The sequence below is a fragment of the Tenacibaculum sp. 1B UA genome (assembly GCF_033978845.1).
Classification (GTDB): domain Bacteria; phylum Bacteroidota; class Bacteroidia; order Flavobacteriales; family Flavobacteriaceae; genus Polaribacter.
The window spans coordinates 57,672-115,342 of record NZ_JAKVUA010000007.1 but is presented as its reverse complement, the minus strand read 5'-3'; the positions used below and the strand labels follow the sequence as shown (position 1 = coordinate 115,342).

Below are 57,671 nucleotides of genomic sequence, written 5' to 3'. Positions count from 1 at the left end.
AAGCTAAAAACTCTAAGGTGAACTATTTTAGTTTCCTTTAATAATTTCGCAACAAAGACTATTTTTTGATAACTTTATTAAAAAATTAAAAGTTACTCTAAAATAAATAAGTCGTTATGATAAACTATTTCTCTGACTCCCAATTTATATGGTAAGATTTGTTTAGAATATTCTTTGTATAAGCTAGGGTTTATTTCTCCTTTAAAGAGTAGTTTTCCTTTCTCGTTATACGTTTGTATTCTTATAACTTCGTCTTCTTTGCTCATTTTTAAGTATACTTCAGATTGATATCTAGAGTTGGCTTTTAAATATACCATCCCTGTTACTAATTTACCTTTTGAGAAAACTGCAGTATATTTAGGTTTGTTCTTTTCATATTGAACAACTTCACCTTCTAATTGGTTATTTAATTCCTTATACGTTAATAGCGTTTGGTTTTGTAAATTGTAAACTGTGGTAGTCGTTTCTTTTTCTGATATATATTCGGTAATTATTTTTTGATTTTTATTTTGTTCTATTTTCTTAACTAGAGTACCATTTTTATATGTTTTTTGAGTTCCATAAAGACCGTTCTTTTGTCCTTCAAAAGGTTTTCCTTTTTTATACAATAATCGAGATATTTCTTTGCCTTTTTCACTATAATAAATACTGTATCCTTCTTTTTTATTTTCGTAATAATTTTCTTCTTTTTGTTTTTTACCTCTTTTATAATAAATAAAAGCTCCGTGTTTTTTATCGTTAACGTAATTTCCAGTTTCTTTTAAAGTCTTTTCATCGTATTCAAACTTCTTATAAACTCCATCCTTTAACCCGTTTTTTACATTTATTTCTATTCGATCTTTATAATCATACATAACCCCTGTAGGTTTTTGATTGATAAAAGTTGCTTGTCCTATTAATTTTCCTTCTTTAGAGTAAAATTTAGCTTTCGAATTAACATCTATATCTTCTCTTAAGACATATTCATTATTCCTTGAGTTATATACTTTTTGATATCTTTTTGATTTTATAAGTTTGCCTTTATTTAACTCTTTAATTTCTTCTACTTGATCTGTTTTGTAGAAGTACTTGTATTCTGTTCCTGTTTTAGTTATAAAATTATAATTAGCAATAACTTTTCCGCTTTTATCGTAATAAATTGCTGTTAACTTTTTTCTGTACGAATTAAGTTTATAGGTTACTTCACTTTTTTTTCCTCCATTAATATAGTAACTAATGATTTTTGATAAACTTCCATCTTCGTAGAATCTTGTTTCTTTATAAAGAGCGTTATCTTCTTTATAATCATATTTTGTTCTTTCTACTAATTTCTCTTCTTTAAAGCTCTCTTTTTCTGAAATTTTATTTCGATAGTTTTTCTTATACAAAGTGCCCTCAATAGGGATTGGTGAGTAATAACCTGTTTCTAAAGCTCTAGAGTTATAATAACCTTCTTTTAGTTTTACTTTTAGTCTTCCTAATTTCTTTCCAGAAATATCATAATAAGTAATTTCTGAATCTTTTAAATGCGAAAATACCAATGTAGTATCTTTATAATATTCAACTACTTCTTCTGCTATTCCATTTTTGTAAGTAATATCTTCTTTATTACCTCCTTTATTTTTTACAACTCTACCTTCTAATTTATCATTTATTTGTTCTAACACCCCTATTTGAGTACCTTGATCATCGTAGCTTATTACCTTAGCAAGGTTCCTTTTATCTCCAAATTCTTCTTTTTTAATTAGAATACCTTGTTTATTAAATGTCTCAACCTTTTTTAAATTTCCTTTTTCATAAGTATTTATTTTTTTTACTACTGCTGTCTTGGTGAAAAAAAACAAGTATTTCTTTCCTTCATAAGGAGTTTTATAACTTGATTCTTCTTCATACTTGTATTCTATAGCCCCTAACTTAATGTTTTGTTCATCATAAAATGTTTCTGTTAAAGTACTTTTATCAAAACGATTACAAGCAATTCCATTACGATAAAAGTATTGCGTAAAAATTGGGTTCCCTTGTTCGTATTTTGTTATAGATTTAACGCTCATCGGGTTATAATAATAGCTTACTTTTTTCCCATCTCTATATGCTCTTTTAGCAAAGGTTATCTGTCCTATTTTTTTCCCTTTTTTATCATAATATATTTCTTTAGTTATTCTTCCTTTATCATAGTAATGTTCATAACGAATATCACTTTTATCTCCTTCAAAAATTATTCTTTTTGTTATTTTTCCATTCTCGTAGGTAGCCTCTTCGATTGCTATAGTCGTTTTTTTGTCTTTACTTTCTGTATAATAAGTAGATGTTCCTTTTAGTTGCTTATCATCAAAACTCATTTTCTTTATAGGGTTTCCTTCCTTTGTGTACCAAACGGCTTGTTGCAAATAAATACTATCTTTATACTTAGAAAGTCCTGTCATTTGTAATGTACCATCTATATAAAAGTCATTAACACGATATAGTTTTCCTTCCTTTTGTATAGGGTTTCTATAAAAAAAGCATTTTCTTTATTGGTTTCTTTCCAGTTTTTATCTAACCAAAGTGTATCTTTTTGAGCATTAGCTATAGTTATGCAACACAATAATAAAACAATAGTAAAAAAGAATTTCATCTGTTAGTTTTTATATATTTTAAGTTAAATGTTTGTTGTGACTCGCAACAATTTTTTTTGAGTTTCAAAAATACAGAAATTTCAGTAGGTTATTAAGATAGATGTAAACCATATTTGGCTGAAAAATCAAAAAAATAGGGCTTTGGAATATTGTCCAAAACCCTATTTTTATTATTGAAGTTCTACTAATTTTTATAGTAAAGTTTAAAACTATTAAATCTTTAACTTACTTTTTAAATTCGGTGAAACTGCATCTTTATGTAATAAAACAGATATTGTTTTTAATTTAAAATAAGGGACTGACATATATACATACCCTTTGTTTCCTTGATTTTTACCCCAAGAATTCTTTACTTTAAAGTAAGTATTTCCTTTTTGATCTTTTACCAAACCTACAATATGCATTAAGTGATCATCGGTTGTGTTAAAGTTTTCAAATTCTGCTTGACGTAAACTTGGTGTAACAGTTCTTTCTTCTACTATTTCGGTTAATGCTTTTTCATTTTCTGTGCTACTTGCAGGAATTACTGCTACTCCGTTTTTTGATGAAAATGTTTTTTCTGAAACATCACAATCTAACTCTACTGTATATCCTTTTTTAATTGCGTCTTCTGTTACTGCAACTAACTCATCTAAAGAAACATTATAAAATGCTCCATTTGAAAAATTATCTGGAATATTTAAAATGAATTGGTCATATTTTTTTGCATGCTCAAAAGAACTGATCGTTACATAATTTGAAGGATCAACCTTTACATATTCTGCAAAAGATTTGGGAGTATATTTTTTTCCTTCGAAAGTAAACTCTTCTTTATTTTTTCCTAAGTACACATTCAAAACACTTTCTACTGATTGTTTCCACTTTGGACTTAATTCTCCTGCTGGATTTTTGATATAAGCATCCAACATTGATTTTAACACCGCAATCATTTCAGCATGATTGTGTCTATCTTGTCCCAAATCTAAACCTGTAAAAACTTGCTCAGGTACTAATCCGTATTTTTCTACAGAGTTAATTACATCATGCGCTAAACCTCCTTCGCTAAATTGTGCTTTTCCTTGGCGATATAGATAATTATTTGCTTTCTCAGAATAGGTGTTACGAACCGTGTACATTTCAGATAAATCAATATTTTTACCTGTTAATCTGATAATTTCCGATTCTAAAAAAGAGGTTGTAGAAAAACTCCAACATGTTCCTGTTCTTCCTTGACTTTTTACTTCAGTATCTTCAATATCTTTTACTGTAGAAAACTGATATTCTTGTGCTAAAGTTGAAGTTATACTTAAAAAAGTGAATGCTGCTCCTAATAGAATTTTTTTCATATTTAAAAATCTTATGATAATTTAAGCTAGCAATTTACTCTTTTTAAAAGATTATTAAACTTGAAAAGTGTTAAAAATCTACAATAACACCTATACGAGGTAAAGCTCTCCCTGTTGTGCTTTCTACTTCTTCCAGTAAATATCTTGAACTATCGTTAGGATTTGTTACTCTTCCATTCCCATCTTCAATAGGTAATAAAAATGGTTGCTGTTTAGAGCTACTAGCATATATATTTTGAACATCTAAATATAGGTTTATGGCTGCTTTTTTTAAGAACCATGTTTTATCTACACGTATATCTAGTTGTGTATACGTATCTAATCTTTCTGTGTTAAGTTTGGTATAATCTAAAATTCCGCCGTTTTGCACATCATAATTATCTTTTAAAGAAGAAGCATCTAAATCGTATGGTGTATAAGGTTTTCCTCCAACTAATCGAAATTTCGTTCCTATTTCCCAGTTTCTGTTTAATTTTTTACCTGCTGTAATTGTTAATAGGTGTTTATTATCCCAGGTTGAGGGAATATAGACTCCTTGCGCGCCTTTAAATTCACTTCTTACAAAAGTATACGACGCTATTCCATACAGTCCACTATACGATTTCTTTTGAGCTAATAACTCAAAACCATACGCTCGCCCTTCAGATGTTGAACTCACTGCTTCGTTTCCTATAATACCAAAATCAGCACCTAGATTTGCTAGACTTATCTGGTTTCTTAACGAAAATGGATAATTTTTATATCCTTTGTAAAACCCTTCAAAAGTTATTTTTGAGCTTGTATCAGGCTTATAACTCAATCCGCTTACAAAATGGTCTGATTGTATATACTTCAATCCATTTTTATTCTCAAACTCTCCTATATCGTTTTTATATCCTAATACTGTATAAGATGGTAATTGATAGTAACGTCCAACTGAGGAACTCACCGTCCATTTTTCAGATAAATTATAACTTAACGACAATCGTGGTGAAAATTGGTTAAATGGATTTTTCATTTCTGAATTGTAATCAATTCCGTCCATTCTAAAACCAAAAGAAACTCCTAACTTTTCATCTAAATATCTTTTTGATACTTGTCCGAAAACTCCATATTTCACAAAGTCTATGGCTGAATTAAAATCATAAATAATAACTCCATCTGAATTAGCATTTTTTTGATAATTACTATTCGTATACCTCGCTGTTTCTAGATTAAAACCTAAGTTAAAATCAATTTTGTTAACAGTTTCAAAGCTATTTTCATATCGTAATTTGTTTTCTATTTCTTTAGATGAATAATCTAACAATAGGTTTGCTGGTATTTCTTCATTAAAAAAATACTTTACTGCCTTGTTTTTCCATTCATTTCTACTTAATACAACTAAGTGTGTCGAGTTTTGTGCAAAGTACTTATAACTTGCTCCTACTGTATAATTCCATTGGCTATTCACGGGAACAGCATTTAAAATAACTTTATTTCTCTTTATTGTTTCTAAATCTGTTTCACCATCATTTACCTCTTTATTTATTTCAAAATCATCAATAGCTCCCAAAACAACTATTGATAATTCACTGTTCTTTGATAATTGTGATTTAACATTTACTTGAAAATCGCTGTATGTCGGTAAAAAAGGTAGTTTTATCAACTTAAATAAAAACTGTAAATACGATTGACGGGCAGAAAACATAAAAGTCGTATTCTTCCCTAATGGACCATCTAAGGTTATTCCTGCATCTGATGTTCCAATAGTTGCTCTCGTATTTAGTGAATTTGGATTTCCTCTTTTTTGAGTAAATTCTATAACAGAACTTAAAGAGTTACCTCTATTTGCTGGAAATGCACTTGAATAAAAGTCTACCTTACGAATTAAATCTGCATTCATAATCCCTACTGGTCCACCAGTTGCGCCTTGTGTTTGGAAGTGGTTTATTACAGGAACTTCAATTCCATCTAAATAAAATTTATTTTCAGAGGTTGCTCCACCTCTAATAATAATATCATTTCTAAATCCAGGATTAGAAGCTACTCCTGGAAAAGATTGAATAACCTTTAAGACATCTCTATTTCCTCCAGGGTTTTTTTCTATTTCTGCTATACCCAAACTTTGAAGTGATAATGGACTATCTACAGACTCTTTAAATAATGGTACTTGTATTTGAACTTCTTTTAACTGTGTTGCATCTTCAATCAATTCTAAGGTTATATATGGCGAATTATCTTTAGTAACTAAATACTCATCAGAAATTAACGTCTTATAGCCGACAAACGAAGCCTGTATTTTATTATACCCCAAAGGAACATTATTCAATACAAACTCTCCATTTTCATTTGAAACTGTTCCTATTTCTGTTCCGTATACTAAAATATTTACAAAAGGAAGCACTTCTCTTGTTTTAGAATCAATAACCTTCCCTGAAATTTCCCCGCTATTTTGAGATACAACAGCGAAAGACTGAAGTAAAACTAAGAATATCAACACTTTTTTCATATCAAAATATTTAAGTTTTAACAAAAATACATATTTTGTTTAATTAAACATAAAAAATATTAAACAAAAAAATATTAAAAACAAAAAAACTCAATCGTTATGATTGAGTTTTCGTGGGGAGAGCAGGATTCGAACCTGCGAAGTCGTAAGACAACGGAGTTACAGTCCGTCCCATTTGGCCGCTCTGGAATCTCCCCAAAACCTTTAAAAAAAAGCTTCTCAGTAAAATCGAGAAGCTTTACTAGTGACCGGGCTGGGGCTCGAACCCAGGACCCTCTCCTTAAAAGGGAGATGCTCTACCAACTGAGCTACCCGGTCATTTTTTGCTTTTGCTTTTCTGCGTTTGCGGGTGCAAATATAGAAGCTTTTATTGTTCCCACAAACATTTTTTAGAAGTTTTTTTGAAAAATTTTTAACGTTTTTTGTTACCTCTTAATTAACAGAAAGTTACCTAAACATCATTTAAGTATGCTTTTCTTACTTTTTTAAATAAATTAGATGAATACACAAAATCTACCACTGCTTCATTATCTGTTTTGAAGATTTCTTTATGTGATCCTTCCCATGCTTTGACTCCATTTTTAAGAAAAACAATCTTATCTCCTATTTCCATTACCGAATTCATGTCGTGTGTATTTATTACTGTAGTAATTTGATATTCATCAGTAATTTCTTGAATTAGGTTGTCAATAACAATAGACGTTTGTGGATCCAATCCTGAATTTGGTTCATCACAAAATAAATATTTAGGATTCATTACAATCGCACGTGCAATTGCCACACGCTTTTGCATTCCTCCAGATAACTCTGCTGGAAATTTTTTATTCGAGTTCTCTAAGTTTACACGATTTAAAACAAAGTTTACTCTGTCTAGCATTTCACTTTCAGGTTGCTTTGTAAACATCTTTAAAGGAAACATTACATTTTCTTCCACTGTTTGTGAATCGAACAAAGCACTTCCTTGGAATACCATTCCTAATTCTTGTCGAAATTGACGTCTATCTTCTATCGTCATATCAACATTAGCTAGTCCGTCATAAACAATTGTTCCTTCTTCGGGTGTATGCAAACCAATTAATGATTTTAAAAACACTGTTTTACCAGAACCACTCTGCCCAATAATTAAACTTGTTTCTCCTGGTTTAAACGAGGTTGTAATTCCTTTTAAAATCTCAACTCCACTAAAGCCTTTATGTAAATTATTTACTTTTATCATTAGGTTAATAACATTTGGGTTAAGAAATAGTTGGCTATTACAATAAGTACCGTTGTCCACACAACCGACTGTGTACTTGCTTTACCAACTTCTAACGAACCTCCTTTTACATAATATCCGTGGTATGAAGGTACCGTAGCAATTAAAAAGGCAAAAACTATTGTTTTAATCAATGCATAAGTAATCAAAAACGGGTCAAAATCTAATTGAACTCCTGCAATATAATCTGCCCCTGAAAACAATCCTGATAAAACACCAGCTACCCATCCTCCAAAAATCCCTAAAAACATTCCTAAAATTATTAAAAATGGATAAAAGAAAACAGTTGCTATTATTTTAGGCAGCACTAAATAGTTTAGTGAGTTAATCCCCATTACTTCAAGTGCATCAATTTGCTCAGTAACACGCATGGTTCCAATACTTGAAGTTATATACGAACCTACTTTTCCTGCTAAAATAATAGAACAAAACGTTGGTGCAAATTCTAAAATCACAGATCGTTTTGCAGCAAAACCAATCAATGATTTTGGTATAAACGGACTTTCTAAATTCAAAGCGGTTTGTAAGGCAATTACTCCTCCAATAAAAAATGAGATAAAAGCGATAATTCCTATCGACTTATGCCCTAACTCATCTATTTCTCTAAACAAAGCTTCACGGAATACTCTTGCTCTTTGAGGTTTAGAGAAAACCTGTTTTAGCATTACAAAGTATTTACCTATATGCTCAATGTAATTCATCAAACGAAATATATTTTCTTTTTTGCTAAAGTATTAAAAAACCATTAACTCATCGCCTTATTTACAAGTTTTAGCTTGCTTTTTATGTACCTTTGGGTTTTAATTTTCAAAAAACAAAATGAGAAAAATAGCTTTTTTAGCAGCTATAATATGTTTAACGAGCTGCTCTGTTAATAAAAAAACAACTACTCAAAAACCAAAACTAGTAGTTGGTGTTGTTATTGACCAAATGCGTTACGATTACCTAACTCGATTTGCTAATAGATATGGAAATGATGGTTTTAAACGTTTACTAAGGGAAGGGTATTCTTTAGAAAATGCTCACTACAATTATATTCCTACCTACACAGCTGTGGGGCATACTTCTATTTACACAGGAACTACACCAACACACCATGGAATTATTGGTAATTATTGGTACGATAAATATGTAAAAAAATCTATTTATTGTGTTGATGATAATAACTACAATACTATTGGTAATGATAGCGATGGAGGTAAAAAATCTCCTTATAGAATGTTAACTACAACTGTTACTGATCAGCTAAAACTAGCGCAAAACATGAATGGTAAAACCGTTGGTATTGCTATAAAAGACCGTTCTGCTATTTTGCCAGCAGGTCACACAGCAAATGCTGCTTACTGGTTTGATGGTGGTGATAAAGGTCAGTGGATTTCTTCTTCTTTTTATTTGAATGAATTACCTACTTGGGTACAAGAGTTCAACACTTCTGGGAAAGCTGACGAATATTTAAGTAAACCATGGGATACTTTATATGATATTAGTACGTATACACAAAGCATTGATGATGATAATAACTTTGAAGTAACTTTCAAAGGGGAAGAAAAACCAGTTTTTCCTCACGACATCCCTACTCTAAGAAAAAGCAATAACAATTACAGTATAATAAAAGGGATTCCTGCTGGTAATTCTATCACAACCGATTTTGCTAAAGCAGCTATCGTTGGTGAAAACTTAGGAAAATCTGAGTACACTGACTTTTTAGCTGTTAGCTATTCTTCAACTGATTATGTTGGACATCAATTTGGAGTAGCTTCTAAAGAAATTGAAGATACTTATTTACGTCTAGATCAAGATTTAGCAGAGTTATTCAAGTTTTTAGACACACAGGTTGGAAAAGGTAATTACACCTTATTCTTAACTGCAGATCATGCTGCGGTTCAAGTTCCTTCATACTTAGAATCTTTAAAAATCCCTGCGGGTTATATAAAACCTGTAACTTTTAAAAACTTTTTAAATGAGATTACTTTAAAGCATTTTAAATCTGACGAGATTATTGAAAATGTTTCTAACTTTCAAGTTTTCTTAAATAAAGATAAAATTAAAGAATTAAGCCTTAATTACGAGAATGTAGCACAAACTATTGCTGATGAAGCTATTAATCATAAAAAAATTTATAAATCGGTAACTGCTAGAACCATGCAGACTACTACGTTTACAAACGGAGTTTTACATGTTTTACAAAACGGTTACAATCAAAAGTTTTCGGGTGATGTTATTTTAATCCCTAATCCGTCAACTATTGCTAGTAGCTCTAGAAAAGGAACTACGCATGGTTCTGGGTACTCATACGACACACACATTCCGATGATTTTTTATGGAAACGGAATTAAGCAAGGTGTTTCTAAAAAGAAATATGAAATTGTAGACATAGCTCCTACCATCTCTAATTTATTACAGATAGAATTCCCTAATGGATGTTCTGGAAAAATTATAGAAGAAGTTCTTGAATAGGAAACTTAGAAGTGAGAAAATAGAATATCGAGAAGAGACTATAGAAAAACTCCAATTTGATTTCATCAAATTGGAGTTTTTAATTGATACATTTTCAAATTACCAAATTGCTACATTACACAAAACTAATTTGGATTGTTTAATATAATTAGCGCTGCAATAACTCCTGGAACCCATCCACAAAGTGTTAGTAAAAACACTATTATAATTGATCCACAACCTTTACCTATCACTGCCAATGGTGGAAAAAATATTGCTAATAAAACTCTTAATAAACTCATAGTACTTTTTTAGTTAGTATACTTAAAAGACGAGTTAATTAGAAATTTGTTACACTTATTTTAATATTGAAAACAAGCTCCATCATAACAAGTGAAGTGATTATTATTTTTATAATTCTATTTTGACTAAGTTTTAGCTTATTTTTTTGTGAAAATTTTTAAAAAAAATTTTATTCCTTCTAATCTATTTGGCACATAAATAGTTGTACCATGCTCTTCATTATCTTTTATTTGAAAATATGCTCCAATAGGTAATAACAATAATCCAGACCCCCGCTGGCGCAAGCGTCTCGCTTGTGTCTTCTTTACTCAATTTAACTTCTCTTCTCATATATCTATCTCTAAAACTGTTTGATCGTCTTGATAATTTCTTGCACTACTATATTTCCAATCTACAGCATTTGTTACAAAACCACTCTCAACAGGATTGTTATGTATATAATCTATCTTTTGTTGTATTACTTTTTCACTCCATAATTCTATTGGTTTATTATGTTGTTGCCAAAATTGATGCTTTTTAACATTACTCTTTTTACTTCCTGCTCTTTCTAGCATCCATAGTAACCATTCTTTTCTGCTCTCTTGTGGATGTTGTTCTATTGTTTTAATCAACTTTCTTGCTGTAAAACCTTTAAAGTCTCTTAATAACTCTGATGGGTTTTCTTCTTTTGCTCTAAATATTAAATGAACATGACTAGGCATAAAACAATAGGCAAATACTTCCATGCCTTTTTCTTTTCTACAATATTCTATACTTTCTTCTAAGACATTAAAATATACTTGTCGAGTAAAAATATCTAACCAATACACCGTAGCAAAACTTATAAAGTATGCTGCTGATTCGTTATGAAATTTATATTTTCTACTCATTTTTTATATTCTATTTTTTACTCTTTCCTTATTTATTCTTACTCATACCGTCACGAGCAGGATGCTCGCGCTAGCGGGGAGTTAATTAGGATTTTGTTACACTTAAACTCCTTCTACATCAACTTTCCAAAGAAAATAGCGTTCATTAATAACTTATTAGTTCCAAACCAAAAACCTCTAAAATTGGTATTGTCTGTAAAAACAATCACTCTACCACTCCCTAATCGCTGGACTTTAAACGGAACAGTGTTTTTCAATTCCTTTAAGTTCTCTTTTGAAATATAACCACTCAATAACGGATTATTCGTGTATTGAATTGGATTGTTAAAACTTTTTGCATCCGCTTGAATGAATTGCTTGGTGTTTCTAAACAAAGCTATCTTATCGTTTTTGTATCCAAAATTGATTGGATGTGAACGATCAATCTTAGCTTCAAAAATGGCTCCTCCTATTACTTGCGCTCCCGATTGTAACGAACGCTTTTCAAACGATACATTATTAACAGAATCTATCTTCGTTTTATTAAACTTTACATTTACAAACCCTTTATTAGACAGCCAATTTACTGCATTTCTATATCCGACTAACACTCCTCCATTACGAACCCATACTTTTAGTTTCTCTACTAAGTTTTTATCAAGTGAGCGACTATTCGGAACAATAATCGTCGTATACTTATCAAGGTTAACTCTTGTAGCGTACTGTGTATCTAACTTTGTTAGTTTCATATCGTAACGTTGATCTAACAAATGCCAAATTTCTCCTGCATCATAACTTGTTACTCCATTTCCAACCAACATCGCTACTTTTTGTTGTTTTACAGCTTCAAAATTTCTACTTCCTAAATCAATTCCTTCATTCAACCCTGTAGAAACTCCTTTAATTGCAATATGATTTTCATTCGCTACTGTGCCTAAGAAATCAAATAATTCATTTCCATTTAATTTTTGATTTTGAGCTGGAATAAAAATAGTTCCGTAGTCGTACGAATTGCCATCGTTTACAAACTTTTTCATCGCTACCTTCGCTCGTAAACCTTTTTCTAAAATCGTATTTAACACTTTTGGTGTATTGTATTCATTCCAAGGAAATAAATATCCCACACTACTTTTCTGTTGAATTATTCCTTGTTTTGGTTGTAATTGAGTCACCTCAGCTCCTGCTTTCGACAATGATACATTATCCGCATAATCAACTCCAAAAGCATAATTAAAGGTCCAAGCAGATACGTCATAAAACAAACTGTCTTTAAATGTAGTTCGTACATCAAACATTGCTTTTACCAATCGATGATTTTTTTGATTCATTGGCACTACATAGCTATATCCTTTTTTGAAACGTTTACCTTTCGATACAAAATCTTCTTTCAATTCATGAAGTTTAATTTGATGACGTTGTAAAACCTCAGCTAAGTGATTTGTTTTCATTGCATCTTTCTCATCACCAAATACAATAACCTTATTCGTTTTTGAACCCCTCGAGTTTTTATAAAAATCTTGTTGGTATTGTAAGATTTTAGATCGCATGTTTTTAGCAGCTTCCAGCGTTGATAATGCTGCTGTAAACTGATTCCGAATTGTAAATGGAAAAGTTAGTATTCCGTTTTCACTTTCTTGTGCATGTCCACGAGAACTTCCTTGCTCAAACAAAATTCCGATACTTCCATTGATATCTGGAAAGGTTGACCCTTTTCCATAGTAAAAATCATCAAAACTTTCTTCTGAATAATAGGTTGACCCAATTTTATCAAATGCTTTTGCGTGATAGGTAGCAATTTCTTTTGTTAACTCTTGATTCATTTTTGGAGTTAACGGGTTTGTTCTACTCGGAATTCCTGGTTGGAAAAAGAAGGTTGAATTCGTTCCCATTTCATGATGATCGGTTAAAATATTAGGCAACCACTTATGGAATGTTTTAATTCGTGCTCTACTCTCAGGTAATTGAACTGGCAACCAATCGCGATTCATGTCAAACCAATAGTGATTTGTTCTTCCACCTGGCCAAACTTCATGATATTCTCTATCATTCGGATCAGGATTGATATTATTTGCTTTATTTGTATTTGCCCAATAGGCAAAACGTTGCAAACCATCTGGGTTCATTGCTGGATCAAAAAGAATTACCGAATTATTTAGTAACTCATCTATTTTCTGTCCTTCTGCTGATGCTAAATAATAGGCTGCTGCCAACGCTGCATTTGAACCACTTGCTTCGTTTCCATGAATTGAAAAACCTTGATACACTACAATTGGGCTATTAGAAACATCTACAGAAGCATTGTTTGTTGCTTTTATATGCTTTTCTCGTATTGCTTCTAAATTTTGATGATTTTTAGAAGACGTAATTGTTAGTAACACTAAAGGTCTTCCTTCATAAGTTGTTCCTCTATTTTCAAGTGTTACCCTATTTGAAGATGCTGCCAATGCTTTCATATATTCCACCAACTTATCATGTGTTACATGCCACTCCCCTATTTCGTGCCCTAAAACAGATTTTGGTGTAGGTATGCTTTGATTATAGGAAATACCTTTTGGTAAATAATAACTCAAATCGACAGTTTGAGCTGTTAATGTAGCACTGATAAATAATAGTGATAGTAATAATTTCTTCATTATTTTCTTGGTTTCATTTTACGATTGATTATAAAATTAGGTAATAAATAATACTAATAGACAAAATCTCACATAATCCGCGAGATTTATCATGCTTTTTAATCTTTATATTCAATTACCAGTTTCTTTTATCTTTAATAGAGCAACCTATTGCTCTTGTATCAGTTTTTGTTGGTTTTTTCCCTTTTAACAAAGCATTAACCGCATTTTCAACAAAACGTTCTTTTACATTTGCTTCATTACGTGAACTATCATCAATAGCTCCAATATATTCTACAATTAATTTATCATTCTTTTTGTTTAAAATATATACATGAGGTGTCTTAGTTGCTCCGTATTTTGGATATACCTTTTGTCCTTCATCAAACAAGTAAGGGAATGTAAATCCTTTTTCTTTGGCTCGTACTTTCATTGCTTCAAAACTGTCTCCTTTTCATACTTCTGGATCATTCGGGTTAATGGCTATGACAGGAAAGCCTTTCTTCTTATATTTTTTATCTAAAGCAATTAATCTATCTTCATTAGCTACAGAATACGGACACATATTACATGTAAACACAACAATAAATCCTTTTGCGTCTTTATAATCTGCCAAAGAAACCATTTTATCATCTATATTTTTTAATGTAAAATCAGAAGCTTCATCTCCTACTTTATAACCTCTAGAGTTATCACTAGCAAATGCTGAAATAGATGCCACCACCAATAACATCAATATTATTTTAATTGTCTTCATAATTATTTAGTTTAAAAAAGTTTGTAATTCGTTTTGTAATTCCACATAGCTAAAAGTTCGTTCGTAAAACTTTCTCTTTTGACTATTGTAAATTAAGGTTGCTGGTATTGAACCTGACCAGTTTTCTGCAATATCTCTAATCCAAAACTGCTCATTTGAATCTTCAAAATGAAGTATTTTAGATTGTAGTTTTTTCTTTTGGATAAATGGTATAAGGTTTGTTTCTTTTTGCTTAGAAAAATCTAAACTTACCAAAACAACCTCAACATTTTTATCTTTATATTTCTTATAAAGTTTTTCAAAAGCAGGTAGTTCTTTTACACAAGGCATACACCATGTAGCCCAAAAGTTAACTACATACGTTTTATCATTATTTTTATGTAAAAACGGTTTTAGCTCTTCGTAATTTAACGTAGTTATTTTACTTTTTTTGGTTATTTTCTTAACCTGAGCTTTAGCTATTGTTCCACTAAAAAGAGCAATTACTATAATTATGAGTAAGAATTTACTTCTAAACATTTTTAAAACGATTTCTCTCAAAATTAACTGTTTATCACATTAAAAAGATAGAATTAACTAAATATTAACAAGAAAAAAGCTCGGAAATACAATCTCCGAGCCCTTCTTATTATCCTTTATTTGTTGTACTAACAAAAAATTTCATTCAGTAATTTAGCTAAACGTAAACCTCCTTTTTGTAACTGTTCTCTAACTACAGGAAAATATACATACGAATAACGGTAGCGTAAATTCTCTCCTACTTCAGCAGACTTGTACACCTCTTTAGTAATCTTATGTGTATCATGTAACCAATCAACCACAGTTCCTTTTTGAATTAATTTGATTTGTTCTTTAGATAAATCTCTTGCATTATCAGCTAACTCAATATAACTCATATCCCACTTATTAATTAAATCCTCATCCCATACTCTATGTAAGTTAGAGCCTTTTCCATGCCACTGAACCTGAATTTTATTGCCTCCTAAATCTTCTTTTTGTCCAACATGCATGGGTTGATGTAAATCACCTACCAAGTGTACTAACATCTTTAAGTAAAAACGTTTGTCTTCAATTGAACTATTTTCATCTTTTAATACTTTTACACATTGCTCTATACCAGTAATCATATCTCCTTTCGGATTTTTTTCAGTATCTTCATAACGAGCATCTAATGGCATGTTTACATAATGCCAAGTGTAAAACTTTCCATATTTCTTTCTATCAGATTTTATTTCATCTGCAAAAGTAGATACAAATGCTAAGCTCTCACCTTGTAGTAATTTTTCAATTTTCTTTCTAGCTTTCTTAGTCAAATGTTTTTCTGCAATTTTCCCAGTAGCTCTGTGACCCGTTGGTCCCCAAACATCTTCGTTATTAGCAATTGATGAAATACTCACTAACAATGCAACTAGTACTATTAAAAATTTTGTTTTCATGAATGGTTTAAATTATAATCGGAAGCTAAATTATAAAATATAATCATCAAAAATTTGGATTTAACAAAATTTAATTTATATCTTTATGATATCATTTTAATATCAATTCAAATAAAACAAACATGAAAGCAGAAAAAATTATCAAACCAGCAAATGGGTACATAATGTTTTTTATTGTACTTATTCTTTTTATTGGCGGAATCTCTCTAACAGTAAAAAACGAAAACCCAATATTTATATTAATCTCTGTATTAGCATTTATTTTGGCCTTAGGTTTCATTTTAGTGAACCCTAATTCTTCAAAAGTTCTATTATTCTTCGGTAAATATGTAGGTACTGTAAAACAAAATGGTTTATACTGGGCTAATCCATTATACAAAAAGAAAACTGTTTCGTTAAGGGCTAGTAATTTTGATAGTGAGCGTTTAAAGGTGAATGATAAACTAGGAAACCCAGTAATGATAAGTACCATTTTAGTATGGCGCGTTACTGAAACGTATAAAGCTGCTTTTGATGTTGATAATTATGAGAATTTTGTTCGTGTACAAACAGATGCTGCTGTGCGAAAATTAGCCAGTATGTATCCATACGACAATTTCGCAGATGAGGGACACGAAGAAGATATTACACTACGTTCTAGTGTAAATGAAGTAAGTGAAGCTTTAGAAAAAGAGTTAGAAGAACGATTAGCCATTGCAGGTATTGAAGTTTTAGAAGCACGAATTGGTTATTTAGCCTATGCCCAAGAAATTGCAAGTGCAATGTTAAAACGCCAACAAGCAACAGCTATTGTTGCTGCGCGTCATAAAATTGTACAAGGTGCCGTTGATATGGTAGATATGGCTTTAGAAGAATTAAGTAAAAAAGAGATTGTTGATTTAGACGAAGAACGCAAAGCTGCTATGGTTAGTAACTTATTAGTTATTTTATGTGGAGACAAAGAAGCTTCTCCTGTGGTAAATGCTGGTACTTTAAACCATTAAGTTATTAACACAAAATCAATTAACGTGACACAAGTTATAACCATTACCATAGTATATATCTTAATTTTTATGAGCTCTTTACTATAAATTAAAAGAATTTTGAAATTGTATTTTTGTAACCATTTTTGCGTTTCAAAAAAACACTATTATAAAACACAACATGGCAAAAAAGAAAGCTTTTGCACTCCGTATTAATGAAGAAATGTTAAAAGCCATTGAAAAATGGGCTTCTGATGAGTTTCGATCTACCAATGGGCAGATTGAATGGATGCTTATGCAAACACTTAAAGAAGCCAAAAGGGAACCCCAAAAAAAAGAAGAATAACAACAAATCTTAAGAACTTGTTAAAAAAAACGTCCAATTTTATTGGGCGTTTTCTATTTTGTACATTGTACAAACTTAAATTACAAGCAACTAACTATTATGAAAAACCTTTTTTATCTACTATTTATAACCTTCTCTTGTGCTGTTTTTTCACAAGAGTTTTCTATGGACTTAGTCAAAAACATGAAACCAAGAAATATTGGTCCTGGTGGTATGAGCGGACGTGTTACTGCTATTGATGTAGTAGAATCTAATCCTGATATTATGTTTGTGGGGACTGCTTCTGGAGGAATTTGGAAGTCAACTTCAGGAGGTATTAAATGGGAACCTATTTTTGATAAAGAAGTAACTGCTTCTATTGGTGCTTTAGCTATACAACAATCCAATCCTAGCGTAATTTGGGCGGGAACAGGTGAAGGAAATCCTCGTAATAGTTTAAATGGTGGTTACGGAATTTTCAAATCTCTGGATGGTGGTAGATCGTGGAAATCGATGGGATTAGAAAGAACACGTCATATACACCGTGTAGTGATACACCCTAACAATCCAGATATTGTATATGTAGGTGCTATTGGGTCTCCTTGGGGTGAACATAAAGAACGTGGTGTATACAAAACTACCGACGGTGGTAAAACTTGGAAACAAATTTTATTCAACAATAACAAAACTGGTGCTGCCGATTTAATTATGGATCCATCCAATCCCAATAAGCTAATAGCAGCCATGTGGGAACACAAACGTGACCCTTGGTTTTTTAAATCTGGAGGTGAAGGAAGCGGATTATACATTACCCATGACGGTGGTGAAAACTGGAAAAAAATCACCGAAAAAGAAGGCTTCCCTAAAGGAGAGCTAGGTAGAATTGGTGTTGCAATCGCTCCTTCAAACCCAAATACTGTGTATGCTTTGGTAGAAGCAAAAAAGAATGCCTTATACAAAAGTGAGGATGGTGGTTTTTCTTGGAAAAAAATCAACGACAAAAAAGGGATTGGAAATCGACCTTTTTACTATTCAGAAATTTATGTAGACCCTCAAAATGAATACAAATTATATACTGTTTTCACCTATGTGAATGTTTCTATTGATGGTGGAAAAAACTTTAAACAACTCATGCCTGCGTATGGTGCTAATAATGGTATTCACCCAGATCATCACGCTTGGTGGATTCACTCTAAAAACGGAAAATTTATGATTGATGGAAATGATGGAGGACTAAACATAACTAAAGATGGAGGTAAAACTTGGCGTTTTATTGGTAACTTACCTGTTGCACAATTTTATCATGTTAATGTTGATAATGAATTTCCTTACAACGTTTATGGCGGTATGCAAGATAATGGCTCTTGGCGTGGACCTGCTTATGTATGGAAAGCCCAAGGAATTCGTAATTCTTATTGGCAAGAAATTAGCTTTGGTGATGGTTTTGATGTAATTCCTGACAAAGACAACTCGCGTTATGGTTGGTCTATGAGTCAACAAGGATATGTATCTCGTTACGATTACAAAACAGGTAATAATTATACCGTTCGTCCAACACATCCTGATGCCGATGTAAAACTACGCTTCAATTGGAATGCTGCTATCAATATTGATCCTTTTGATAATTCCACACTATATTTTGGAAGTCAGTTTGTGCATAAATCAACCGATAAAGGGTTAACATGGAAGGTTATTTCTCCAGACTTAACTACAAATGATAAAAGTAAACTCAAACAGTCTGAAAGTGGTGGATTAACCATGGATGCAACCGGTGCAGAAAACCATTGTACCATTTTAGTTATTGAGCCATCTCCTATTGAAAAAGATATGTTATGGGCTGCTACGGATGATGGACAAGTACATATTACTAAAAATGGAGGTACAACTTGGACAAATGTTGCCAAAAACTTGAAAGGTTTACCTGAAAATAGTTGGATTACACAAATAAAAGCATCTAACAAAAATAAAGGAGAAGCTTTACTAGTTGCGAACGATTATCGTCGTTTTAACTATAAACCTTATGCTTACAGAACTAAAAATTATGGAACAACTTGGGAACGTATTGTTGATGAAAATGACGTAAGAAGCTTTACACAATGTATTATTGAAGACCCAATTGAGCCAAATTTATTGTTCTTAGGAACTGATGATGGTTTATATATTTCTTTAAACGCAGGAAAAAAATGGACGAAATGGACGGAAGGCTTCCCTACTGTTCCTGTAAAAGATTTAGTAATTCACCCAAGAGAACACGATTTGGTTATTGGTACTTTTGGCAGAGCTGCTTGGGTGTTAGATGACATTCGTCCATTAAGAGCTTTAGCTAAAGACAAAAATATTCTTACCAAAAATATTGAGTTATTCACACCACCAACAGCATATCAAGCAGCATACCAACAACCCACTGGTAGCCGATTTGGGGCTGATGCTATGTTTAATGGAACGAATAGAGATCGTGGTGCTTTGGTTCAGTTTTATGTAAACAAACCAAAATCAACAAAAAAACCTAAAGTAAAAGACAAAAATTCTATTAAAAAAGAAGACGAGAATACCATAAAATGGGATTCTATCAAATTTGAGGTGTTTGATGGTAACAGACTTATTAGAACCCTTAAAAGAAAAACTCCCAAAGAAAATGGTATTCATAAAGGTGTTTGGTTTATGAGTGAAAAAGGAGTTACCAGACCTTCTAGGACTATCAGGAAGCAAAAAAGAGAACCTATAGGTGTTCGAGTAAAACCTGGAACCTATAGAATAAAAGCTACGTTTGGTAACCAAATATCAGAACAAAACATTACCGTAAAATTTGACCCTAGACTTCGTATTTCTCAAAACGCAATCGATCAAAAATATACAACAGCTAAAGGCTTAGAATCTCAACAAAAAATCATAGCTGATGTGGTAAAACAGCTGGTTGAGAGTAAAAATATTGCAAACAGTTTCAGTCAAAAACTATCTAAAGAAAACAAAAAACTTTACAAAGAATCAATTAAAGACTCTAAAGATATTGTTCAGAAAATAGATACACTTTTAGCTGTTTATTTGGGTAAGGTAGACAAAAGACAGGGTATTACACGAAACCCTGAAATGAATGTTACGCAACGTTTAGGAATAGCTAGCAGATACGTTAATAGTAGATTTGGAGAACAAACTTCTACAGAAAAACAATTAATTATTCAATTTAAAGAAGCACTAAAACCAGCACTAGAAAAAACCAATGCTTTCTTTGATAAAGATTGGAAAGAATATAAGATTGAAGTTGAGAAAATAGATTTATCTCCTTTTAAAGAAACCAAAGAGTTTAATTTAAAATAAAAACCTACTAAAAATCGAAATTAATAACCCAAACATACACTTATGAAAAAATATTTCTTATTACTCGCCATTGCCATTTCGGTAATTGCTTGTAAAACGAACAAAAAGGAATCTGTTAAAGCCAGTACAGCTCCCAAAAAATATTCTATTGAGCAAATGATGGATAACGAAAATGTTTTTGGAGGAAGTTTTTCTCCTGATAACTCTAAATTACTAGTAACTAGTAATCGTTCAGGAATTTATAACATGTACACTATTTCAACTTCTGGTGGTGAGTTAGAGCCTATTACAAAATCAGATAGCTCTTCAGTTTTTGCAACCTCTTATTTTCCAAAAGATGAAAGAATGCTGTTTAGAATGGATAATAATGGTGATGAAATTTACCACATCTTTTTAAGAGAACTTAATGGTTACATTAAAGATTTAACACCAACTAAAGGAGCTAGAGCTAGTTTTTTTGGGTGGGCTAAAGATGAAAAAAGTTTCTTTTTTACTTCAAACAAAAGAGACAATCGCTTTATGGACCTCTACGAAATGGATCTTGAAACTTTTACTTCTAAAATGATTTATGAGAACAAAGAAGGTTATAACGTTTCTGCTATATCAAACAACAAAAATATATTAGCATTAAGTAAAACGGTTAATACTAACGATAGTGATTTGTTTTTGTTTGATAGAACTACCAAAGTAATCACAAAAATTAACCTAAGATTAAGTGGTAATTCAGCAGCTGATTTTTCTATCGATGATACTGAGTTTTATTACACAACAGATGCGGAAGGTGAATTTGCTACCTTAATGAAATATACTATTAGTACTAATGAAACAGAAAAAGTATTGGCAAAAGACTGGGATATTTCTGGAAGTTACTTTACCAATAATGGCAGCTACAGAGTAACATATATTAACGAAGATGCTAAAAATGTAATTGAAGTTTTTGATGTTAAAGCAGGTAAAAACATAGAGCTTCCTAATGTTGATGGAAAAAGTATTACTAGTGTTGGTTTTTCTAGAGATGAAAACATAATGCGTTTTTATGCTGGTGGCTCTAACACTCCTTCAAACTTATATGTGTATGACTTAAAAACAAAAAAACAAACGCAATTAACTGATGTTTTAAATAAAGAAATTAATCCCGAAGATTTAGTAAAAGCAAAAGTAATTCGTTACCCTTCTTTTGATGGAGTAACTATTCCTGCAATTTACTATGTACCTCATCAAGCTTCAAAAGATACTAAAGTTCCTGCTTTAGTTTGGGTTCATGGAGGTCCTGGTGGACAATCACGTCAAAATTTCAGTTCTAGAATTCAATATTTAGTAAACCATGGCTATGCTGTTTTAGCTGTAAACAATCGAGGCAGTAGCGGATACGGTAAAACCTTTTTTACTATGGATGATTTAAACCATGGAGAAAAAGATTTGCAAGATTGTGTAGAAGGAAAAAATTGGTTAGCAAAACAACCAGAAATTGATGCTGATAAAATAGGAATTATTGGTGGATCTTATGGTGGTTATATGACAATGGCTGCTTTAACTTATACTCCTGAAGAATTTGCAGTAGGTGTTAACATCTATGGAGTAACAAACTGGATGCGTACCTTAAAAAGCATTCCATCTTGGTGGGAGTCTTTTAGAGAAGCTTTATATAAAGAATTAGGAGACCCACACTCTGCAGACTCAGTAAGATTGAAAAGAATTTCTCCTTTATTCCATACTGATAAAGTAACTAAACCATTAATGGTGTTACAAGGAGCTAAAGACCCAAGGGTTTTACAAGTGGAGTCAGACGAAATTGTAGCTGGAGTTAAGAAAAATGGAGTTCCTGTAGAATATGTGCTGTTTGATGATGAAGGGCATGGTTTTGTTAAAAAGGAAAATCAAATAGAAGCTAATAGTAAAATCTTACAATTCTTAGATACCTATTTAAAGAAAAAAGAGCCTATTAAAAATAATGATTTATAAACAGGCAATACAATTTTAACATCCTAATTTCTCATAAGAGAAACCTGATTTTTATTTTTGCTTACATAACGCTTAAATCTCCTACATATAATTTATGTGGGGGATTTTTAATATAAAAAACAACCTCTTTAACAATTATGAAAAAGTTTACTTTTTTAATTATCACTTTATTTTCATTAAACAATTACGCCCAACAATCGGTAACTTCCAACCCAACAAAAGAACTCGGTGTTTGGTATATGTACAACGGATCTCATCAAATTTCTAATAAGTTTAGCTTAAAAACCATGGTACATTTTCGCTTCTTTGAGGTTGGAGATGATATGCAACAATTCATTGGACGTTTAGGTGGTAATTATAAGTTCAATAAAACTATAAGTGCTACTGTAGGATATGCCTTCTTAAATACAGATAGAACTTTTGATGCTAATGCTGGAGATTTTAATGAACATCGTATTTATGAAGATTTAAACGTAAAGCATAAAATAGCTAGTTTAAACTTAGCACATCGTTTTAGAGGTGAACAACGTTTTTTTGAATCAACTACTGGTAACTTTTTCCGATATCAATTAGCCCTAGGTCATCCTATTAATGAAAAATGGTCTACTTATCTATATAATGAAACCTTTTTAGACTTTAAAGGAGAATCTTACAATCAAAATTGGTTTGGAGCTGGTTTTAAATACAAAGTATCTGATATTATAAAGCTTCAAGCAGGATATCAACTGATAAATGTAAACGAAGTTGGTAACTTTAATAGAATTCAATTAGGTGTTGCTATTAGTACTGATCATAGAAAATAGAAGTAACTATTATTTCATACTTTAGCAAAAATTAAATTTTCACGATGAACGAACCTACTTTTACTAACGACGCAATAGTATTTGGTATTTTAATGATTTCTTTAGGTTTTGTATTTTATACAGAATCTAAAACTTCAGGATTTTGGCACAAGTTTTATAAAATAGTTCCTGGGTTATTCATGGCTTATTTTATCCCAGCAATATTTACTACTTTAGGAGTTATTTCTCCAGAATGGGAAACTACCAATGCTGCAGGTGAAGTAATAAAAAGTAAATCACAGCTGTATTATGTTTCTAGCCGATTTCTATTACCTGCGGCTTTAGTTTTAATGACCTTAAGTATTGATTTAAAAGCTATTTTCAACTTGGGTTCTAAAGCATTAATCATGTTTTTCACAGGTACCGTAGGAATTGTAATTGGAGGCCCTATCGCTATTTTATTAATCTCAGCTGTTTCACCAGGAACTGTAGGTGGAGCAGATTTTGATGCCGTTTGGAGAGGACTTTCTACCCTTGCAGGAAGTTGGATTGGTGGTGGAGCTAATCAAACTGCCATGTTAGAAATTTATCAATACAACCCAGCCAAATATGGAGGAATGGTATTTGTTGACATCGTAGTAGCTAATATTTGGATGGCAATCATATTAATTGGAATCGGTAAAAAAGATAAAATAAATAAATGGTTAAAAGCTGACACTTCAGCTATTGAAGACTTAAAAGATCGAGTTTCTAACTTTACACAAAGCGTAAGAAGAACTCCAACTTTAACTGATTTTATAATTATGCTTTCCATTGCTTTTGGAACTGTTGGTTTCGGACATTTTGCTGGTGCATATTTAAGCGACATCTTTGCTTCTTTAACTGCAAGTATGGAATCTCAAACTTGGAGAAATATTTTCTCTTTCTTAGGTTCTAATTTTTTCTGGCTAATTAGTATATCAACCATTACTGCTGTTGTCTTATCTTTTACAAAAGCAAAAAATTATGAAGGTGCAGGAGCTAGTAAAATAGGGAGTATTTTTATTTATGTACTGGTAGCAACTATTGGTATGAAAATGGACTTAACGTTGATTTTTGATAATTTCAACTTAATTTTTATTGGTTTGGTATGGATGGCAATTCATGCAGGATTGTTAATCTTAGTCGCTAAATTAATTCGTGCCCCTTATTTTTTCTTGGCAGTAGGAAGTCAAGCAAATGTTGGTGGTGCAGCTTCTGCTCCAATTGTAGCACAAGCTTTTCACTCATCATTAGCTACTGTTGGTGTTTTATTAGCTGTTTTTGGATACGCTATCGGAACTGTAGGTGCAATCCTATGTACAATTTTAATGGAAATAGCCTCAAAAGTTTAGGAGAAATCTGCATATTTGCAGCAGACAAATTTGAATTCAATGAAGAAAATTATTGCTCTTTTCGCAATTGCACTTGTTGCTTTTGCTTGTTCCTCTAAGAAAGAAGGAAACATGGTTGTTAAAGGTCAAGTTAAAGGATTAAAAAAAGGTACTTTATACCTTCAAAAAATGAAGGATACATTATTAGTATCTGTTGATTCTATGGCTTTATTAGGTGATGATAAATTTCTACTAACAGATAATGTTGAGTCTCCTGTAATGTATTACTTAACTTTTGACGGTAACACCACAGATAAACACATTATGTTTTTTGGTGAAGAAGGTGAAATTACTATAAATGACAAAATTGAAGAATTTGGTTTTAAACCTGAAATAAAAGGCTCTAAAAACCAAGTAGTAATGAATGAGTATCGTAAAATAAACCAACGTTTTATGGATCAACGTCTAGATTTTATAAAAAAAGAAGTTGAAGCTCGTCAAGCTAAAGATGAAGTAGAACTAGAGCAAGTGGAAGCTGATTATAAGAAAATGATACGTCGTCGTTTCTTATTCTCTACAAACTTTGCGATTGCTAACAGTGATAGTGAAGCTGCTCCGTACATTGCGTTGTCTGAACTATATGACGCTAACATTAAACTTTTAGATACTATTAATAATAGTTTAACTGATAAAATTAAAAATTCTGAATACGGTAAACGTTTACAAAAATTTGTAGATGATATAAAAACTAAAGAAGGTAAGTAAATTTATTTTCTTCAAAAAATAGAAAAGCTCATTCAATTTGAATGAGCTTTTTTACTTCTATATTCTAAATTTTAAAAGACAATACGGGTAATTTACTATGATTAGCAATATCTTCAGAAATACTACCTTCAAAAAAGTGAGCTATTCCTTTTCTACCATGTGTTGCTACAACTAAAACATCTGAGTTAATTTTGTTTGCGTAGTAAAACACTCCTTTTTCCACAGAATAATCAGAAACTATTTTTACTTTTTGAGCACTTTCTTCATAATTTTCATTCGTTTGACTGAAAAAACGCTTCATTTTCCCTTCTAACTCTTTCGTGCTTTTAAACTTAGAAGTTGGTGTGCTTACATATACCATTTCTATATCTGCATTAAACTTCTTAAGAAACTCTTTTGCTTCCATATATGGCTTTACATCATCATCAGAAAAATCACATGCAAATAATATTTTTTCTATTTGTTTTACAATTGGTTCCTCTTTAATTACTAATACAGGCACATGCGCGTAACGAATTACTTTTTCTGTATTAGAACCAATAAACATTTCTTTTAAACCACTAGCTCCTTTAGACCCCATAACTATCAAGTCTGCCCCTTCATTTCTTGCCAACTGATCTATTTCACTAAAAATTTTAAAGTGCTTTATAATTGGGGTTACTTTTATATCTGATAAATAATCTTTCTGTAAAAATTCTGCTAATTTCTTCTCAGTCATTTTTAAGTAAAACAGCATTTCTTGCTCTAAATAACTTTCTGATTGGCTTAAAACAGCGTTAGACAACTCAAGCATATGTACTACCAATACCTCAGCGTCTGATCTTTTTGCTAAAAAAGCTGCTGTTTGTAATGCATTTTCAGAATATTCAGAAAAATCAACTGGGACTATAATTTTTTTCATGATTTATTACTTTTAGGTTTAATGTTTCCTATAAAGTTACCTAAATTTTATTAGTAAAACTATGATTTTTGTCACTTTATAAACCACTATATATTCTATACATTTGCTTTCTTAAATTTTACATTTGTTATGGATAAAAACTCTTCTAAATTTGTGGGCGTTATTGTACGTGCCTTTATTTCTTTAATGGTCGTTTCTATTTTAGGTATTTTATTAAAGTTCTTTATTACCATACCCAATCGTCTTTTTTTTAATAGACCTATAGCATATACCAGTACACATTATTCATATAAACCAGGACAAAATGGATGGACTTTTGATTTTTTTGCATTAAATAATGATGGTTTATATATAACCCTTCCTTTACTTTTAGTGATTTTTATTGCTCTATTTTTTTACTTTGGGATATTTTCTGCTATTGCAGCATTTTTAAATTTTAAAGCACAAAACACGCAATTAGCCAAAAGAGATTTTATTTTAACACTACTTGTTGTTAGCTTCTACTTTATGCCCAAATTCATAAATATTGATTCTTTTTTAAACATTAATGAAAGAGGTGCTTATGTACTTAAAGAGCGTATATATAATCCTAATAATGAAATTTGGGAAATAGGTATACAAAAAATAAAAGGTAGCTATATTAAAGAACACAAAACCGTAAGCAATGACTCTTCATTTTTAGTTGTAAAAAAAATTAATACTTCCAAAGTAGATACTGTTTTATTTGAAAAGTTAGTTCTTCCTGCTAATAATATTCATACTTTTAATGCAAAAAACACTCTATGGTTATTTGAAGCTTCTAATAATTATTTAAAGGCTTTTGACATGGTTAACAGCTCCATGATTATAAAAAATAAAGAGAATTTAAATCGTATGATGCCAGAAAAATATCAAGAAAGAGGTATTGCCGAATTAAGTTACTCTCCTGCTCAAAAAAATAGTATTTATATAAAAACTAATTATGGTGAGGTATTATACTTACATACAGATGATAATTTAATCACTGATAAAAATAAATACATTAACAACACATACTATTTAAAACGCATAAACGAACATAGATATAAGTTATTTGCAAAAAAGAAACAGCTAGCTGCTACTTTACAAGAAGCTATATTTTTAAATGCTGAAGTTATTTCTTACACAAGTAGTGTTATTATTATTAGACACAAAGTCAACATAAAAAAAGAAACACCGTATACCATTTCGGCATATGATACTATAACAGGAAATAAACTATGGGACTTTAATGAAGAAAACAATTCTTTTTTAAATGATGTTCATGGTAAAATAATTGTAGACGTAACTTTTTTACCAAACAAAACAGTTCTTAGTTTTTATGATGCTTTTACATTAAAAGGAAATGTAATAATAGATAATCAAGGAAAACCTATAACACAAAATATTGACAATTAACTAATAAACAAAAAAGCTAGCAAATAGACATTAAAAGAACATCTTGTGTATTGCATATTTAGGCTGTTTTAAATTATGGTTAATGACAGCCTTCAACTGAATTATGAATATCTGTTACAGGAAGAGGAGAAACATAAGGTATTCCTAACCCTAATCCTCTAAGAATAAACAATACTCCAATAAAAACTACAACATAGGGTATTGCTTGTTGAACTCTTTTTCTCACCAATCCATTTGCAAAATTCCCCACATAAACTACTGCTGTCATTAACGGTATAGTTCCTAACCCGAATAAAAACATATACAGACTTCCTGACAACATATTGGTTGTAGTTAGCGCCCCAAAAACCGCCATATATACTAATCCACAAGGTAAAAAACCATTTAAAAAGCCAATCGTAAAAAAGGTATCATTTCCTTTTTTCTTTAATTCTTTTCCTAAAGAAGATTTTACTTTCATTACCAACTTGTTTATTGGGTTTGAAAGGTTATATTTTTGAAAGGTTTTAGGTACAAAAATTGCCAAAATCATTAATACTCCAACAATAATAGAAAGTTGTTGCTGAAATCCGAAGAAATAAAACCCTTTTCCTAATAAACCAAACAAAAAGCCTATTAAACTATAAGTAAATAAGCGTCCAAAATGATAACTAGTTATTTGAAAAAACTGTTTTACTTTATTCGTTCTGTCTACAGGTAACATAAAGGCTATAGGACCACACATGCCTATACAGTGAAAACTACCTAATAAACCAAATATGATTGCTGAAAGAAACATTAATATACTAACTCTTTCTGAAATAAATAATCTTTATTTTTGTAGTTCCAGGAAACTGTTATGTTCCAACGACCACCCAACAAACGTTTCTCAGGCACGAGCAAATATGTTTCGGAGATCGAAATAGGCATTTCGAAATCCAGTTGTTTATCAGATGGTCTGTATAGGAACACTTTTCCTTTTATATCTTTAGGGTTAAAGTCCGTTGGAAAATGGACTTTAATTCCTTCAGTTACTTTTTCTATTTTAATATTCTTTTTTAATGCTTTTGCATTTTTAGTAGCATCTAATTTGTTCTGAAATTCTAATTCTTGTTGATAATATTTTTCAGTTACCAAATCGTGATTAAAGTTTTTACCTGTACTCATCGTAATTACGAAATACATAATAAAGCCTATAAATCCTATTATTGCTATTACTATACCCGTGCCCCAGTTTAATTTCATTTTAATTTGTTTTTAGTCTTTGGTTCTTAATCTTTATTCGTACTTACTCCTAAAAACTAATGAGCTTTAGACTGATTTATCTATAACTTCTTGGTCCTAAAAAGTTGGTTGTAGTCGTTTCAATAAGTTTATCACCACTATATACACCTATTTTTAGTTTTTCTTTTTCATTTTTCATTTCAGACTGATGTAACTCTATAAATAAGGTTCCTTCTGCTAATCCTTGTTTAGGTACTTCAAAATCTTGATGTGTTACTGTTTCTATCGTTCCATTATGAGATAGCAATTTATAACTCACATTGTCTATCTGTTCGGTTGTTTTATTTACTACTTTAAAAGTGTAAATATTACTAATAATTCCGTTTTCTTTATGTTGATACAATTGACCTGGTAATCGTAAAATTGTAGCTTCTACATCATTTCTTAAAAATAACATTCCTACTAAAATTCCAGTCAAAATGAATAATACAGCAGAGTACCCCTTCATCCTTGCTGTAAACTTAAAAGGAGCTTTTTTAACAATGTTTTCTTCACTGGCATAACGAATTAACCCTTTTGGCAACCCAACTTTTTCCATCATGTGGTCACATTCATCAATACAAGCTGTACAGTTTACACACTCTAACTGTGTTCCGTTACGAATATCAATTCCTGTAGGACATACATTAACGCATTGAAAACAATCAATACAATCTCCTTTTCCTGTCGCTGTTCTATCTTCTTTTTTATTAAACTTTCCTCTTCCTGCCTTTCCTTCTCCTCTTACATGATCATAGGCAACATTAATCGTTTTATTATCTAACAATACTCCTTGTAATCTACCATAAGGACAAGCAATAATACACACTTGCTCTCTAAACCATGCAAAAATAAAATAGAACACTCCTGTAAAAATTAACAATGAAATTAAAGTACTTACATGATCTAATGGGTTTCCTGTTATATAACTTATAAGCTTATCACTTCCTATTAAATATGCTAAGAATACATTTGCTATAATAAAAGAGATTATAAAAAAGAGAACCCATTTTAAAATTCTTTTTCTAATCTTTTCAGCATTCCAAGATTGCTTAGCCAAACGAATTTGCTTTCCTCTATCTCCTTCAATTAAATATTCTATTTTTCTGAAAACCATTTCTAAAAAAATGGTTTGTGGACAAATCCATCCACAAAAAATTCGACCAAAAACAACTGTAAATAGAATGATAAACACCACTCCTATTATCATGGAGATTACCATTAAATGGAAATCTTGTGGCCAAAAAGGAAATCCGAAAATATTAAACTTACGTTCTAAAACATTAAATAGTAAAAACTGATTTCCGTTAATTTTAATGAAAGGTGCTAGTAATAAAAAAGCTAATAAAAAGTAACTTACATAGCTTCGGTATTTATAAAATTTACCACTTGGTTTTTTTGGAAACACCCAAGCCCTTTTTCCTTCATCATTTATAGTACCAATACTATCTCTGAATTGTTCGTTTTTGGGTGTTTCCATAATCAACTATTAAAAACTAATTTGTAACTATTATTTTTATTGAATACTGTCTTTTGGCTGTTCTTCTGTTGGTTCTGCAACAGCTGGTGCTTGACCTTCTTCTTTATATAACTCTCCTTGAGGTTCTTTTGGTTTTGCTGGGGTAGTTCCTTGTAAAGAAATAATATAACTTGCTACTTTTTGAATGTCTTTTGGCTTTAAAGTTTTATTCCAAGCAACCATCCCTTTACCGTCTCTACCTCCATTAGAAATCGTGTTAAAAATGTTTTTGACACCTCCACCTAAAATCCAATATTCATCGGTTAAGTTTGGTCCAATACCTCCACCACCATCTGCAATGTGACAAGCAGCACAGTTTAGGTTATATACTGCTTTACCTCTACTTAAATCACCAGCATCTGTTAAAACAGTTACCGTTTCAGCATCAATAACTGCTTCTTTAGAGTTTGATTTAAACGCTGCTAATTCTCTTTTAGCTTCTGCTACAGCTTGTGCATATTCCATTTCTTGATTATCTGCTCCTAGTACATGATATCTTACTAAATATACTGCTGCAAAAATAATTGTTGCATAGAACATATATAGCCACCATGGTGGTAAGTTATTGTCTAACTCTTTAATTCCATCATAGTTATGATCAAGAATAATTTCATCCTCTTCTTCCACGGCTTTAGCTTCCGTCCATTTATCTATAATTTTCTTTGCCCAAGCCCAGTTATCAACTTCTTCTGGTTGAATACCATCCTTTTCCATTTGAAGCTGCTTTGCTTTTTGTTGAGCAACTATATTTAACGCTTCTTTTAAAATAACTACTGTTACAAGCCCCACAATTGCTATCCATACTAACGGATGTTCATACAAACTAAATGGATTTTTGTATGATTTAATTGCAGTAGCAATAGCAAAAAAGGTTACTGCAACAAAAATGATATATACTATAGATTGAAAATATTTTTTCATCTTGTTTAATTTTACTAATTATCTAAAGGTAACTTACTTACATTTCTTATATATTCTCTTTTGGCCGTAAATACCCACCAAAACAACACTACAAAAAATGTAAAAAATATGGTTAGCGAAATAATTGGGTATATTTCAATACCTGCAATAGTTTCCATATGGCTTTTCACAAACTTTAACATAATTTCTAGTTTTTAGCGCTTAATTGATCTTCAATATCTTTTACTTTAATATCGGTTCCTAATCTTTGTAAGTAAGCGATTAAGGCTACGATTTCTCTATCTTTCATTTCAATGAAAGTTTGTCCGTTTTCTTGAGCATATTTCTTATCTGCTTCATAGTTTGTTGCAAAATCTGGATCAGCATATAAGCTCTTTTGAATTTTGGCTCCTTGCTCTTCCATACTTGCTTGCGCATTGGCTATATCTTCTTCAGTATAAGGAACACCTAAACTAACCATTGCTTTCATTTTACCTTCGGTATCGCTCTTATCTAATTCGTCTCTTACTAACCATTGATATGACGGCATGATAGAACCTGGTGAAGTACTTTGCGGATCGTACATGTGATTTAAGTGCCAACTATCATTATATTTACCTCCAATTCTTAATAAATCTGGTCCTGTACGTTTAGATCCCCACAAGAAAGGATGATCGTATACAAACTCTCCTGCTTTTGCGAACTCTCCATAACGTTCTACTTCTGATCTGAATGGACGTACCATTTGTGAGTGACATCCTACACACCCTTCACGGATATAAATATCTCTACCTTCTAATTCTAAAGGTGTATATGGTTGTACGCTTGTTATAGTTGGAATATTTGACTTCACTAATAAAGTTGGTATAATTTGAACAACACCTCCAATTAAGATTGCTACTGTAGCATAGATTGTTAATTTTACAGGTCTTCTTTCTAACCAAGTATGCCAACCTTCTTTAGAAGTTCTGTATTTAGATACTTTTGTTAATGCCGCTGCTTCTGCTAGTTCATCTGTTACTCCACTTCCTGATCTTACCGTTTTAACAATGTTGTATAACATTACAAATGCTCCAAGGATAAATAAACTTCCTCCAATAGCACGCATCCAATACATTGGAATAATTTCATTTACTGTTTCTAAGAAGTTACCATATGTTAATGTTCCATCAGGGTTGAATTGTTTCCACATTGAGGCTTGTACAAATCCTGCTACGTACATTGGCAATGCATACATGATAATACCTAAAGTACCAATCCAGAAGTGGAAGTTTGCCAATGCTGTAGAATATAATTTTGTTTTAAACATTCTTGGTACTAGCCAATATAACATACCAAAGGTTAAGAAACCATTCCATGCTAAAGCACCTACGTGTACGTGAGCAATAATCCAATCACTAAAGTGAGCAATTGCATTTACATTTTTTAATGATAGCATTGGTCCTTCAAAAGTTGCCATACCATAACCTGTAATCGCTACTACCATGAATTTTAATACTGGATCAACTCTTACTTTATCCCATGCTCCACGGAGTGTTAATAATCCGTTGATCATACCTCCCCAAGATGGTGCAATTAACATTACAGAAAATGCAACTCCTAAATTTTGAGCCCATTCTGGCAATGAAGTATATAATAAATGGTGAGGTCCTGCCCAGATGTAGATAAAAATCAACGACCAGAAGTGTACAATCGATAATCTATACGAGTATACTGGACGATTTGCCGCTTTAGGAACAAAATAGTACATTAATCCTAAGAACGGAGTAGTTAAAAAGAACGCCACCGCGTTGTGTCCATACCACCATTGTACCAATGCATCTTGAACTCCTGCATATACTGAGTATGATTTTAAGAAACCAACTGGTAGTGCTAAACTATTAAATATGTGTAATACCGCTACGGTTACAAAAGTTCCTAAGTAAAACCAAATAGCTACATATAAATGACGTTGTCTTCTTTGTAAGATTGTCCAAATCATATTAGCACCAAAAGCTACCCAAACTAGTGCTATGGCAATATCAATTGGCCACTCTAATTCAGCATATTCTTTTGATGTAGTATACCCCAGCGGAAGTGTTATGGCTGCTGCAACAATTATTAACTGCCATCCCCAAAAGTTAAAGTTACTTAAAAAATCACTCGCCATACGGGCTTTCAGTAATCGTTGTAGTGAGTAATAAACTCCTGCAAAAATGGCATTTCCTACGAAAGCAAAAATTACTGCATTCGTATGCAATGGTCTTAAACGTCCAAAACTTAACCATGAAATTCCATCAGTTAAATTTGGGAATAAGAACATAAAAGCCAATAACAATCCTACTGAAAAACCTACTATCCCCCATAGTAAGGTTGCGTAGATGAATTTTTTTACGATTTTATTATCGTAATAAAATTGTTGCATTTCCATAATCTATTTGAATTTAATATCTATTGTTAATTGTTAGTTTTTGTTTCTTCTTTTACCAGTTCATCATCAAACAACATGCGAACTGAGGGTGTGTACGAATCATCGTACTGCCCTTTTTTTACTGAAACAATAAATGCTATAAAGAAAATAATAGCCACTAAAATACTTAGTGATAGTAGTAAGTAAATAACGCTCATATCTTGCCTGATAATTATAGTTCAAAGATACTTGTGAAGATTTTCTTAAAATATGACTTTTGTCATGTTTCAAGTTTTTTGTACAAAAAAACTCGAAGAAAAAATATTCGAGTTATTTGTTGTTTAAATTGTCATTGAAAACAGTTTGGTTTCAGGTTGTTTTTTGTGTAATTTTTTATCAAATGCCATACAAATATTACGCACATAGGGTCTTGCCTTTTCTGGAACAGTTAACTTACTCCCTTTTATAGAAACCAAACCATCAGCCATCATTTCTTCTAATTTTTCTATATGTGTTTCTACATTTTCAATCTGTAACGAATATTCTTCCCACGATGTGGAAAAATGACACATAATATTTAAGATATGTTTTCTTATGATTAAATCTTCTTTGGATAATATATGTCCTCTAAACACAGGTATTTCTCCTTCGTTTACAACTCTTTCGTACTCTTTTACCGTTTTTACATTTTGTGCAAATCCGTACCAAGAATCAGATATTGACGACATTCCTAAACCAACCATTAATTGCGTTTTGTTAGCGGTATACCCCATAAAGTTACGATGTAATGTTTTCTCTTGGGTGGCTTTGTACAAACTATCAGTAGGTAGTGCGAAATGATCCATTCCTATTTCTACATACCCCATTTCTGCAAATAACTCCTTTCCTATTTCATACAGTTCTCGTTTTTCTTCATTCTTCGGTAAATCATCTTCATTAAAACCTCGTTGTCCAACTCCTTTTACCCAAGGAACATGTGCATAACTATAAAACGAAATCCTATCAGGCTCTAATTCTTTGGTTTTATTAATAGTATAAATTACATTTTCTTTGGTTTGAAATGGAAGCCCGAACACTAAATCGTGACTAATAGAAGTATATCCTATTTCTTTTGCCCAATTGTGTACTTTTTGGACATTCTTAAAAGGTTGTACTCTATGAATTGCCTCTTGCACTTTAGGATTGTAATCTTGTACTCCAAAACTTACTCTTGTAAAACCTAAATCGTATAGTGTTTGTAAGTGTTCTTTAGTGGTGTTATTTGGATGCCCTTCAAAGCTGAATTCATGTTCGGGGTGTTTTTTTGCATTGACAAAAATCCCGTCAATTAACCTTTTTAATTGTGTCTCTGAAAAGAATGTTGGGGTTCCTCCTCCTAAGTGAATTTCTTTTATCACTGGTGTTTCATCTACCAAATCAACATATAATTGCCACTCTTTCAAAACTGTTTCTATATACGGACCTTCCATTTCATGACGCTTGGTTATGTGTTTATGACATGCGCAAAATGTGCATAAACTTTCACAGAATGGTAAATGAATGTATAAACTGACTCCTTCATCTGCATTACTTTCTATAAACGACTGTTTAAAGGTTTTTATCCATTTTTCTTTTGAAAAAGTATCGTTATCCCAATACGGAACTGTTGGATAGCTCGTGTATCTGGGACCTGGAATATTATATTTTTGTATTAGTGAATTTTTCATGTGTGTATTTTTATTAGCAAGAGATTTCTCGCTATCACTCGAAATGGCAATTATGCCAATTCTAGAGCTATTTCTATCATTTCTTTAAAAGTTTGTTCTCTTTCATCTGCGGTAGTTCTCTCTCCTGTAACTAAACTATCTGAAATCGTTAAGATGGATAACGCATTTACTTTATGTTTAGCTGCAACTGTATACAATCCGTTAGTTTCCATTTCAACACACAATACCCCATACGCTGACCATTTTTTATAGCTTTCAAATTCATCGGCATAGAATTCATCTGAACTTAAAATATTTCCTGCTTTTAATGGAATTCCTTTCTGCTTCGCAGTTTCAATAGCTTTTTGGAATAGTTCAAAACTTGCTGTTGGCGCAAAATCAGCCCCATTAAAACGGATGGTATTTAATCCTGAGTTAGTAGATGCCGCCATAGCAATAACAATATCACGGATTTTAACTTCTTTTTGATAAGAGCCTGCAGATCCTACTCTTATTAAATTTTTAACTCCATATTCATTAATTAATTCATGAGCATAGATTAATGCAGAAGGAATTCCCATTCCTGTTCCTTGAACAGAAATTTGTTTTCCATGATATGTTCCTGTAAATCCTAACATACCACGAACATCATTATAACAAATTGGATTTTCTAAAAATGTTTCTGCTATCCATTTTGCACGCATAGGATCGCCTGGTAATAAAACAGTTTCTGCTATTTCTCCTTTTTTTGCTTCTATATGTATGCTCATTTTAATATTGATTTTTACCTGAAACACCACTAGTTACTAAAGAAACTCCAGAAGAAGTTCCTAAACGTGTTACTCCCATTTCTATATACTTCTTAGCTGTTTCTATATCTCTAATACCCCCAGCTGCTTTTATCTGAGCTCTTCCATCTACAACACTATCCATTATTGCAACGTCTTCAAAAGTTGCTCCTCCAGTACCAAAACCTGTCGATGTTTTTACATAATCAGCACCGGCTTCTACCGCTAATTCACTTGCTACTTTAATTTGTTCTTTAGATAAGTAACAGTTTTCAAAAATTACTTTTAATATATTTCCTCCTATTTCTTCTTTAATCAATCGGATTTCGTTTTCTACATAATCTTCGTCTCCTTCTAACAGCTTACCTATATTGATAACCATATCAATTTCTGAAGCCCCCTTTTTTATACAATCTTTAGCTTCAAAAACCTTAGCTCTGGTTGCCATTGCTCCTAATGGAAAACCTATTACTGCTGCTACTTTCACTTCTAAGTCTTGTAATTCTTTAGCTGCTAACTCTACATAACATCCATTTACGCAAACTGCATAAAAATTATATTCTTTAGCTTCATTACACAACTTAACAATATCTGCTTTTGTTGCTGTTGCTTTTAGTAACGTATGGTCTATGTATTTATTAATATTCATAATTATACATCTTTTACTCTTTTTAAAGTATCTAATTTTGATAACGATAACCTTACAACACTTTCTTCGATAGCTGTTAGATTATGTACTACTTGTGGTTTTAATGAAATTATATCTCCAGTAACCATTTGTTTTACTTCTCCTGCAACTCCAAAATCTATAGATCCTTTTATTATTTGAACAATGATTGCAAATGGAGCTTGGTGATCTTCCATAGTTTGTCCTTTTTTAAATACCACTCGTATTTCTTTTGAAAAATCTGTATCTAATAATAAAGACACTCCTGGTTTAAGTTCATTAAACTTTATATCATTTAAAAATGAGGCTACTTGCATAATTTTTTATTTTATTTTTCTTCCTAATATATTGGTAGCTATGGTTGTAAAAACCACGACACTAATTGAACTCAACGGCATTAAAATAGCTGCTATTACTGGCATTAATTGTCCTGTTACCGCAAAATAAAGTCCAACAATATTGTACATTAAAGATAGTAAAAAACAATACTTTATAATTTTTATAGCCTTTTTCGATGCTTTAATGTAATTTCCTATTTCACTAAATTTTGTAGCATCTAAAATAGCATCGCATGCAGGTGAAAAGACATTGATATTTTCTGATAATGCTACTCCTACATTACTTTGTGCTAGCGCTCCTGCATCGTTTAATCCATCACCAATCATCAATACACTTTTATTTTTCTCTTGTAGCCCTTCTACGTAGTGTAACTTATCTTGTGGTTTTTGATTGAATAAAAATGTAATTTCCTTTGGTAACAATTCTTCCAAAAACTTCTTTTCTCCTTCATTATCTCCTGAAACTACCGATAAATCATATTCTTTACTTAAATCAGAAAACAAGCCTTCAACTCCTTTTCTATAGGCATTCTTGAATATGTATTTTCCTTTGTAATCGTTATTTACACTAATATGAACCGAAGTATCAAGGTTTGATTGTTCTTTTGCATTTTTCACAAAAGAAGATGAGCCTATTTTTATAGTTGTTTGTTGGTAACTTGCTTCAATTCCTTTTCCTACATATTCTTGATAACCTTCAACAGGTAACATTTCTTCTTTTAATGAAGTATATAGCATTCTACTCAACGGATGATTTGATGCTCGTAATGAACTTTTTAAAATCGATTTATGCGTTTTGTTCAAACCTTCCCCTTCGTATGTTATCGTGTTTTCTTTATTTGTAGTAAGTGTACCTGTTTTATCAAAAATAACCGAACTTACTGCTGCTAATTGTTCTACTACCGTTGCATTTTTTAAGTAGAATTTCTTTCTTCCAAAAATTCGTAAGATATTTCCTAAAGTAAACGGTGCTGCTAATGCAATAGCACACGGACATGCAATAATTAATACTGACGTAAATACATTTAATGCCAAACTTGAATCGTGATACAACCAAAATGCTGTAGACAAAAACGCTATAGACAATACGATTATCGTAAAGTTTTTACTGATTTTATCGGTTAATGTTTTGAATGATGAGTTTTTATCTTTCTGAAACACATCGTTACTCCATAATTGTGTTAAGTAACTTTGTGAAACTGAAGCTAGTACCTCCATCTCTATACTTCCTGATAATTGTTTTCCTCCTGCAAATAACTTATCTCCTGACTTTTTATTTACAGGAACTTCTTCACCTGTAACAAAGCTATAATCTATTTTTGCCTCTCCTCTAATTAAAATTCCATCAACAGGGATTAACTCTTGATTCCTTATTAGTAATCTATCTCCTTTTGTAACGTCATATATTTGTGTGTTCTCCTCCTTGCCATCAATAGTTATCTTGGTTACAGCAATTGGAAAATAAGATTTATAATCACGTTCAAATGATAAGAAATTATAGGTCTTTTGCTGAAAAAACTTTCCTAGTAATAAAAAGAAAACGAGTCCTGTTAAACTATCAAAAAAGCCTGTTCCTAAGTCAAAAACTATTTCTGCTGTACTACGTATAAACAGTACTAAAATTCCTAAAGCAATTGGAACATCAATATTTAAAATTTTTGAACGAAGTCCTTTATATGCTGAAATGAAATAATCTTGTCCTGCATAAAAAACTACAGGAAGTGAAAATGCGAACATTAACCAACGGAAGATTCCTTTATATTGTTCTAACCAGTATTCAGACACTTCAAAATACTCTGGAAATGACAAGAACATCACATTTCCAAAAGCAAAACCTGCTATTCCTAGTTTATAAATTAAACTACGATCTACTTTCTTTTTACCAACCTCATAATCTTCTAAGCTTATGTAAGGCTCATAACCAATAGAACTTAATAGTAATACGACCTCTTTAAGTGATGTTTTTTCAGAGTTAAAAGTAATTCGAACTGTTTTCTTCGGAAAGTTAACCTGTGATGAAGATACATACTCTTGTAGTTTGTGTAAATTTTCTAATACCCAAATACATGAGCTACAATGTATATGCGGAATGTATAAATTTATTACCTGCACATTACTGTCGTTAAACTCTAATAGTTTATCTACAATAGATCCATTATCCAAGAAATCATATTTTCCTTGTATCTCTTCAGGTATTGCTCCTGGGTTGTTTTGAAAATCATAATAACAAGTTAGATCGTTTTCTGAAAAAATTTCATAAACTGTTTTACATCCATTACAGCAGAAAAATTTATCTTCTATTATAATTGTTTTTGTATCGCACTCGTTACCACAATGAAAACATGTTGTGCTTTCCATATTTACTCTTTTGCCTTGTACAAATGTCCGATAAGATTACAAATTAAAACATGATAATTATCAGCTTTTCCGTATATTTGAGTAGCAAAAAAAAGGCATATTATGAGCAAATGTGAACAGTGTATTATTCGACAATTCAACTCTTTAAAAGCCTTGACTAAAGATGAATTAGTAAGAATCTCTGGGTGCAAAACTTCTAAAACAATTAAAAAGGGAGAGACTCTTTTTAATGAAGGGGAGTACATTAATGGTGTTTTTTGTGTTAAGGACGGTGTTTGTAAAGTATCTAAAATGAGTGATAATGGTAGAGATCAAATTATTCATTTAATTAGAAAAGGAGATATTTTAGGTGAACGTAGTTTAATAAACAATGAAGCTTCTAATTTAAAAGCCATTGCCGTAAATGATATGGAAGTTTGCTTTATTCCTAAAGAAGAAATTCTCAGAGATTTAGAAAACAATTCTAACTTTTCCATGAATGTTTTGAAAAAAATGGCTAATTCTTTAAAGAAAGCTGACGGTGTTATTGTTGATATGGCTCAAAAAACTGTAAAACAACGTTTAGCTGCTACTCTCTTACTATTAGACACTAAGTTTGATAAAAACGAAAATGGCTCTATAAACATTAATTTATCAAGAGAAGATATTGCTAATATTATAGGCACAGCAACTGAAAGTGCTATCCGTTTACTTTCTGAGTTTAAAAAGAAGAAACTAATCGATTTAAAAGGGAAAGAAATCTTTATAACTGATGTAAAAGCTTTAAAGGAACTTTCTGAAGGTTTTTAATCTTTCTTATATTATTATAAACAAAAAAATCGTCTAAATAGACGATTTTTTGTTTTAGGCTTCACCAGTAGTACCTCCAAAGTTCATTGGAATTGGTGGCTGCTCGTAATCTTTAATTTCACCATGTGCTTGTTCAAACTTACGAATATTGTCTGCTAATGCTTTTGATAAACGTTTAGCATGCTGTGGTGTTAAAATTATTCTTGATTTTACTTTTGCTTTTGGAACTCCAGGCATAATATTAATAAAATCTACTATAAACTCTGAAACCGAATGGTTTATAATAGCTAAATTACTATAGGTTCCATCTGCTATTTCTTGATCTAATTCTATATTTAATTGTGGGTCTTTATTATTATCTTCCATAATTAAGTCTTACTATTATTTAGTTAAAAAATAAGGGTTTAGAGTTCTAAGAACTCTAAACCCTTGATATTATTTATAAACTCAAGTTTTTATAAACTTTGTTCAATCTCATCCTTAGGTCCAACTACTATGTCTTCGTAAGCTCTCATTCCTGTACCTGCTGGTATACGTTTACCAACAATTACATTTTCTTTTAATCCTTCTAAGGTATCAATTTTACCGTTTACAGCGGCTTCATTTAATACTTTAGTTGTTTCCTGGAATGATGCAGCCGAGATAAATGACTTCGTTTGTAACGATGCTCTTGTAATACCTTGTAATACTTGCTCAGCTGTTGCTGGTTGTGCATCACGTGCTACTACTAAGTTTTTATCTTCTCTACGTAATAACGAGTTTTCATCTCTTAATTGACGAGCTGAAACTATTTGTCCTGCCTTTAAATTTGTAGAATCTCCAGCATCTTCAACAACTTTCATTCCGTAAATAGCATCATTTTCTTTGATGAAATCAATTTTATGAACTAATTGATTTTCTAAGAATAAAGTATCTCCTGAATCAATAATTCTAACTTTACGCATCATTTGACGTACTACTACTTCGAAATGCTTATCGTTAATCTTCACCCCTTGTAAACGATATACTTCTTGAATTTCGTTTACTAAGTACTCTTGTACTGCTGAAGGTCCTTTAATATTTAAGATATCTATTGGAGTAATTGCTCCGTCAGATAATGGCATTCCTGCTTTAATAAAGTCGTTTTCTTGAACTAAGATTTGATTAGATAACTTAATTAAGTATTTCTTAATCTCTCCAGTTTTAGATTCGATAATAATTTCACGATTACCACGCTTAATCTTACCAAATGATACAACTCCATCAATTTGCGCTACTACAGCTGGATTAGAAGGGTTACGCGCTTCGAATAATTCTGTTACACGTGGTAAACCTCCTGTAATATCTCCTGCTTTACCAGACTTACGAGGAATCTTAACTAAAGTTTTACCTGATTCTACTTTATCTCCATCACTTACCATTAAGTGTGCTCCTACTGGTAAACTGTACGAACGTAACGCGTTACCATCAGCATCTTCAATAATTAATGAAGGAATAATCTTCTTATTCTTAGAATCTGTAATTACTTTTTCTTGGAATCCTGTTTGTTCATCAACTTCTACAGAGAAGTTAATTCCTTGCTCTAAGTTATCAAACTTAACTTTTCCTCCAAACTCAGAAACAATAACTCCGTTAAATGGATCCCATTGACATACTGCATCTCCTTTCTTAATGGTCTTTCTATCTTTATCAAAAAGAATAGAACCATAAGGAATAATGTTAGTACTTAATACAATTCCTGTTTTCTTATCTGTAATCTTAATCTCTGCTGTACGAGAAATTACGATTTCTACTTCTTCTCCTGCTGAATCTTTACCTTTTACAGTACGTAAATCATCAATTGATACAGAACCGTCGAATTTAGCGATTAACTTATTATCTTCTGAAATGTTTCCTGCTACCCCACCAACGTGGAACGTACGTAATGTTAACTGTGTACCAGGCTCTCCAATAGATTGTGCTGCAATTACACCAACTGCTTCACCTCTTTGAACTTTTTTACCTGTTGATAAACTTTGTCCGTAACATTTTTCACAGATTCCTCTTTCAGATTCACATGTTAATGCTGAACGTACTTCAACCTTATCTATTCCTGAAGCTTGTATTTTATCAGCTAAGACTGGTGTTATTAACTCTCCTGCTTCAACTAATAACTCGTCAGAAATAGGCGCGTAAACATCATATAATGATGTACGTCCTGAAATTCTTTCGCTTAAAGGTTCAACGATTTCATCGTTTTTCTTTAATGGAGCTACTTCCAATCCTCTTAATGTACCACAATCTACTTCGTTTACAATTACATCTTGTGATACGTCTACTAAACGACGTGTTAAATAACCTGCATCGGCTGTTTTTAATGCGGTATCGGCAAGACCTTTACGTGCACCGTGCGTTGAGATAAAGTATTCTAAAATTGATAAACCTTCTTTAAAGTTCGATAAAATTGGGTTTTCAATAATTTCTCCACCTCCAGCAGTCGATTTTTTAGGTTTCGCCATTAATCCACGCATACCTGTTAACTGACGAATCTGCTCTTTAGATCCACGCGCTCCAGAATCTAACATCATAAATACTGAGTTAAACCCTTGTTGATCTTCACGTAAACGCTTCATCGATAATTCAGTTAATCGGTTGTTGGTAGATCCCCAAACATCAATTACCTGATTGTAACGCTCTTTTTGCGTTAACATACCCATGTTATAGTTCATAACGATTCCATCCACTTCTTTATTAGCTTCAGCAATCATCGTATGCTTTTCTTCTGGAATAATGATATCTCCTAATGAGAACGATAAACCTCCTTGGAAGGCAAACGTATAACCCATACCTTTAATATCATCTAAGAATTTACCTATCGATGGAATATCCGTTACTTTTAAAATATTGCCAATAATTCCACGTAACGATTTTTTGGTTAATACCTCATTAATATATCCTGCTTGCTCTGGTACTACTTCATTAAATAATACTCTACCAACGGTAGTTTCTATTATTTGAGTTACTAACTCTCCGTTTTCATTGAAATCTTTAGTTCTTACTTTTATTCCAGCATTTAAGTCTACTCTGTCTTCGTTATAAGCAATAGTAACTTCTTCTGGAGAATAGAAAGTTAATCCTTCACCTTTAATAGGCACTTCTGGAGTTGACTTTCTTTCTTTTGTCATATAGTATAACCCTAAAACCATATCCTGAGACGGTACCGTAATTGGTGCTCCGTTTGCAGGATTTAAAATATTATGAGAAGCTAACATTAATAATTGCGCTTCTAAAATAGCTTCTGGTCCTAATGGTAAGTGAACCGCCATTTGATCCCCATCAAAATCGGCGTTGAATGCCGTACATACTAATGGATGTAAACGAATTGCTTTTCCTTCAATTAATTTTGGTTGGAAAGCTTGGATACCTAAACGGTGTAAGGTAGGAGCACGGTTTAATAAAACTGGATGTCCTTTAATTACATTTTCTAAAATATCCCAAACAACTGGTTCTTTTCTATCAATTATTTTCTTTGCAGATTTTACTGTTTTAACAATTCCTCTTTCAATTAACTTACGAATAACGAAAGGTTTGTATAATTCAGCTGCCATATCTTTTGGCAATCCACATTCGTATAATTTTAATTCTGGTCCAACAACAATTACCGAACGTGCAGAGTAATCAACACGCTTACCTAATAAGTTTTGACGGAAACGACCTTGTTTACCTTTTAAACTATCAGATAATGATTTTAATGGTCTGTTAGACTCTGTTTTTACTGCAGATGATTTACGTGTGTTATCAAATAATGAATCTACTGATTCTTGTAACATACGCTTTTCGTTACGTAGAATTACCTCTGGTGCTTTAATTTCCATTAATCGCTTTAAACGATTGTTACGGATAATTACACGACGGTATAAGTCATTTAAATCAGAAGTTGCAAAACGACCTCCATCTAATGGTACTAATGGACGTAATTCTGGTGGAATTACCGGAACTACTTTCATTATCATCCATTCTGGATTGTTTTCTCTATTCTTTTGAGAGTCTCTGAATGCTTCAACAACATTTAAACGCTTTAGTGCTTCGTTTTTACGTTGTTTAGAAGTTTCAGTATTTGCTTTATGACGTAACTGGTATGATAATTCATCTAAATCGATTCTTTCTAATAAATCGATTAAACATTCTGCTCCCATTTTAGCGATGAACTTATTAGGGTCAGAATCTTCTAAATACATATTCTCTTGTGGAAGCTCATCTACGATATCTAAATATTCTTCCTCAGTTAAGAAGTCCATTTTTTGTAATGGTTCTCCTTCAGTATTTTTAGCGATACCTGGTTGAATTACTACATAACGTTCATAGTAAATAATCATATCTAACTTCTTAGATGGTAACCCTAAAAGGTATCCCATTTTGTTAGGTAATGATCTAAAGTACCAGATATGTGCTACTGGTACTACTAAGTTAATATGACCTACTCTATCTCTACGTACTTTTTTCTCAGTAACTTCAACACCACAACGGTCACAAACGATACCTTTATATCGAATTCTTTTATATTTACCACACGCACACTCATAGTCTTTTACAGGACCAAAGATACGCTCACAAAATAACCCATCTCTTTCTGGTTTGTGCGTACGGTAGTTAATAGTTTCTGGTTTTAACACCTCTCCTTTAGAAGCCTCTAAAATAGACTCAGGTGATGCTAAACCTATTGAAATTTTGTTAAACTTCTTAACAGTGTATTTTTCGTTTTTTCTTGCCATGATAATGGATTCGAATTAAAAATAAATGTCTTATAATAAGACTGATATTGAAAAAATGATTTGCCTCAGAGCCTTCACTCTGAGACATTTCACTGTGATTATTCCTCTAATTTAACGTCTAATCCTAAACCTTTAAGTTCATGCATTAATACGTTAAATGATTCTGGTAAACCTGGTTCTGGCATTGCTTCTCCTTTAACGATAGACTCGTAAGTTTTTGCTCTACCTAATACGTCATCAGATTTCACAGTTAAGATTTCTCGTAAGATACTTGATGCACCATATGCTTCAAGTGCCCAAACTTCCATCTCTCCAAAACGCTGACCTCCAAACTGAGCTTTACCTCCTAATGGTTGCTGAGTAATTAATGAGTATGGTCCGATAGAACGTGCGTGCATCTTATCTTCAATCATGTGACCTAACTTAATCATATAAATTACCCCTACTGTTGCAGGTTGGTCAAAACGTTTACCTGTACCTCCATCATATAAATATGTATGTCCGTAACGTGGTATTCCAGCTTCGTCTGTTAAAGCATTTATTTGATCAATTTTTGCTCCATCAAAAATAGGTGTCGCATATTTTTGATCTAATTTTTGTCCTGCCCATCCAAGAACAGTTTCATAAATCTGACCAATGTTCATACGAGATGGTACCCCTAATGGATTTAATACGATATCTACTGGTGTTCCATCTTCTAAGAAAGGCATATCTTCTTGACGTACGATACGTGCAACAATACCTTTGTTTCCGTGACGTCCTGCCATCTTATCTCCTACTTTTAATTTACGTTTTTTAGCAACATAAATTTTAGCAAGTTTTAAAATTCCAGCTGGTAGTTCGTCTCCTACAGAAATTGTAAATTTCTCACGACGTAAAACTCCTTGTAAATCGTTTACTTTAATTTTATAATTGTGAACTAATTCAACAACTAAAGAATTTAAATCTTTATCAGTAGTCCAAGTTCCGTGTAAGTGTGTAAAATCTTCAACAGAATTTAACATTTTTTGAGTGAATTTCTTACCTTTTGGTAATACTTCTTCACCTAAATCATTATAAACTCCTTGAGAAGTTTTACCTGATACTAAGTTGAATAATTTTTCTACTAAAACATCTTTTAACTCTTCAAATTTAGACACATAAGATGCTTCTAAAGCTGCAATAGCTTCTTTATCACGAGCACGCTTATTCTTGTCTTTTACTGCGCGTTTGAATAGTTTTTTATTAATTACAACACCTCTTAACGATGGAGAAGCTTTTAATGATGCATCTTTTACATCACCAGCTTTGTCACCAAAGATTGCACGTAATAATTTTTCTTCAGGAGTTGGATCAGATTCTCCTTTTGGTGTAATCTTACCTATTAAGATATCACCTGGATTTACTTCTGCTCCAATACGAATCATTCCGTTTTCATCTAAGTCTTTTGTAGCCTCTTCTGAAACATTAGGAATATCGTTTGTTAATTCTTCCGCTCCTAATTTCGTATCACGAACATCTAATGAATATTCATCAATATGAATAGAAGTAAAGATATCTTCACGAACTACTTTTTCAGAAATCACAATCGCATCCTCAAAGTTATACCCTTTCCAAGGCATAAAGGCTACTTTCATGTTTCTACCTAAAGCTAATTCTCCTTTTTGTGTCGCATATCCTTCACAAAGTACTTGTCCTTCCTCAACTCTATCACCTACTCTTACAATTGGTTTTAGGTTAATGTTAGTACCTTGGTTGGTTTTTCTAAACTTAATTAAGTTATACGATTTCTCATCAGATTCAAAGCTTACCATACGCTCTTCTTCAGTTCTATCGTACTTAATTGTTATTTTGTTGGCATCTACATACTCAACTACTCCTGCTCCTTCAGCATTGATTAAAATACGAGAGTCTTTTGCTACTCTACGCTCTAAACCTGTACCAACGATAGGAGATTCTGGACGTAATAATGGAACTGCCTGACGCATCATGTTCGATCCCATTAATGCACGGTTCGCATCATCATGCTCTAAGAAAGGAATTAACGATGCTGAGATCGAAGCAATTTGATTTGGAGCAACGTCCATATAATTAATTGCTTCTGGACTTTCAACTGGGAAATCACCTTCTTCACGGGCAATAACTCTATCACGTTCTATCTTACCATCTTTTGCAATTGGTAAGTTAGATTGCGCAATCTTCATTCCTTCTTCCTCCTCTGCACTTAAGTAAATAGGATCTTCTCCTAAAACTGTACCATCTTCAACTTTTTTATATGGTGTTTCGATGAATCCCATATAGTTTACTTTCGCGTAAACTGCTAAAGAAGATATAAGTCCAATGTTTGGTCCTTCAGGTGTTTCAATCGGACATAAACGACCATAGTGTGTATAGTGAACATCACGAACTTCAAAACCTGCTCTTTCACGTGATAAACCTCCAGGTCCTAAAGCCGATAAACGACGCTTGTGAGTAATCTCTGCTAATGGGTTTGTTTGATCCATGAACTGAGATAATTGGTTGGTACCAAAGAAAGAGTTAATTACTGATGATAAAGTTTTCGCATTAATTAAGTCTATTGGAGTAAATACTTCGTTATCACGAACATTCATTCTTTCACGAATAGTACGTGCCATACGAGCTAAACCTACACCAAATTGTCCTGCTAATTGCTCTCCAACAGTTCTAACACGACGATTAGATAAGTGATCGATATCATCTACTTCAGCTTTTGAATTGATTAACTCAATTAAATACTTGATAATAGTTATGATATCGTTCTTAGTTAATACTTTTTGATCTAAATCTTCATTTAACTGAAGTTTAGTATTCATTCTAAAACGTCCTACCTCACCTAAACTATAACGTTGTTCTGAGAAGAATAACTTTTCAATAATTCCTCTTGCAGTTTCCTCGTCTGGCGGTTCAGCATTACGTAATTGTCTATATACGTGTTCTACAGCTTCTTTTTCAGAGTTTGTAGGATCTTTTTGTAATGTGTTATGAATGATGGCATAATCAGCTTGTAAGTTATCTTCTTTATGTAATAAGACAGTCTTAGTTCCTGCTTCGATTATTTCATCAATATGTTCTTTTTCTATAATTGTATCACGGTCGAAAATAATTTCGTTACGCTCAATAGATACTACTTCTCCTGTATCCTCATCTACGAAGTCTTCATGCCAAGTTTTTAATACTCTAGCCGCTAATTTACGCCCTAATACTTTTTTTAATCCAGCTTTAGAAACTTTTACTTCTTCCGCTAAATCAAAGATTTCTAAAATATCTTTATCTCTTTCAAAACCTATGGCTCTGAATAATGTTGTTACTGGTAATTTTTTCTTTCTATCAATATAAGCATACATTACTTGATTGATATCGGTAGCAAATTCAATCCAGGAACCTTTAAATGGTATAACTCTTGCAGAGTATAACTTAGTTCCGTTTGCGTGAAATGATTGCCCAAAGAATACACCTGGTGAACGGTGTAATTGTGACACAACTACTCTTTCTGCACCATTAATGATGAAGGTACCAGAGTTTGTCATATAAGGAATTGTACCTAAGTACACATCTTGAACGATTGTTTCAAAATCTTCGTGTTCTGGATCAGTACAATATAATTTTAAACGTGCTTTTAGAGGTACACTGTGAGTTAATCCACGCTCTATACATTCTTGAATGCTGTATCTTGGTGGATCTACAAAGTAGTCTAAAAATTCTAATACGAATTGATTACGAGTATCTGTAATCGGGAAGTTATCCATGAAAGTTTTATACAAACCTTCTTCTCCTCGCTCTTCAGCTTTAGTTTGCAATTGGAAGAAATCTTGGAAAGATTTTACCTGAATATCTAAAAAATCTGGATAATCAGTCCCTAACTGCGATGACGCGAAGTTAATTCTTTCAGTAGTATTTATCGTTGCCAAAAGAGATGCTATTTTTAATTAAAAATATTATTTTTGAAACTCATTTGTTTCAATACTGCAATTTTAATTGCTGTTACTGATTAAAAATCAGCACTTTATAATCGTAAAATCACAATTAAAAACATTGTGACAAATAAAGAACGAATATATACACAAAATGGTTTAGGACTAAAAACATAAGTTTTTAGTACCTAAACCTTTATTGTTTTTTCCCGTTTTTTTTATAAATCGGGAGTATAGCTTACTTAAGCTCTACCTCAGCTCCTGCTTCTTCTAAAGACTTCTTAAGACCTTCTGCCTCATCTTTAGATATACCTTCTTTTATTGGTGCTGGTGCGCTATCTACAATACCTTTAGCTTCTTTTAATCCTAATCCAGTTAATTCTTTAACTAATTTTACAACTGCTAATTTAGAACCTCCTGCTGCTTTTAAGATTACATCAAACTCAGTTTTTTCTTCAGCTGCATCACCACCACCTGCTGCTGGTCCTGCTACTGCTACTGCAGCTGCTGCTGGCTCAATACCATACTCTTCTTTTAAAATATCAGCTAATTCATTAACTTCTTTTACTGTTAAGTTAACTAATTGTTCTGCGAAATCTTTTAAATCTGCCATTTTAATTGTTTTTTAAAAATTTTATTTATTTAGTTTATTAGTGCGCGTAATTATTTCTCTGATAATGTTTGTAAGATACCTGATAACTTACCACCACCTGATTGTAATGCTGAAACAACATTCTTCGCAGGAGATTGTAATAAGGTAATAATATCTCCAATAAGTTCTTCTCTAGACTTAATGTTAACAAGAGCGTCTAATTGGTCATCACCAACATAAACTGCTTCTTCAACATATGCTCCTTTTAATAAAGGCTTGTCTGATTTTTTTCTGAACTCTTTGATAACTTTTGCTGGCGCATTTGCTGCCTCAGCAATTAACATTGAAGTATTTCCTTTTAATACATCTGGTAACTCTCCAAAATCTTTATCAGAAGCTTCCATTGCTTTTGAAAGCAATGTGTTCTTTACAACAGCCAATTGTACGTTTGCTTTAAAACAAGCTCTACGTAAGTTAGATGTAGTAGTAGCATCTAATCCAGAAATATCTGCTAAATAGATGGTACTTGTATCTGCTAATTGTGCTGTTAAATCTTGTATTACTTGTGATTTTTCCTCTCTAGTCATAATTAAAAAGTTTTAACTGCCTTATGATACAGATTTTTCATCTATTGCAACACTAGGACTCATTGTTGAAGACATAAAAATACTCTTAATATAAGTTCCTTTTGCCGCAGTTGGCTTTAATTTAATAAGTGTTTGCAATAACTCGTTTGCGTTTTCTTCAATCTTTTTAGCATCAAAAGATACTTTTCCAATTGCTGCGTGTACGATACCAGTTTTATCAACTTTAAAGTCAATTTTACCAGCTTTTACTTCGGTTACTGCTTTTGCAACGTCCATTGTTACCGTACCTGTTTTTGGATTTGGCATTAAACCTCTTGGTCCTAAAATACGACCTAAAGGACCTAATTTACCCATAACACTTGGCATAGTAATAATAACATCTACATCAGTCCATCCTCCTTTAATTTTTTGAAGGTACTCATCTAATCCTACATAATCAGCACCTGCTTCTTTAGCTTCTGCTTCTTTATCTGGAGTAACTAATGCTAAAACTTTTACATCTTTACCAGTTCCGTGAGGTAATGTTACAACTCCACGAACCATTTGATTAGCTTTACGAGGATCTACTCCTAAACGTACTGCTAAGTCAACAGACGCATCAAATTTTACGTTTGTAATCTCTTTAACTAATGCTGATGCATCTTGTAAGCTATAAACTTTAGAGCTATCTACTTTAGCACGAGCTTCTTTTTGCTTTCTAGTAATTGCCATTTCTAAATATCTTTTAAAGTTTAAGCAGGTGCATCACCTGTTACTGTTAATCCCATAGAACGAGCTGTTCCAGCAATCATTCGCATTGCAGACTCAACTTCAAAGGCATTCATATCTACCATTTTGTCTTCTGCAATTCCACGAATTTGATCCCAAGAAACGCTTGCTACTTTTTTCCTATTAGGTTCTCCTGAACCTTTCTTAATTTTGGCCGCTTCTAATAACTGTACTGCGGCTGGTGGTGTTTTTACAACAAATTCGAATGATTTGTCTGTATAAACTGTAATAACAACTGGTAATACTTTACCTTGTTTGTCCTGTGTACGAGCATTAAACTGCTTACAGAACTCCATGATGTTAACACCGGCAGCACCTAAAGCGGGTCCAACTGGTGGCGACGGATTCGCTGCACCTCCCCTAACTTGTAGTTTAACTAATTTACTTACTTCTTTTGCCATTGTTTAAGATTTAACGACGTGTTTAAATTGGAAGCTTAAACTCATCTAAATATAGGTGTAACAATTATATTTTCTCTACTTGCATATAATTTAGTTCTAATGGAGTTTTTCTTCCGAAAATCTTAACCATTACCTCTAACTTACGCTTTTCTTCATTTACCTTTTCAACAGTTCCATCAAATCCATTGAAAGGTCCATCAATTACTTTTACAGTTTCTCCAACTATGTAAGGAATTGCAATATTTTCATCTTTAACAGAAAGTTCATCTACTTTACCTAACATCCTGTTTACTTCTGATTTACGCATTGGTACTGGATCTCCTCCTTTTGTTTCACCTAAAAAACCAATAACTCCTGTTACTGATTTAATTACATGAGGAACTTCTCCTGCTAAATTAGCTTCAACCATTACATAACCAGGGAAGTAAACTCTTTCTCTGTTAATTTTCTTCCCGTTTCTTACTTGAATAACTTTTTCTGTAGGAACAATTACTTGGTTTACAAAATCAGACAATCCATGTCGAGCAATCTCAGTCTCAATATAAGTTTTTACCTTATTTTCTTGACCTCCAATAGCTCTAACCACATACCACTTCATCACCGAATCAGCCATCATTAAAACATTTTAAAGAAGTTATCTAACCCAGTTTGAAAAACCTTATCTATCCCTGCTACAGCCAAAGCAAATACAATTGTAAATGCTGCAACTACTACAGTAGACTTTTGAGCTTCTTCACGAGAAATCCAAGTCATATTGGTATTTAATTCTTCAAAAGAATCTTTAATGTATTGTACAAAGTTACTCATATTTTATCCTTTTAACGAGTTGCGGTTTTCACCACAACTCGTTTTAGTTTTTGCACGGGTTGAGAGGCTCGAACTCCCGACACCTGGTTTTGGAGACCAGTGCTCTACCAACTGAGCTAAACCCGTATTTTAAAGGAGTCTCTCTCTTAAAAAGAGACTCCTAATACTTTATTATTAAACTATAATTAGTCTAAGATTTCAGTTACCTGACCAGCTCCTACTGTTCTACCTCCTTCACGGATAGCGAACTGTAAACCTGTGTTTAATGCGATAGGTTGGATTAAGTCAACTATAATAGTTAAGTTATCACCTGGCATTACCATTTCTACTCCTTCAGGTAAAGCAATGTTACCAGTTACGTCAGTTGTACGTACGTAAAACTGTGGACGGTAGTTATTATGGAATGGAGTGTGACGTCCACCTTCTTCTTTCTTTAAGATATACACCTCAGCTTTAAACTTAGCGTGTGGAGTAATAGAACCTGGCTTACAGATTACCATTCCTCTCTTAATCATAGATTTTTCAATACCTCTTAATAAGATACCTGCGTTATCTCCAGCTTCACCTCTATCTAAGATTTGACGGAACATTTCGATACCAGTTACAGTAGACGTTAATTTCTCATCTCCCATACCAATAATCTCTACAGGATCTCCAGTATTAACAATACCAGTTTCGATACGTCCAGTTGCAACTGTACCACGACCAGTAATAGAGAATACATCCTCGATAGGCATTAAGAAATCTTTATCAGTATCTCTTGGTGGCTCTTCAATCCAAGTATCTACAGCTTCCATTAATTCTAAAACTGTATCAACCCACTTTTGCTCTCCGTTTAATGCACCTAAAGCAGAACCAGAAACTACAGGACCATTATCTCCATCATATTCATAGAAAGATAATAAATCTCTTACTTCCATTTCTACTAATTCTAATAACTCCTCGTCATCAACCATATCAACTTTGTTTAAGAAAACAACGATACGTGGAATACCTACCTGACGACCTAATAAGATGTGCTCACGAGTTTGTGGCATTGGACCATCTGTAGCAGCTACTACTAAGATAGCACCATCCATTTGCGCAGCACCAGTTACCATGTTCTTTACGTAATCCGCGTGACCTGGACAGTCAACGTGTGCGTAGTGACGGTTAGCTGTTGCATATTCTACGTGAGAAGAGTTAATTGTAATACCTCTCTCTTTTTCTTCTGGAGCGTTATCGATTTGATCAAAAGCTCTCTGCTCAGAAAATCCAGCATCTGCTAATACTTTAGTAATTGCAGCAGTTAAAGTAGTTTTACCGTGATCTACGTGACCAATAGTACCTACGTTTAAGTGCGGTTTCGAACGATCATAAGTTCCTTTTGCCATGATTATTAATTTTAATTCTTAGTTAAATATATTTAGTGTTATTTTTAAACTCTTGTCTAACAAACTCTAAAATAGAGCCAACAACGGGATTTGAACCCGTGACCTCATCCCTACCAAGGATGCGCTCTACCAACTGAGCTATGTCGGCAACGAATTTAGAGCGGGAGACCAGGTTCGAACTGGCGACATTCAGCTTGGAAGGCTGACGCTCTACCAACTGAGCTACTCCCGCAATAAAATTTCATTAAGATAGTGGGGAGAGCAGGATTCGAACCTGCGAAGTCGTAAGACAACGGAGTTACAGTCCGTCCCATTTGGCCGCTCTGGAATCTCCCCTAAACCTTAAATAGTATTTTAATGAACTTTTATTCTTTTAGAGCCGATGGAGGGACTCGAACCCACGACCTGCTGATTACAAATCAGCTGCTCTAGCCAGCTGAGCTACATCGGCTTTTGCTATAAAAAAACAATCCGCTATTTCTAACGGACTGCAAATGTAAAAAGTAATTTTTAATTTTTAAAACTTTTTTAATTATTTTTTATCGTTTTTATGACACTAAGGCGTCCTTTGGTTTTTCTTTTGATTTTTCTTTTGATTTTTGCAACTGTCGTTTTAAAGACTCGACCGATACACTAATACCTTCTTCAAAGGTTTTATTTTGTTTCTTCACAATTAATTCACTTCCTGGAATATTAATTTTTACTTCAGTAATTTTATTTTCCTTCTCGCTCGTTTTTTGCACTTTTAAAAACACTTCTGCATCAACGATCTTATCATGAAACTTTTCTAAACCCCCTATTTTTTTCTCAATGAAATCTATTAGTTTTTGGTCTGCTGAGAAATTTACTGATTGTGTGAATACCTTCATAATTCTTCGATCTTTTAAGTTGGCTCCCTAGGATGAGCCTTGTTATACACTTTTTTTATTTGCTCCAAGCTATTGTGCGTATATACTTGGGTGGAGGCTAAACTTGAATGTCCTAGCAATTCTTTAACCGAATTTAACGACGCACCATTATTAAGTAAATGTGTAGCAAAAGCATGCCTTAATATATGAGGGCTTTTTTTAGCTTTTGTAGACACCCTACTAAAGTACAAATTTATTATCCGGTAAACAAGAGTTTCATAAATTTTAACTCCTTTTTTAGTTACAAAAAGCACCTCCATATCCACCTCTTCTAACTCCTTTTTTTTACTTAAATATTCTTCTAAAGTTTTATAAACTGACGGTAAGATTGTTACATACCTTTCTTTATTTCTTTTTCCTAATACTTTTATTGTTTTACTTGTGTAATCTATATCTTTCTCTTTAACATTTATTAACTCAACCCTTCTCATCCCTGTTGAATACAACATTTCTATGATTAACCGATCTCTTACTGATTCAAAATCAGTACCCTCTTTTATTAATCCTAAAACTTCTTTTACCTCACCTTGATCAAAAGGTGTTTGTATTTTCTTCTGAGCTTTTAATGCTTTATGATTTGACAATGGATTCGTAGCAACTTCACCAATTTTTTGCAGAAACTTATAGAAAGTTTTTAAAGAACTAACTTTTCTGTTTACACTTCTATTTGACACATCATTATCTACCAAACTGACAATCCATGTTCGAATTTGATTGTAATGAATATTTTCTAGATCTTCCTGATTAAACTCAACCTCACAAAAATCTTTAAACGTAATTAAATCTGTTTTGTACGCTTGAATTGTATTTTTTGAATATTTTTTTTCAAATTCTAAATACTCCAAAAAAGCTTCTATTAGCATTATCTATCTTATTTATTAATTGAAGATACAAAAAAAACCTGTATTGATATCAATACAGGTTTTTATACATTTTAAGGATAACTACTATCCTACTTCTTCTTGAGTTCTTAATCCTTGAACGTAAGATGCTTTAATCATTTGAGCACGTTTTGCTACAGATGGCTTTGTAAACTGCTTTCTGTTACGTAATTGTTGCATCGTTTTAGTGTTGCTGAATTTACGCTTATAACGTTTTAACGCTCTATCGATATTCTCTCCTTCTTTAACTGGAATGATTAACATATTTTTGCACCTCCTTTCATTGTAGTCTATATATATTAAAAACTGACAACACACAGTATATCAGTTAATTACACCTTTTCACTTGATTTTCGACCGCAAATATACAAAGTATTCTTTAATATCAAATTATTTTCACCTCTTTTTAGATTTAAAAATGATGTAAATAAAAAAATCCTGCAATTGCAGGATTTTAACTTTTATCTTAGACAACAACCTATGTTGCTGGCTTGTATTCTTTCTTATCTATTATCATTTTTGCGATAATCTCTTTAAGAATCTCCGAAGTACCTCCTCCAATTGGTCCTAATCGACTATCACGTAATAAACGTGCCATTGGATATTCTTCCATATAACCATAACCTCCTAACAACTGTAAAGCTTCGTAAATAACCTCATCTGCCATTTTAGTAGATAGCAATTTACTCATACTCGCTTCTTTCACGACATAAATACCATCATTCAATCGTTTTGCTATAGAGTAATTATATTCTCTACACATATCTACTCTACTAGCCATTTCTGCTACCTTATGACGTAAGGCTTGAAATTTATCTAATGTTTTCCCGAAAGCTTCACGCTCACTCATGTATTGCACAACATAATCAACTGCATAGTCTGCACGAGCATGAGCATTAATCCCCATTATTAAACGCTCTAAAGCGAAATGCTGCATAATATAAGGAAAACCTTTCCCTTCGTCTCCCATTAAATTTTCAGCAGGTATTACCACATTATCAAAAGCGATTTCTGCAGTGTCAGAAGCTCTCCACCCTAACTTATCTAATTTAGTTGAAGAAATTCCTGGAGTATCTCTATCAATAATAAAAATACTCATTCCTTTATGCTTGTCTTCTGGATCTGTTTTAGCTGCAACAACTAAGTAATCAGAGTACACTCCATTCGTAATAAATGTTTTTGATCCATTAATCACATAAGTATCTCCTTTTTTTATTGCTGTTGTACGCATTCCTGCAACATCACTTCCCCCAAAAGGTTCTGTAATACATAAACACCCTATTTTATCTCCTTCGATACTTGGTGTTAAATATTCTTTTTTAATTCGATCGTCTCCTTCTTTATTTACATGGGTCATTGCTAAATAAGCATGTGCCCACATATTAGCTGCAAAACCTCCTGAATTTATTTTTTGTAACTCTTCTAAAAAGATAACAGTATAAAAAAGGTCTAAACCTAATCCTCCATATTCTTCTGGTTGATTTAAACCAAAGTATCCCATTTCACCGAATTTCTTCCAGATAAAACGCTCTACCGTGCCTTCTTTCTCCCATTTATTTATATGAGGAACGACCTCTTTTTGTAAAAAATCTTTAAAACTCTGACGAAAGGCTTCGTGCTCTTCGGTAAAGTACATACTATTCATAGTGGCTTGTTTATTAAATTTTGTTGCTTGTTTATTTTGCCTCCAAATATAAGATTATTCTGTCGTATTTATTTAGTGGAAAATCTTTAATGTTTCTTAATTCTGATATATCTTGGAGTTCTGCTACTTCATCTCTGTATTCAAAAATCTTTTTACATAACTTATAATCGATATATGGATTCTTCAACACTTCTTTAAATCTCGCTGTATTTACATTTACTTTTTTAATTGTTGGTTTTTCTACTATAGCGAAAGTTTGTAGAACTCTATTTGCTGTTTCTTTATCTAAACCCCATACTTCATATAATTACTCAGGAAGTAAATACCCTTGTAGCTTACCTCTATATTTTACGATTCGAGAAGACAACACCTCTCCTATTCCACTTACAAATTTAAAGTCTTTTTGAGTAGCCTTGTTTATATCCGAGGTACTCAGAGTTGGTTTTAGGTATGTTGATTTTTTATTTCCAGCTTTATAATCACTTTTCAACCTTACTTCTAATAACTTTTTAGTTTTTCTTTTATTTCTAGCGTTTACCCAATCTGGGAATTTAAAATATGGAGCTACCTTATCTAA

Annotated in this window: 50 protein-coding genes, 7 tRNA genes and 1 pseudogene (1 of these 58 only partly in view); 10 read left to right on the top strand and 48 right to left on the bottom strand. The window is 32.3% G+C overall.

Features of this window, described 5'->3' with window-relative positions:
- Nucleotides 1–92: 92 nt before the first annotated feature.
- The 8 genes from MK851_RS07710 to MK851_RS07675 all read right to left on the bottom strand — a co-directional run bounded on the left by MK851_RS07710 (nt 93) and on the right by MK851_RS07675 (nt 8,345).
- The gene (locus tag MK851_RS07710; protein ID WP_320242900.1) at nt 93–2,402 is read right to left on the bottom strand and encodes a hypothetical protein; all 2,310 of its coding nucleotides are present in this window, start codon (nt 2,400–2,402) and stop codon (nt 93–95) included.
- Nucleotides 2,403–2,416: 14 nt separating this feature from the next.
- A complete protein-coding gene (locus MK851_RS07705) occupies nt 2,417–2,593 on the bottom strand; it encodes a hypothetical protein (protein WP_320242898.1) in 177 nt (58 codons plus the stop codon).
- Nucleotides 2,594–2,806: 213 nt separating this feature from the next.
- On the bottom strand, nt 2,807–3,919 hold the full coding sequence (locus MK851_RS07700) for an aminopeptidase C (RefSeq protein WP_320242896.1): 1,113 nt from the start codon (nt 3,917–3,919) through the stop codon (nt 2,807–2,809).
- A 70-nt stretch (nt 3,920–3,989) separates the two neighbouring features.
- Complete coding sequence (locus MK851_RS07695; protein WP_320242893.1) at nt 3,990–6,389, bottom strand: TonB-dependent receptor; 2,400 nt, start codon at nt 6,387–6,389, stop codon at nt 3,990–3,992.
- A 114-nt stretch (nt 6,390–6,503) separates the two neighbouring features.
- Nucleotides 6,504–6,586 (bottom strand) — tRNA-Tyr (locus MK851_RS07690).
- A gap of 48 nt (nt 6,587–6,634) precedes the next feature.
- A tRNA-Lys gene (locus MK851_RS07685) sits at nt 6,635–6,707 on the bottom strand.
- A 133-nt stretch (nt 6,708–6,840) separates the two neighbouring features.
- On the bottom strand, nt 6,841–7,605 hold the full coding sequence (locus MK851_RS07680; protein ID WP_320242891.1) for an ABC transporter ATP-binding protein: 765 nt from the start codon (nt 7,603–7,605) through the stop codon (nt 6,841–6,843).
- Complete coding sequence (locus MK851_RS07675) at nt 7,605–8,345, bottom strand: MlaE family ABC transporter permease (protein ID WP_115900487.1); 741 nt, start codon at nt 8,343–8,345, stop codon at nt 7,605–7,607. Before MK851_RS07675 ends, MK851_RS07680 begins: the two co-directional genes overlap by 1 nt.
- Nucleotides 8,346–8,463: 118 nt before the next feature.
- Between MK851_RS07675 and pafA the strand changes: the two genes are divergently transcribed.
- Nucleotides 8,464–10,101 carry an alkaline phosphatase PafA gene (gene pafA / locus MK851_RS07670; RefSeq protein ID WP_320242889.1) on the top strand — a complete coding sequence of 546 codons (1,638 nt, stop codon included), beginning with the start codon at nt 8,464–8,466 and terminating at the stop codon, nt 10,099–10,101.
- Between the two features lie 125 nt (nt 10,102–10,226).
- On the opposite strand, the gene MK851_RS07665 is transcribed toward pafA, so the two are convergent.
- The 6 genes and pseudogenes from MK851_RS07665 to MK851_RS07640 all read right to left on the bottom strand — a co-directional run bounded on the left by MK851_RS07665 (nt 10,227) and on the right by MK851_RS07640 (nt 16,036).
- A complete protein-coding gene (locus MK851_RS07665; RefSeq protein WP_073184478.1) occupies nt 10,227–10,382 on the bottom strand; it encodes a YqaE/Pmp3 family membrane protein in 156 nt (51 codons plus the stop codon).
- Between the two features lie 327 nt (nt 10,383–10,709).
- Nucleotides 10,710–11,252, bottom strand: coding sequence for an REP-associated tyrosine transposase (locus tag MK851_RS07660; protein WP_320242883.1), 543 nt, complete (start codon nt 11,250–11,252; stop codon nt 10,710–10,712).
- Nucleotides 11,253–11,365: 113 nt separating this feature from the next.
- Complete coding sequence (locus tag MK851_RS07655; RefSeq protein WP_320242882.1) at nt 11,366–13,864, bottom strand: M14 family metallopeptidase; 2,499 nt, start codon at nt 13,862–13,864, stop codon at nt 11,366–11,368.
- A gap of 115 nt (nt 13,865–13,979) precedes the next feature.
- A pseudogene (locus tag MK851_RS07650) lies at nt 13,980–14,600 on the bottom strand (thioredoxin family protein).
- A gap of 6 nt (nt 14,601–14,606) precedes the next feature.
- The gene (locus MK851_RS07645; protein ID WP_320242880.1) at nt 14,607–15,119 is read right to left on the bottom strand and encodes a TlpA family protein disulfide reductase; all 513 of its coding nucleotides are present in this window, start codon (nt 15,117–15,119) and stop codon (nt 14,607–14,609) included.
- Between the two features lie 128 nt (nt 15,120–15,247).
- Nucleotides 15,248–16,036, bottom strand: a complete 789-nt coding sequence (locus tag MK851_RS07640) for a S1/P1 nuclease (RefSeq protein ID WP_303508474.1) — start codon at nt 16,034–16,036, stop codon at nt 15,248–15,250.
- 122 nt (nt 16,037–16,158) lie between these two features.
- Here MK851_RS07640 and MK851_RS07635 point away from each other — a divergent pair, with 122 nt between their 5' ends.
- The 7 genes from MK851_RS07635 to MK851_RS07605 all read left to right on the top strand — a co-directional run bounded on the left by MK851_RS07635 (nt 16,159) and on the right by MK851_RS07605 (nt 25,499).
- On the top strand, nt 16,159–17,019 hold the full coding sequence (locus MK851_RS07635; RefSeq protein WP_303508477.1) for an SPFH domain-containing protein: 861 nt from the start codon (nt 16,159–16,161) through the stop codon (nt 17,017–17,019).
- Between the two features lie 160 nt (nt 17,020–17,179).
- On the top strand, nt 17,180–17,344 hold the full coding sequence (locus MK851_RS07630; RefSeq protein ID WP_303508479.1) for an Arc family DNA-binding protein: 165 nt from the start codon (nt 17,180–17,182) through the stop codon (nt 17,342–17,344).
- Nucleotides 17,345–17,443: 99 nt separating this feature from the next.
- Nucleotides 17,444–20,638 carry a VPS10 domain-containing protein gene (locus tag MK851_RS07625; RefSeq protein ID WP_320242875.1) on the top strand — a complete coding sequence of 1,065 codons (3,195 nt, stop codon included), beginning with the start codon at nt 17,444–17,446 and terminating at the stop codon, nt 20,636–20,638.
- Between the two features lie 42 nt (nt 20,639–20,680).
- A complete protein-coding gene (locus MK851_RS07620; protein ID WP_320242873.1) occupies nt 20,681–22,600 on the top strand; it encodes an alpha/beta fold hydrolase in 1,920 nt (639 codons plus the stop codon).
- A gap of 137 nt (nt 22,601–22,737) precedes the next feature.
- Nucleotides 22,738–23,403 carry a DUF2490 domain-containing protein gene (locus MK851_RS07615; protein ID WP_320242871.1) on the top strand — a complete coding sequence of 222 codons (666 nt, stop codon included), beginning with the start codon at nt 22,738–22,740 and terminating at the stop codon, nt 23,401–23,403.
- 44 nt (nt 23,404–23,447) lie between these two features.
- Nucleotides 23,448–24,755, top strand: a complete 1,308-nt coding sequence (locus tag MK851_RS07610) for a DUF819 domain-containing protein (protein WP_320242868.1) — start codon at nt 23,448–23,450, stop codon at nt 24,753–24,755.
- 39 nt (nt 24,756–24,794) lie between these two features.
- Nucleotides 24,795–25,499 (top strand): DUF4369 domain-containing protein, encoded by a 705-nt coding sequence (locus MK851_RS07605; RefSeq protein WP_320242866.1) that lies wholly within the window; start codon nt 24,795–24,797, stop codon nt 25,497–25,499.
- 64 nt (nt 25,500–25,563) lie between these two features.
- On the opposite strand, the gene MK851_RS07600 is transcribed toward MK851_RS07605, so the two are convergent.
- Nucleotides 25,564–26,400, bottom strand: coding sequence for a universal stress protein (locus tag MK851_RS07600; RefSeq protein ID WP_320242865.1), 837 nt, complete (start codon nt 26,398–26,400; stop codon nt 25,564–25,566).
- A 129-nt stretch (nt 26,401–26,529) separates the two neighbouring features.
- On the opposite strand from MK851_RS07600, the gene MK851_RS07595 reads away from it, so the two are divergent.
- A complete protein-coding gene (locus MK851_RS07595) occupies nt 26,530–27,816 on the top strand; it encodes a hypothetical protein (protein WP_320242863.1) in 1,287 nt (428 codons plus the stop codon).
- Nucleotides 27,817–27,895: 79 nt separating this feature from the next.
- On the opposite strand, the gene MK851_RS07590 is transcribed toward MK851_RS07595, so the two are convergent.
- The 12 genes from MK851_RS07590 to MK851_RS07535 all read right to left on the bottom strand — a co-directional run bounded on the left by MK851_RS07590 (nt 27,896) and on the right by MK851_RS07535 (nt 39,702).
- The gene (locus MK851_RS07590; protein ID WP_320242861.1) at nt 27,896–28,594 is read right to left on the bottom strand and encodes a sulfite exporter TauE/SafE family protein; all 699 of its coding nucleotides are present in this window, start codon (nt 28,592–28,594) and stop codon (nt 27,896–27,898) included.
- Nucleotides 28,594–29,040, bottom strand: a complete 447-nt coding sequence (locus MK851_RS07585) for a FixH family protein (RefSeq protein WP_159493741.1) — start codon at nt 29,038–29,040, stop codon at nt 28,594–28,596. The genes MK851_RS07590 and MK851_RS07585 overlap by 1 nt, the downstream gene beginning before the upstream one ends.
- Nucleotides 29,041–29,116: 76 nt before the next feature.
- Nucleotides 29,117–30,538, bottom strand: coding sequence for a cytochrome c oxidase accessory protein CcoG (gene ccoG, locus MK851_RS07580; RefSeq protein WP_303508512.1), 1,422 nt, complete (start codon nt 30,536–30,538; stop codon nt 29,117–29,119).
- 36 nt (nt 30,539–30,574) lie between these two features.
- Complete coding sequence (locus MK851_RS07575) at nt 30,575–31,498, bottom strand: cbb3-type cytochrome c oxidase N-terminal domain-containing protein (protein WP_303508515.1); 924 nt, start codon at nt 31,496–31,498, stop codon at nt 30,575–30,577.
- Between the two features lie 14 nt (nt 31,499–31,512).
- Complete coding sequence (locus MK851_RS07570; protein WP_303508517.1) at nt 31,513–31,680, bottom strand: CcoQ/FixQ family Cbb3-type cytochrome c oxidase assembly chaperone; 168 nt, start codon at nt 31,678–31,680, stop codon at nt 31,513–31,515.
- Nucleotides 31,681–31,685: 5 nt separating this feature from the next.
- Nucleotides 31,686–33,887 carry a cytochrome-c oxidase, cbb3-type subunit I gene (ccoN, locus tag MK851_RS07565; protein ID WP_320242855.1) on the bottom strand — a complete coding sequence of 734 codons (2,202 nt, stop codon included), beginning with the start codon at nt 33,885–33,887 and terminating at the stop codon, nt 31,686–31,688.
- 26 nt (nt 33,888–33,913) lie between these two features.
- Nucleotides 33,914–34,084 (bottom strand): cbb3-type cytochrome oxidase assembly protein CcoS, encoded by a 171-nt coding sequence (gene ccoS, locus MK851_RS07560; RefSeq protein ID WP_115902068.1) that lies wholly within the window; start codon nt 34,082–34,084, stop codon nt 33,914–33,916.
- A gap of 123 nt (nt 34,085–34,207) precedes the next feature.
- Complete coding sequence (gene hemN / locus MK851_RS07555) at nt 34,208–35,572, bottom strand: oxygen-independent coproporphyrinogen III oxidase (protein WP_320242852.1); 1,365 nt, start codon at nt 35,570–35,572, stop codon at nt 34,208–34,210.
- A gap of 50 nt (nt 35,573–35,622) precedes the next feature.
- Complete coding sequence (gene deoD / locus MK851_RS07550) at nt 35,623–36,321, bottom strand: purine-nucleoside phosphorylase (RefSeq protein WP_320242850.1); 699 nt, start codon at nt 36,319–36,321, stop codon at nt 35,623–35,625.
- A gap of 1 nt (nt 36,322) precedes the next feature.
- Nucleotides 36,323–36,988 (bottom strand): deoxyribose-phosphate aldolase, encoded by a 666-nt coding sequence (deoC, locus tag MK851_RS07545; RefSeq protein WP_303508532.1) that lies wholly within the window; start codon nt 36,986–36,988, stop codon nt 36,323–36,325.
- Between the two features lie 2 nt (nt 36,989–36,990).
- The gene (locus MK851_RS07540) at nt 36,991–37,323 is read right to left on the bottom strand and encodes an AraC family ligand binding domain-containing protein (protein WP_303508536.1); all 333 of its coding nucleotides are present in this window, start codon (nt 37,321–37,323) and stop codon (nt 36,991–36,993) included.
- Nucleotides 37,324–37,329: 6 nt separating this feature from the next.
- The gene (locus MK851_RS07535) at nt 37,330–39,702 is read right to left on the bottom strand and encodes a heavy metal translocating P-type ATPase (protein ID WP_320242846.1); all 2,373 of its coding nucleotides are present in this window, start codon (nt 39,700–39,702) and stop codon (nt 37,330–37,332) included.
- Between the two features lie 102 nt (nt 39,703–39,804).
- Here MK851_RS07535 and MK851_RS07530 point away from each other — a divergent pair, with 102 nt between their 5' ends.
- Nucleotides 39,805–40,491, top strand: coding sequence for a Crp/Fnr family transcriptional regulator (locus MK851_RS07530; RefSeq protein ID WP_320242844.1), 687 nt, complete (start codon nt 39,805–39,807; stop codon nt 40,489–40,491).
- 54 nt (nt 40,492–40,545) lie between these two features.
- On the opposite strand, the gene MK851_RS07525 is transcribed toward MK851_RS07530, so the two are convergent.
- From MK851_RS07525 to MK851_RS07425, 21 genes are all read right to left on the bottom strand, one after another.
- Nucleotides 40,546–40,857 carry a DUF3467 domain-containing protein gene (locus MK851_RS07525; RefSeq protein WP_320242842.1) on the bottom strand — a complete coding sequence of 104 codons (312 nt, stop codon included), beginning with the start codon at nt 40,855–40,857 and terminating at the stop codon, nt 40,546–40,548.
- An 89-nt stretch (nt 40,858–40,946) separates the two neighbouring features.
- Nucleotides 40,947–45,221: a DNA-directed RNA polymerase subunit beta' gene (gene rpoC / locus MK851_RS07520; protein ID WP_303508546.1), complete on the bottom strand. Its 4,275-nt coding sequence runs from the start codon at nt 45,219–45,221 to the stop codon at nt 40,947–40,949.
- Between the two features lie 98 nt (nt 45,222–45,319).
- On the bottom strand, nt 45,320–49,129 hold the full coding sequence (gene rpoB, locus MK851_RS07515; protein WP_303508548.1) for a DNA-directed RNA polymerase subunit beta: 3,810 nt from the start codon (nt 49,127–49,129) through the stop codon (nt 45,320–45,322).
- 241 nt (nt 49,130–49,370) lie between these two features.
- On the bottom strand, nt 49,371–49,745 hold the full coding sequence (gene rplL / locus MK851_RS07510) for a 50S ribosomal protein L7/L12 (protein WP_303508550.1): 375 nt from the start codon (nt 49,743–49,745) through the stop codon (nt 49,371–49,373).
- Nucleotides 49,746–49,795: 50 nt separating this feature from the next.
- Complete coding sequence (gene rplJ / locus MK851_RS07505) at nt 49,796–50,311, bottom strand: 50S ribosomal protein L10 (RefSeq protein ID WP_303508552.1); 516 nt, start codon at nt 50,309–50,311, stop codon at nt 49,796–49,798.
- Between the two features lie 21 nt (nt 50,312–50,332).
- A complete protein-coding gene (gene rplA, locus MK851_RS07500; RefSeq protein WP_115902080.1) occupies nt 50,333–51,022 on the bottom strand; it encodes a 50S ribosomal protein L1 in 690 nt (229 codons plus the stop codon).
- A 20-nt stretch (nt 51,023–51,042) separates the two neighbouring features.
- The gene (gene rplK, locus MK851_RS07495; RefSeq protein ID WP_047790105.1) at nt 51,043–51,480 is read right to left on the bottom strand and encodes a 50S ribosomal protein L11; all 438 of its coding nucleotides are present in this window, start codon (nt 51,478–51,480) and stop codon (nt 51,043–51,045) included.
- A gap of 64 nt (nt 51,481–51,544) precedes the next feature.
- Nucleotides 51,545–52,093, bottom strand: coding sequence for a transcription termination/antitermination protein NusG (gene nusG / locus MK851_RS07490; RefSeq protein ID WP_320242833.1), 549 nt, complete (start codon nt 52,091–52,093; stop codon nt 51,545–51,547).
- 2 nt (nt 52,094–52,095) lie between these two features.
- Complete coding sequence (gene secE, locus MK851_RS07485) at nt 52,096–52,287, bottom strand: preprotein translocase subunit SecE (RefSeq protein ID WP_047790104.1); 192 nt, start codon at nt 52,285–52,287, stop codon at nt 52,096–52,098.
- A gap of 53 nt (nt 52,288–52,340) precedes the next feature.
- Nucleotides 52,341–52,413: transfer RNA gene (locus tag MK851_RS07480), tRNA-Trp, on the bottom strand.
- Nucleotides 52,414–52,472: 59 nt separating this feature from the next.
- Nucleotides 52,473–53,660: an elongation factor Tu gene (gene tuf / locus MK851_RS07475; protein WP_303508572.1), complete on the bottom strand. Its 1,188-nt coding sequence runs from the start codon at nt 53,658–53,660 to the stop codon at nt 52,473–52,475.
- 75 nt (nt 53,661–53,735) lie between these two features.
- Nucleotides 53,736–53,808: transfer RNA gene (locus tag MK851_RS07470), tRNA-Thr, on the bottom strand.
- An 11-nt stretch (nt 53,809–53,819) separates the two neighbouring features.
- Nucleotides 53,820–53,892, bottom strand: a tRNA-Gly gene (locus MK851_RS07465).
- 21 nt (nt 53,893–53,913) lie between these two features.
- Nucleotides 53,914–53,996: transfer RNA gene (locus MK851_RS07460), tRNA-Tyr, on the bottom strand.
- A 41-nt stretch (nt 53,997–54,037) separates the two neighbouring features.
- Nucleotides 54,038–54,111: transfer RNA gene (locus MK851_RS07455), tRNA-Thr, on the bottom strand.
- Between the two features lie 97 nt (nt 54,112–54,208).
- Nucleotides 54,209–54,529, bottom strand: coding sequence for a ribosome hibernation-promoting factor, HPF/YfiA family (gene hpf / locus MK851_RS07450; RefSeq protein WP_115902082.1), 321 nt, complete (start codon nt 54,527–54,529; stop codon nt 54,209–54,211).
- A gap of 14 nt (nt 54,530–54,543) precedes the next feature.
- On the bottom strand, nt 54,544–55,431 hold the full coding sequence (locus MK851_RS07445) for a tyrosine-type recombinase/integrase (protein WP_320242827.1): 888 nt from the start codon (nt 55,429–55,431) through the stop codon (nt 54,544–54,546).
- Between the two features lie 84 nt (nt 55,432–55,515).
- Entirely contained in the window at nt 55,516–55,713 is a 198-nt protein-coding gene (gene rpsU, locus MK851_RS07440) for a 30S ribosomal protein S21 (protein WP_115902084.1), read from the bottom strand.
- Between the two features lie 214 nt (nt 55,714–55,927).
- A complete protein-coding gene (locus tag MK851_RS07435) occupies nt 55,928–57,094 on the bottom strand; it encodes an acyl-CoA dehydrogenase family protein (protein WP_115902085.1) in 1,167 nt (388 codons plus the stop codon).
- A gap of 31 nt (nt 57,095–57,125) precedes the next feature.
- Nucleotides 57,126–57,323 carry a helix-hairpin-helix domain-containing protein gene (locus tag MK851_RS07430; RefSeq protein WP_320242936.1) on the bottom strand — a complete coding sequence of 66 codons (198 nt, stop codon included), beginning with the start codon at nt 57,321–57,323 and terminating at the stop codon, nt 57,126–57,128.
- A 78-nt stretch (nt 57,324–57,401) separates the two neighbouring features.
- On the bottom strand, nt 57,402–57,671 hold the end of the coding sequence (locus MK851_RS07425) for a hypothetical protein (RefSeq protein ID WP_320242822.1). It continues 372 nt past the right edge of the window; only the last 270 of its 642 coding nucleotides appear in the window; its start codon lies off the right edge, out of view; its stop codon occupies nt 57,402–57,404.

Excerpts from the sequence above, each read along its gene's own strand:
- MK851_RS07525 (WP_320242842.1), bottom strand. The coding sequence starts at position 40,857 with ATGGAAGATAATAATAAAGACCCACAATTAAATATAGAATTAGATCAA.
- rpsU (WP_115902084.1), bottom strand. The coding sequence starts at position 55,713 with ATGTTAATCATTCCAGTTAAAGAAGGAGAGAATATCGATAGAGCGTTA.
- MK851_RS07590 (WP_320242861.1), bottom strand. The coding sequence starts at position 28,594 with ATGTTTCTTTCAGCAATCATATTTGGTTTATTAGGTAGTTTTCACTGT.
- MK851_RS07645 (WP_320242880.1), bottom strand. The coding sequence starts at position 15,119 with ATGTTTAGAAGTAAATTCTTACTCATAATTATAGTAATTGCTCTTTTT.
- MK851_RS07630 (WP_303508479.1), top strand. The coding sequence starts at position 17,180 with ATGGCAAAAAAGAAAGCTTTTGCACTCCGTATTAATGAAGAAATGTTA.
- MK851_RS07595 (WP_320242863.1), top strand. The coding sequence starts at position 26,530 with ATGGATAAAAACTCTTCTAAATTTGTGGGCGTTATTGTACGTGCCTTT.
- MK851_RS07680 (WP_320242891.1), bottom strand. The coding sequence starts at position 7,605 with ATGATAAAAGTAAATAATTTACATAAAGGCTTTAGTGGAGTTGAGATT.
- MK851_RS07435 (WP_115902085.1), bottom strand. The coding sequence starts at position 57,094 with ATGAATAGTATGTACTTTACCGAAGAGCACGAAGCCTTTCGTCAGAGT.
- MK851_RS07615 (WP_320242871.1), top strand. The coding sequence starts at position 22,738 with ATGAAAAAGTTTACTTTTTTAATTATCACTTTATTTTCATTAAACAAT.
- MK851_RS07705 (WP_320242898.1), bottom strand. The coding sequence starts at position 2,593 with ATGAAATTCTTTTTTACTATTGTTTTATTATTGTGTTGCATAACTATA.
- tuf (WP_303508572.1), bottom strand. The coding sequence starts at position 53,660 with ATGGCAAAAGGAACTTATGATCGTTCGAAACCGCACTTAAACGTAGGT.
- MK851_RS07530 (WP_320242844.1), top strand. The coding sequence starts at position 39,805 with ATGAGCAAATGTGAACAGTGTATTATTCGACAATTCAACTCTTTAAAA.
- ccoN (WP_320242855.1), bottom strand. The coding sequence starts at position 33,887 with ATGGAAATGCAACAATTTTATTACGATAATAAAATCGTAAAAAAATTC.
- MK851_RS07610 (WP_320242868.1), top strand. The coding sequence starts at position 23,448 with ATGAACGAACCTACTTTTACTAACGACGCAATAGTATTTGGTATTTTA.
- MK851_RS07540 (WP_303508536.1), bottom strand. The coding sequence starts at position 37,323 with ATGCAAGTAGCCTCATTTTTAAATGATATAAAGTTTAATGAACTTAAA.
- hpf (WP_115902082.1), bottom strand. The coding sequence starts at position 54,529 with ATGAAGGTATTCACACAATCAGTAAATTTCTCAGCAGACCAAAAACTA.
- MK851_RS07575 (WP_303508515.1), bottom strand. The coding sequence starts at position 31,498 with ATGAAAAAATATTTTCAATCTATAGTATATATCATTTTTGTTGCAGTA.
- MK851_RS07600 (WP_320242865.1), bottom strand. The coding sequence starts at position 26,400 with ATGAAAAAAATTATAGTCCCAGTTGATTTTTCTGAATATTCTGAAAAT.
- nusG (WP_320242833.1), bottom strand. The coding sequence starts at position 52,093 with ATGGCTGATTCGGTGATGAAGTGGTATGTGGTTAGAGCTATTGGAGGT.
- rplJ (WP_303508552.1), bottom strand. The coding sequence starts at position 50,311 with ATGACTAGAGAGGAAAAATCACAAGTAATACAAGATTTAACAGCACAA.
- MK851_RS07655 (WP_320242882.1), bottom strand. The coding sequence starts at position 13,864 with ATGAAGAAATTATTACTATCACTATTATTTATCAGTGCTACATTAACA.
- MK851_RS07675 (WP_115900487.1), bottom strand. The coding sequence starts at position 8,345 with ATGAATTACATTGAGCATATAGGTAAATACTTTGTAATGCTAAAACAG.
- MK851_RS07665 (WP_073184478.1), bottom strand. The coding sequence starts at position 10,382 with ATGAGTTTATTAAGAGTTTTATTAGCAATATTTTTTCCACCATTGGCA.
- MK851_RS07640 (WP_303508474.1), bottom strand. The coding sequence starts at position 16,036 with ATGAAAACAAAATTTTTAATAGTACTAGTTGCATTGTTAGTGAGTATT.
- MK851_RS07585 (WP_159493741.1), bottom strand. The coding sequence starts at position 29,040 with ATGAAATTAAACTGGGGCACGGGTATAGTAATAGCAATAATAGGATTT.
- MK851_RS07625 (WP_320242875.1), top strand. The coding sequence starts at position 17,444 with ATGAAAAACCTTTTTTATCTACTATTTATAACCTTCTCTTGTGCTGTT.
- MK851_RS07445 (WP_320242827.1), bottom strand. The coding sequence starts at position 55,431 with ATGCTAATAGAAGCTTTTTTGGAGTATTTAGAATTTGAAAAAAAATAT.
- hemN (WP_320242852.1), bottom strand. The coding sequence starts at position 35,572 with ATGAAAAATTCACTAATACAAAAATATAATATTCCAGGTCCCAGATAC.
- secE (WP_047790104.1), bottom strand. The coding sequence starts at position 52,287 with ATGAGTAACTTTGTACAATACATTAAAGATTCTTTTGAAGAATTAAAT.
- rplK (WP_047790105.1), bottom strand. The coding sequence starts at position 51,480 with ATGGCAAAAGAAGTAAGTAAATTAGTTAAACTACAAGTTAGGGGAGGT.
- MK851_RS07660 (WP_320242883.1), bottom strand. The coding sequence starts at position 11,252 with ATGAGTAGAAAATATAAATTTCATAACGAATCAGCAGCATACTTTATA.
- MK851_RS07635 (WP_303508477.1), top strand. The coding sequence starts at position 16,159 with ATGAAAGCAGAAAAAATTATCAAACCAGCAAATGGGTACATAATGTTT.
- ccoS (WP_115902068.1), bottom strand. The coding sequence starts at position 34,084 with ATGAGCGTTATTTACTTACTACTATCACTAAGTATTTTAGTGGCTATT.
- deoC (WP_303508532.1), bottom strand. The coding sequence starts at position 36,988 with ATGAATATTAATAAATACATAGACCATACGTTACTAAAAGCAACAGCA.
- MK851_RS07710 (WP_320242900.1), bottom strand. The coding sequence starts at position 2,402 with ATGACAGGACTTTCTAAGTATAAAGATAGTATTTATTTGCAACAAGCC.
- MK851_RS07700 (WP_320242896.1), bottom strand. The coding sequence starts at position 3,919 with ATGAAAAAAATTCTATTAGGAGCAGCATTCACTTTTTTAAGTATAACT.
- ccoG (WP_303508512.1), bottom strand. The coding sequence starts at position 30,538 with ATGGAAACACCCAAAAACGAACAATTCAGAGATAGTATTGGTACTATA.
- deoD (WP_320242850.1), bottom strand. The coding sequence starts at position 36,321 with ATGAGCATACATATAGAAGCAAAAAAAGGAGAAATAGCAGAAACTGTT.
- pafA (WP_320242889.1), top strand. The coding sequence starts at position 8,464 with ATGAGAAAAATAGCTTTTTTAGCAGCTATAATATGTTTAACGAGCTGC.
- MK851_RS07695 (WP_320242893.1), bottom strand. The coding sequence starts at position 6,389 with ATGAAAAAAGTGTTGATATTCTTAGTTTTACTTCAGTCTTTCGCTGTT.
- MK851_RS07535 (WP_320242846.1), bottom strand. The coding sequence starts at position 39,702 with ATGGAAAGCACAACATGTTTTCATTGTGGTAACGAGTGCGATACAAAA.
- MK851_RS07570 (WP_303508517.1), bottom strand. The coding sequence starts at position 31,680 with ATGTTAAAGTTTGTGAAAAGCCATATGGAAACTATTGCAGGTATTGAA.
- MK851_RS07605 (WP_320242866.1), top strand. The coding sequence starts at position 24,795 with ATGAAGAAAATTATTGCTCTTTTCGCAATTGCACTTGTTGCTTTTGCT.
- rplL (WP_303508550.1), bottom strand. The coding sequence starts at position 49,745 with ATGGCAGATTTAAAAGATTTCGCAGAACAATTAGTTAACTTAACAGTA.
- rplA (WP_115902080.1), bottom strand. The coding sequence starts at position 51,022 with ATGGCAATTACTAGAAAGCAAAAAGAAGCTCGTGCTAAAGTAGATAGC.
- MK851_RS07620 (WP_320242873.1), top strand. The coding sequence starts at position 20,681 with ATGAAAAAATATTTCTTATTACTCGCCATTGCCATTTCGGTAATTGCT.
- rpoC (WP_303508546.1), bottom strand. The coding sequence starts at position 45,221 with ATGGCAAGAAAAAACGAAAAATACACTGTTAAGAAGTTTAACAAAATT.